The following is a 55,885-nucleotide window of genomic DNA, read 5'->3' on the forward strand; positions in this document are numbered from 1 at the left end:
TGCCTTGATGACGATTTCCAAGCCGGTTTTCGACCGTTTGGGGTTTGGCCTGTGGATCGGAGCGTTCCTGGTCGTTCTTGCCATGGTCCTGTGGTCGCCGTACACGCGGACGGTATGGAAGGCCTATATAGATGGCAGCGAGGCGCTTCTGGCCGGTCTGCCACTCTACGACACCCAATCCGAGATGGGGTATCTCTACGCGCCGGCCTTCGCCGCGCTCTACACTCCAATAGTCAAGCTCGGTCCGCATCTGGGCGGCGTGATGTGGCACTCCCTCGGGTTTGCGGTGCTGACCTATGCCGCGATGCGGCAGGTGCGCAAGCTCGGTGGTGACGAGTTGATGTGGCTGCTTTCTTTCGGCCTCTTCCTCGCTGTGCCGATGGCGCTCGGCGCGATCCGCAACGGCCAGGCGACGATCCTTTTGACCGGCGCTTGCTGGCTTCTCACATTGTCGGCGCTGGAAGGACGACGGGCGGAGACGTTCTTCTGGGCTTCGCTCGCCATCATCGCCAAGCCGACCGCGATCATAATGCTGTTGTTGGTAGGAGCCCTTCGGCTTCGGTTGATACCGGTGCTGGTGCTGGCGGTGCTGTTCGTGCTCGCACTGCCTTACGCTTTTGCTCCCGCCGGCTATCTCAACGATCAGTATCGTGTCTTCGCCCAGATGCTGACCTCCATGGCCGTCGAGAACACCAGCCATTTCGTGTCCACCGATTTCACGGCACCGTTCACCACGATAGGGCTGCCGATACCGGAATTCGGCGCAACGATCGTGCGCATGGTCATGGCCCTGCTTACGCTTTCAGCCGTCATCTGGTTCGACCGCAGGCTCGAACAGGGAAAGGCGGCGCTGGCGATCTTCCTGACGGCCACCTTCTACATGTGCGTCTTCAACCCGCGCGTCGAACCCAACACCTTTGCCATGATCGCGGTACCAGCCGGTCTTGCCATCGCCCTGTTGTGGCGCGAAGAACGGGGCGGCGTCCTCGCCTCGGTGCTGTCGATGACGCTGTTCGTGACCGGGCTGAGCGGCGTCGAGCGCCATGTGCACGATTTCCTCTTCCCCTGGTTCCGGCCGGTCGCTGTCACTTTCATCGCCGGTTCGCTGATCTGGTGGTTCTGGGCCAAGGCACGGGAAAAGGTGGTGAATGCGGGAGTCGCGAATGGCTGAGTTGCGACAGAGCCTCGATATCGTTGCGCCATTCTTCAACGAGGCGGCATCGGCATCGGCCTTCGCGCGCCTGCTAGGCGAGCTCGAAGCGGCCGTGGCACAGCGCTTCGGCATGACCGTGCACAAGATCCTGGTCGATGACGGCAGCGGTGACGATGGCGCTGGACGATTTTCGCAAGCGCTGACGGGATCGTGGGAGATCGTCCGCCTCAGCCGCAATTTCGGCAAGGAAGTCGCTGTACTCGCCGGCCTCGACCAGTCGCGCGGCGACATGGTGCTGATCATGGACGCCGACCTCCAGCATTCCCTGGACATCAGCCTGAAGCTGATCGCCGAGCTGGTGGACCATCCGGACATCGACGTCGTCTTTGCCCAGAACGACCGCCGCGAGGCGAGCTGGCGGCGCAGCCAGCTTGCACGGCTTTTCTACAGCCTGATCAACAGCAGCCAGCGTTTCGATATTCCCGAAAATGCCGGCGACTTTCGCGTCATGCGCGGCGCTGTCGCGCGCGCTCTGACCAGCCTGCGTGACAAGCGTCGCTTCAACAAGGGCCTGTTTGCCTGGGCCGGCTTTCGCCAGAAGGCGTTGCCCTATTCGCCGGAAGGCCGCGCCAGCGGCACATCGAAATGGAGCCGGCTCAACCTCATCGCCTTCTCGCTGGAGGGGTTCACCTCGTTCTCCGTCATTCCGCTACGCCTGATCAGTCTTAGCGGGCTGCTCGCGGCGATGGCCGGCGCGCTCTATGGCGCCAAGGTGTTCTTCGAGGTGATCTTCTACGGCATTGCCGTTCCGGGCTACCCCAGCCTGCTGGTTGCCGTCGTTCTGCTCGGCGGCCTCAACCTGACCCTGCTTGGCCTGATCGGCGAATATGTCTGGGTGACGCTCAGCGAGAGCAAGGATCGGCCGGTCTATCTCGTGCGCGATGTCGTGCGCAGCGAGGCCCCCGCCGACCGGCCGGAGCCGGGCACTTCGAACAGATGACGCGGCGCATTCGCCTGATCGCTGACGATTACGGCCTGGCGCCTGGCGTTTCCGCCGGGATTCTCGATCTTCTCGATCGGGGGCGCCTGACCGGCACCAGCTGCATGACCGGCTTTCCCGAGTGGGCAAAGGAGGCAGAGCGCATAAAACCGCTGTGCGGCCGGGCCGCGGTTGGGCTGCACCTCACCTTGACCGACCAGTTGGCCGCCACCGGCCGGTCGGCCTTGGCGCCGGAAGGCCGGCTGCCACCGCTCCGCGCACTGGCCTTGCCTGTTCTGCGCGGCCGCATCGGCGACCGCCATGTCCATGCCGAGCTTGACGCCCAGTACGGCCGCTTCGTCGAGGCGCTTGGCCGCCGCCCCGATTTCGTCGACGGGCACCAGCATGTGCATTTCCTTCCCGTTGTGCGCACATGGCTGCGCACACGGTTTCCAGAAGGCGCCGACAGGCCGGCCCTGCGCGGCGCCCCGGCGCTGGCCGCAGGGTCGAAAGTCGCCGCCATTGCCGCGCTGGCTGCCGGGTTCAACCGCTCGATGCAGCGCGCGGGCTTCATCGTTTTCCAGCCGCTCGCCGGCATCTATGACTGGCGACAGCCCGAAAAGTTCGCTGCGGTTCTGCAGGCGGCCGTCGAAGGGTTGCCGGAGCGAGGGCTGTTCATGTGCCATCCCGGCCATGTCGACGAGACGCTGCGCGCGCGCGACACCATGCAAGATGTGCGCGAGGTGGAATTCGCGGCCCTCGCATCGGACGAATTCGGCGCTGGTCTGGCCCGCGCCGGCGTCGAGATCTTGGACGGCAAGAGATGAGCGAAGCCGATCGGCCCCAGCGTTCGGCCGGCAGCAAGATCGTCCGCTTCGCCATTGTCGGACTGGCGAACACGGCCATCGACCTTGCCAGCTTCTTCCTGCTGCTCAAGCTCGGGGTTCCGCCGGTGCCGGCCAACATCGCTGCCTGGTTCGTCGCCGTCACCTTTTCCTTCGCGGCGAACGGCTTGTGGTCGTTCGAGCGCAATCGAGCCATCCGGCTGCATGATGCGTTCCTTCGTTTCGCCACGCTTGGAGCGCTGATTTCGCTCGGTGTCTCCAGCCTCTCGATCGCGCTATTCGCCGGCATAATCGGGGTGTGGCCGGCGAAAATCGGGGGCGTCGTGGTGGCGGCGGTGCTGAATTTCCTCGCCGCGCGCTGGTCGATCGAAGGTCGGTTGCTGAGATAGCCGGAATTATTTTTCTTACGAAATTCCGGACGAAAAACCGCTACACACTTTCCTGGAATTTCTATTCTGCCGGCTCCACATTGGTGTAGGCGGCTTCCTCCAACTCGCGCTTCAGCCGGGCTTCCTCGTGGGTCTTCGGCGTGACGAAGCGGCCAAGCAGGAGATAGGCGACCGGCGTCAGGAACAGCGTCGAGACGGTGGCCAGCCCCAGGCCGCCGACGATGACCCAGCCGAGCGCGACGCGCGCCTCGGCACCGGCGCCGCTCGCCAGCACCAGCGGCAGGCCGCCGAGCACGGTGCAGATCATCGTCATCATCACCGGCCGCACGCGGATGATCGAGGCCTGTTCGATCGCCTCGCGCACGCCAAGCCCGCGGTCGCGCAACTGGTTGGCGAATTCGACGATCAGGATGCCGTTCTTGGCCATGACGCCGACCAAAAGCACCAGGCCGATCTGGCTGTAGGCGTTGAGACTGGTGCCCGAGAGGAGAAGCGCGAAAATCGCACAGGCCAGCCCGAGCGGCACCGTCGCCATGATGATGACGGCGCTGACAAAACTTTCGAACTGGGCGGCCAGCACCAAAAGGATGATGACCAGCGCGAAGCCGAAAATGGTGACCATGGCGCTGTTGGTCTCGCCTAGCGTCGCCGCCTCGGCCAGGGGCAGGATGCGGCTGCCTGGCGGCAGCAGCGGTGTGGCGATTTGCTCGGCGCGGGTGAGCGCGTCGCCAAGCGCGAAGTCGCCGCTGAGGTTGGAGGTGATCGCCACAGAGGGCTGCTGCTGTTCGCGCGACAGCGACGGTGGCACGGCGCGTTCGGTCAGCGTGGCGATGGTCGACATCGGCACGAAACGTCCGTCGGCTGTTTTCAGGAAGATGTTTTCCAGATCCGTCGGATCGTTGATCGGATTGGTGGTCGAGACCAGCTTCACGCCGTAGCTGCGGTCGGCGATGTAGACGTCGACGACGTCGTTGCCGTCGAGCATGGCCTGCAAGGTGTTGGCCAGTCCTGATATGTCGATGCCGAGGTCGGAGGCGCGCTCGCGGTCGATGGCCACGGCTAGCTGCGGCTGCGTCGGGTCGATCGACAGGCGCGGTGTCTGGAAGCGCGGGTCCTTCTGCATCTCGGCGATGATCTTCACGGCGGCATCGCCGAGTGCCTTGCGGTCGTTGCCGACCAGCGCGAACTGCAGGCCGTTGCCGGCGCCACGGATACCGAGGCTGTTGGGCTGCACCGGGAAGATGCGCACGCTCGGCACCTGCCTGGTCAGCTGGCTGATCTCGGCCATGATCTCCTGCTGGCTGCGGCTGCGCTCGTTCCACGGCGCCAGCGTCATCACCATGAAGCCGGAGTTGTAGGAGCCGTTCTGGCCGGCATTTTCGAAAGTGCTGCGGATCTCGCCGGAATCGCGCATCGGCTGGATCAGTCTCTCGATCTTCTGCATCTGCTGCGTTGTGTAGTCGAGGCTGACGCCTTGCGGGGCGCTGATGCGCAGAAGCACGGCGGCGCGGTCCTCGGTCGGCGTCAGCTCCTGGCGGATGGTGCCGAACAGCGTGAAGGCGGTGCCGGCGAACAGCACCGCGACCAGAAGCACGATCCATGGCGCGTCGAGGCAGGCGTGCAGGCTGCGCTTGTAGGCCGTATTGAGCGCGCCGCCGATGCGGGCGCCGATGCCATGGCCACCTTCGTGGTGGAGCGATGCGCTGGTCAGCATGCGCGAGGCGAGCATTGGGCACAGCGTCAGCGCCACCACGCAGGACAAGAGCACCGACATGGCAAGCACGAAGCCGAATTCGCGGAACAAGCCGCCGGTCTGGCCGGGCAGGAACGAGATCGGCACGAAGACGGCGACCAGCGTCAAGGTGGTGGCGATGACGGCGAAGAACACCTCCTGCGCGCCGAGCACGGCGGCGGCGCGCGGCCCCATGCCTTCGTTGCGTCGTCGCACGATGTTTTCGAGCACGACGATGGCGTCGTCGACGACCAGACCGGTCGCCAGCACCAGCGCGAGCAGGGTCAGGATGTTGACCGAGAAGCCGGCCAGATAGATGGCGGCGATGGTGCCGATCATGGCGACCGGCATCGACAGGCCGGGGATCAGCGTCGCACGCCAGTCGAGGAGAAACATGTAGATGACGATCAGCACCATGGTGACGGACAGGCCGAGCGCGATCTCGACCTCGTGCACCGCCCCCTTGACGAAGACAGCGTCGTCGCTGGTGATCTTGATCGACATGCCCTCGGGCAGGTTTTCCTGCAGCTTGGCGACGGCGGCCTGGACGCCGGTCGAGATGTCCAGCGTGTTCGATTCCGCCTGGCGGATGATGCCGATGCCGATGCCGGTCTTGCCGTCCGAGCGCAACGTGGTCTGGCCGACGTCGGGGCCGAGCGTGACGGTGGCGACATCGCGGATGCGCGTCGTGCCGCCGACAATTATGTTTTCGAACTCTTCAGGCGTGGTCACGTCGGCAGTCGTGCGGACGATCAGGTCCTGGTTGGTCGTGGTGATCGAACCGGCGGGGGAATCGAAGGCGACCGAGGCAAGGGCGGCCCTGAGGTCGGCGACCGTGAAGCCGAGGCTGGCCAGCTTGTTCTGGTCGACATCGATGCGGAAGATCTTGTCGCGGTCGCCATAGACCTGAACGTCGGCAACGCCGGGCACGGCGGCCAGCTCGTCCTCGATCTGGTCCTGGACCACCACGGTCATGTCCTGGATCGACATGTTGTCCGAGGTCACCGCCAGTCGCATCACCGCGTCGGAATTGGCGTCGGCCTTGACGATGCGCGGCGGATCGGCGGTGTCCGGCATCTGGTTGGCGACGCGGCCGACGGCATCACGCACGTCCGAGGCGGCGACATTCAGATCGACGCCATCGTTGAACTCGATGGTGACGCGGCTCGAGCCGAATGAGGAAGACGACGAGATCGACTTGACGCCGGAGACGCGGGCGACGGCGCCCTCGATGGTGTCGGTCAGTTCGCGATCGACGGTCTCGGCCGCCGCGCCCTCGAAGGTGGTGGAAACGGTGACCACCGCGCGATCGACGTCCGGCAGTTCGCGGATCTCGACGCCGTAGAAGGCGGCCAGGCCGGCGACCGCAATCAGTGTGTTCAGCACGAAGGCCATCACCGGCCTGCGGATGAACAGGGCGGTGAAGCCGGTCTCGCTGGCAGTGTTGGCGGGGCTGGTCATGTGCCTGCGGCGGCGTCCGCGGCGCGCTGCTCTTCGCCGGCGAGGCGGACCGCGCCGCCCTCGCTGACGCTCTGGGTGCCTTCTGTGACCACCATGTCGCCATTGTCGATCTCGGCGTCGATCAGCACGGTCTCGGTGTTGCGCTGTACGATGCGCACCGGGACCCGCCTGGCCTTGCCGTCCTCGATCTGCCAGACATAGGCGCCGTCCGCCCCCCACAGGATCGCCAGCGGGCTGACGGCCGGATAGGTTTGCCCCGGAAATTTCATGGTGATGCCGAACGACATGCCGGCGCGCAGTGAATCCGCCGGGTTGGCGATCTTGGCCTTGACCAGCAGGGTGCGGCTCTTTTCATCGATGTGGTTGTCAATGGCCGAAACGGTGCCGCTATAAGCATTGCTGGGATTGGCGATCGGCGTCGCCGTCAATTGTGCACCGATCTTGACGGCGGCAGCGAAGCGCTCGGGCACCAGGAAGTCGACCAGGATCGAGGACCGGTCGTCGAGCGTGGCGATGGCCGACTGGTTGGTGACATAATTGCCGGCCGAGATCGGCAGGATGCCGACGGTGCCGGCGATCGGCGCCAGAATCGACCGGCGCTGCAGTGCGAGTTCCGCATCCTGAAGCGCCAGCTTGGCGCCCGCCAGCACCACCTCGGCGTCAGCCACTGCGACTGGTGTCGCGGCATTGGAGGCACGAAGCGACCTGACACGGTCGAGTTTGGCCTGCGCATCCTGCAAGGCGAGCTTGGCGCGGTCCTGAGAGATCACTTCGGTCTCGGAATCCAGGGTGGCGAGAATCTGTCCCTTATCGACATGGCTGCCGGATTCGACCAGCAGTTCGGCGAGGCGGCCGGAGCTGTAGGGATTGACGGCCACCGAGGCGTTGGCACGGCCGGTGCCGATTGCCTGCAGGCGGTCGTTGATAACAGCCGAAGTGGCCGCAAGGGCGACCACGTTCACCCGCTGGTTGCCGCTATTGCGGCCGTTTGACTGCTTCGCGTTGGCGGCGCCGGTCTCAGCCGGGGGCGTTGCCGCGGAGGCCCAGTCGATGCCCCAGCGTGCCAGCACGTCCGGCGCGCCGGGATAAAAGCGCAGCCAGGCGGCTGCCGCCACCACCAGCACCACAAGTGCAAAAAGTATCTGTTTCCAGGCGGCCATCGGCACTCCGGTTGGTAAAACAATCCTTCCGTCTACCGGTTTCCCGAAATGAAGCAGACGCAGCGAGGCTATTGTAAGGCAAAGAAGCCGCCTCGATATCGCGTCTTTATGACAATTCTCCGGGGGCTGCGCACATTAAATATATGTAACGTTGAGAAAATATGCATAACGCTTTGGATCATCACACAGGCACTAACGCAGACTTTCCATCTCGCGAATGCGTTTGGCGCCTTCTGCTTCCAGTTGCCTGGTGACGGCGCCGATCAGCGTTTCGGCGACGACGAAAAGGGCAGCCGAAGAGTCCCATGCCGACGGCACCGCGGTTCGTCCGGCGATAACATGACGAGCAAAGCGGGCGATCGGCGACAGCCACTGGTCGGTGAACAGCACGATCTGGACGCCACGCTGATGCGCCTTTTCGGCGAAGCGGACGAGGCTGTCCTGGTAGCGCCTGATGTCGAAGATCACCAGCACGTCGCGCTTGCCCATGTCGATCAATCGGTCGCGCCACATGCTCTCCTGCCCGGCGAGGTGAAAGACATCCGGCTGGATGACAGCGAGGTGGGCGGCCATGTAGCGCGCCAGCGGATCGGTGAAGCGGCCGCCGATCAGGAAGGTCTTGCCGCGCCGGTCCGCTAGCCGGGCGGCGATGTCGGCAAGCTGCCTGTCGGACAGGTGTCTGAACGTCTCGCGCATGTTGTCGAGCGTCGCTTCCAGCATCGGCGACACCGTCCCACCACCAGGCGAGGGCGGATTGAGCGTCCTTGTCGCCGGCGATTGCAGTTGCGCCGCCAGTTCGTCCTGCAGGCTCGACTGGAATTCCGGATAGTTCTGAAAACCCAGCCGGGCGACGAAACGCAGGATCGTCGGCGAGGAGACGCCCGCCGCGGCCGAGAATTCAGCGACCGTTTTCAGGCCGATCATCGGATAGTTGGCGATCAGTGTCTGGGCCGCGCGCCGTTCGCCGGCCGGCATCGTGCCGAGGCGATCGGCGATCAGTTCGGCAATGCTGGAAATCATGTTTTCCCCACCCCTGGCCCGGCCGAAGGCCTTTTCCGAGATCGCATTTGACAAAGCCGGACAAACTGTATGAAATCATCCACAGGGACGCAATGAGGCAAAATACGTAACATACGATACAGCGCTCCCCGGGGACGGCACAGTATGGAGAAAGCACGGCCCGCCAGCCTTGCATCGTCTGATACCGTAAGGGTGACGAACCCCGGCGGATCGAGCCCTTTCGTGCTGACTTGCGATCACGCCTCGAACTTCCTGCCGGCCGAATTCGGTACGCTCGGCCTTGCCGCCGAGGACCTGTCCCGTCACATCGCCTGGGATCCCGGCGCGCTGCCGGTTGCCCGCCGCATGGCGCAGGCGCTCGACGCGACGCTGGTGGAAACTCGTATTTCTCGCCTTGTCATCGACTGCAACCGGCCACTCGACGCGCCCGACCTGGTACCGCCGGTCAGTGAGACAACGGCCATACCGGGCAATGCCGGCCTGTCGGAGAGCGAGCGGGCGGCGCGTGTTGCCCTGTCATGGCAGCCGTTCCACAACACGATTGCCGGTATCATCGACAACAGGCTGTCACAGGGTCAGCAAACCCGGCTGGTTTCGGTCCACTCCTTCACGCCGGTCTACAAGTCCATGAGCCGGCCCTGGCATATCGGCATCATCCACGACGAGGATCGCCGGCTGGCGGCGCCGCTGATATCGGCGCTGAAGCGGCTTGCCGGCGTCACCGTCGGCGTCAACGAGCCTTATTCGCCTGATGACCGCGTCTATTTCACGCTGGAACGGCATGCGCGCTCGCGCGGCCTGCCCTGCGCGATGATCGAAATCCGCAACGACGAAATCGCCGGCGAGACCGGGCAGCGGAAATGGGCGGATCTGCTCACGGGCATTTTTTCGGATCTGGAGCCAGAGGAGGCCGGATATTCCAGATCGCATTCAGTCGGAAAGTCAGTTCAATCGGCCAATTAGAACCACAGGGGAATGAAAATGGCAGGACCGGATTATACGGACGTTGACAAGAAGGAGGACCTGAAGGTTCTCCATGGCATGGGCTATGCCCAGGAACTGTCGCGAAGCATGAGCCGCTTCTCGAATTTCGCGATATCGTTCTCGATCATCTGCATCCTTTCGGGCGGCATCAACTCCTTCGCGCAAGCCACATCGTCGATCGGCGGCGCAGGTGCGGGCATCGGCTGGATCGTCGGCTGCTGCGTGTCGGGCTTCTTCGCCCTTGCCATGGCGCAGATCGCCTCGGCATTTCCGACCGCCGGCGGCCTCTATCACTGGTCGTCGATCCTCGGCAACCGCTTCACCGGCTGGCTGACGGCCTGGCTAAACCTGTTCGGCCTGATCACCGTGCTCGGCGCCATCAACATCGGCACCGCTTTCTTCTTCGTTGGAACGTTCGGAAGCTGGTTTGGCATCACCGGCACGCCGGGCGAAATCGTCGGGTTCGTCGCCTTCATCACCGTGCTGCAGGCGCTGTTCAACCATTTCGGCATCAAACTGACGGCAATGCTCACCGATGCTTCGGGCTTTCTTATCCTGGGCGCAACAGCAGTGCTGATCGTGGCCTGCCTGGTGTTCGCACCGGCAATCGACATCAGCCGGCTGTGGACGTTCACCAACTATTCAGGCGATGCGGGCGGCGGTGTTTTTCCGCAAACCGACTCCATGAGCTACCTGTTCCTGCTCTGCCTGCTTCTGCCCGTCTATACCATCACCGGCTATGACGCCTCGGCCCACACCTCCGAGGAGACCGTCAAGGCAGCACACTCCGTCCCGCGGGCGATCGTTTCGTCGGTGCTGTGGTCGTCGCTGATCGGCTGGGTGATGCTGTGCGCAATCGTTCTCGCGATCCCGGACCTGGCTGCCGGCGCCAAGCAGGGATGGAGCGTATTCTTCTCGACAATGGATGCAATCCTGCCGGTGTGGCTGAAGGAACTGCTTTATTTTGCAATCCTGATCTCGCAATTCCTCTGCGGCCTCGCCACCGTGACCTCGGCTTCGCGCATGCTGTTCGCCTTCTCTCGCGACGGCGGCATGCCTGTTGGCTCCGCGGCTCTCGCCAAGGTCAACCCGACCTGGCGCACGCCGGTCAATGCGATCTGGACGGCCGCGATCCTCGAGATCCTTTATGTGTTCCTTGCCCAGTTTATTTCGATCGGCGGCACCAACATCTACACCATCGTCGTCAATTCGACGCTGGTGTTCCTGTTCCTGTCGTTCACCATCCCGATCGCACTCGGCATGGTCGCATTCGGCACGGCCAAGTGGCCCAATCCTGGCCCGTGGAACCTGGGCGCCGGACTGTTCAAGCTCTTCTGTGCGCTGTCGATTGTCGGCATGGTGATCATCTTCTACATCGCCATCCAGCCGCCGAACGACAAGGTGCTTTACATCACCATAGGCTTCATCTTGCTGACCGCCGTGCTTTGGTTCGGTTTCGAGAATCGCCGCTTCCAGGGTCCGCCGATCGGTGACCAGATTGCCAAACGCCAGGCCGCGATCAGGGCAGCCGAGGTGGCTATCGGCGAAGCTGGCGCCTGATATCGCCCTATATGGCCATGGCCGGCCTCGCGCCGGCCATGGCTACGTTTATCCCTTTCAATCGACAAGTGCTGGAGTGCCAAAGGAATGGCCGGAAATTTCTCGTTCGATCAGTTGAAGAAAGCGGTCTCCAGCGGTGAGATCGACACCGTGCTGGCCTGCATCGTCGACATGCAGGGACGGTTGGCGGGAAAACGCTTCCTGGCGCAGTACTTCATCGATTCCGCGCATGACGAAACGCATGGCTGCAACTATCTGCTGGCGGCCGACATCGATATGGAACCGGTGCCGGGCTACAAGGCCGCGAGCTGGTCGAAGGGCTATGGCGATTTCGTCATGAAGCCGGATCTCGCCACGCTGCGGCGCATTCCCTGGCTGGAAAAGACCGCACTCGTGATCTGCGACGTGCTCGACCACCACACCCATGATGACCTGCCGCACTCGCCGCGCGCCATCCTCAAGAAGCAGGTCAAGCGGCTGAGCGAGCGCGGCTATATCGGCTATTTCGCTTCCGAGCTCGAATTCTATCTGTTCAACGAGACATACGATTCTGCCCGAAAGAAGCACTGGCAGGGTCTCGACACCGCATCGCCCTATATCGGCGACTACCAGATCGGCATCACCACCAAGGAAGAAGGCGTCATGCGCCGGCTTCGCAATGAGATGGAAGCGGCCGGCATCCCGATCGAAAATTCCAAGGGCGAGTGGGGTCCGGGCCAGGAAGAGATCAATGTGCGCTATGCCGAGGCGCTCGACATGGCCGACCGCCACGTCATCCTGAAGAACGGCGCCAAGGAAATCGCCGAGTCCGAGGGCAAGGCGATTTCGTTCATGTCCAAGTATAATTACGGGCTCGCCGGCAATTCCAGCCACATCCACAATTCGCTGTGGAGCGCCGACGGCAAGACACCGCTGTTCTTCGACAAGACGGCCGACTGGACGCTGTCGACGCTTGGCCAGCAATGGGCCGCCGGCCAGCTCAAATACGCCAAGGAATTCACCTGGTTCCTGGCGCCCTATATCAACTCCTACAAGCGCTTCCAGGCCGGCACCTTCGCGCCGACTAAGATCATGTGGAGCGAGGACAACCGTACCGCCGGCTTCCGCCTGTGCGGCGAGGGCACCAAGGGCATCCGCATGGAATGCCGCATCGGCGGCGCCGATCTGAATCCGTATCTTGCGTTCGCAGCGCTGATCGCCGCCGGCCTTGCCGGCATCCACGAAAAGCTGGAATTGCAGAAGCCGTTCGTCGGCGATGCCTATCAGGCATCTCGCCTGCCGGAGATCCCGAAGACGCTGCGCGATGCCACCGACACGCTGGCGAAGTCGAAGATGCTCAAGCAGGCGCTCGGCGAGGATGTGCTCGAACACTATGTCCACACCGCAAAGTGGGAGCAGTTCGAATACGACCGCCGCATTACAGATTGGGAACTGCACAGAGGGTTCGAGCGGTACTAGTTATCGACTGTTCGTCGGCGCCGTCGGCGCCGTCCCTTACCCTTCCTCTCCGTGTGAAGAAAACGGAGAGGAGGCGAAGACGCTGGAGCTCCATCCTTCTCCCCGTAACTATGCGGGGAGGGGTGCCGGCAGGCGGATTAGGGGCAGCGTCAGCCCACAAGACTTTGTTGTAGAATGCGAGGACTTCCAAAATGACCGAAACGGTCAAACTCATATCCCCCATCGATGGCTCGATCTATGCCGAGCGGCCGATCGCGACCGACCAAGCGATCAACGCCGCGGTCGAGCGTGCCAAGGCGGCGCAGGAGAAGTGGGCTGAGACGCCGATCGTCGAGCGCGGCAAGTTTATGCTGGCCATGCTGGAAGCGCTGGTCGCGATGACCGACGAGATCGTGCCGGAGATCGCCTGGCAGATGGGGCGCCCGGTGCGTTATGGCGGCGAGTTCGGTGGTGTCAAGGAGCGCACCACCTACATGGTCGAGATCGCCGAGGCGGCGCTCAAGGCGGTGCCGGCCTCCAACCCGAAGGACGGCTTCCGTCGCTATGTGAAGAAGGATCCGCTTGGCGTGGTCATGGTGATCGCGCCGTGGAATTATCCTTACCTCACCGCGGTCAACACCATCGTGCCGGCGCTGATGGCCGGCAACACCGTCATCCTCAAGCATGCGGCGCAGACGCTGCTGGTTGGCGAGCGCTTTCAGCAGGCCTTCGACAAGGCCGGTCTGCCGAAGGGTGTGTTCCAGAATATCGTGCTCAACCACGCCCAGACCGAGAAGCTGCTCGGCTCGGGCAAGATCGACCATGTCAATTTCACCGGTTCGGTCGCCGGCGGCCGCGCCATCGAAAGAGCGGCGGCGGGCACTTTCGTGACGCTCGGCCTGGAGCTGGGCGGCAAGGATCCGGCCTATGTCCTGCCGGACGCCAAGATGGACCATGCGGTCGCCAATCTGGTCGACGGCGCCTTCTACAATTCCGGCCAGTGCTGCTGCGGCATCGAACGTGTCTACGTGCACGAGAAGGTCTATGACGAATTCGTCGAAGGCTTCATCGCCGAGACCAAGAACTATGTCGTCGGCAACCCGCTCGACCAGGCGACGACGATGGGACCGATGGCGCAGGCGCGCTTCGCCGACCTGATCCGCGAACAGAAGGCCGAAGCGCTGCGCAAGGGTGCCAAGGCGCACATCAATATGAAGGTGGCTAACGACAAGGCGGGTTCGCCCTATCTGGCGCCGGAAGTGCTGACAGAAGTCGACCATCAGATGAGCGTCATGCGTGAGGAAAGCTTTGGCCCGATCGTCGGCATCATGAAGGTGCGCAACGACGAAGAGGCGATCGCGCTGATGAACGACAGCCCCTACGGGCTGACCGCTTCGATCTGGACGCGCGATACCGAGCATGCGGTGGCGATCGGCAACCGCGTCGAAACCGGCACGGTGTTCATGAACCGCTGCGACTATCTTGACCCGGCCTTGGTCTGGACCGGCGTCAAGGACACCGGCAAGGGTGCGGGCTTGTCGGCCATCGGCTACGATAATCTGACCCGGCCGAAATCTTTCCATCTGCGCGAAGCCATCTGATTTATTGAAAGACAAAAATGTCCAAGCTGATCTCCAAATGGAACTATCCCACCACCGTCCGCTTCGGCGCCGGTCGCATCAAGGAATTGCCCGAGGTATTGACGGCCACCGGCATCAAGCGGCCGTTGTTCGTCACCGATCCGGGCCTGGCGAAACTGCCGGTCGTCGCCTCGACCTTGAAGATCCTCGACGATGCGAAGGTCCCTTACGGCGTTTTCTCCGAGGTCAGGCCGAACCCGGTCGAATCCAACCTGACCGCCGGCATCGCCGTGTTCAAGAACGGCAAGCATGACGGCGTCATCGCCTTCGGCGGCGGCTCGGCGCTCGATCTTGGCAAGCTGATCGCCTTCCAGGCCGGGCAGACGCGGCCGGTGTGGGATTTCGAGGATGTCGACGACTGGTGGACGCGCGCCAACTCGGATGCCATCGCGCCGATCATCGCCGTGCCGACCACCGCCGGGACCGGATCGGAGGTTGGCCGCGCCGGCGTCATCACCAATGAGGCCACGCACACCAAGAAGGTCATCTTCCATCCCAAATTGTTGCCGGCTATCGTCATTGCCGATCCGGAGCTTTCGGTCGGCATGCCGGGCTTCATCACCGCCGGTACCGGCATGGATGCGCTGGCCCATTGCCTCGAAGCCTATTGCGCGCCCGGCTACCATCCGATGGCCGACGGCATTGCTGTCGAAGGTGTCCGGCTGGTCTTCGAGAACCTGCCCAAGGCCTATGCCAACGGCAGGGATCTCGTTGCGCGCGCCCATATGATGAGCGCCGCTGCCATGGGCGCCACCGCCTTCCAGAAAGGGCTCGGTGCCATCCATTCGCTTTCGCACCCTGTCGGCGCGCTCTACGACACCCATCACGGTATGACCAACGCGGTGTTCATGCCCTATGTTCTGGCCTTCAACCGGGACTCCATCGAGGAGCGTATTGGCCGGCTCGCCGCCTATTGCGGCATCAAGGGCGGCTTCGACGGCTTCGCCAAAGCCATCATCAAGCTTCGCAAGGAACTGAAGGTGCCGCATGCACTGCCCGGCCTTATCAAGGGGCTCGACATGGACAAGAAGCGTAAGACGCTGATCGCCGACATGGCGGTGGTCGATCCGACTGCCGGCGGCAACCCGGTCAAGCTGACCAAAAAGGCGGCGCTGACGTTGCTCGAAAACGCCATCGCCGGCACGGTCTGAGGCGTTTTCCGCACGCAAAGTGATCTGAAAAGGGGCTATGGAAACAAAGGGGGAGGATGACGGGCAAGGCAGAAATTAGTTAGCCGGAAAAAGAATCCCGAAGCGATTGCTACATCAGGTTAAAAAGAGTTTACTTTTTCGCACTGCGAGCAGCCGCTTTCACAAAGCTTTCATCTGGCTGTCACATGAAAACGATACCGCATCGCAGGCGTCCAACGGCGTCAGTTCAACGGAGAGAACACATGTTCAAATTCACGGGGAAAGTGCTTTCCCTTTCGGCCGCGGCGCTTTTCGCGTCGACGGTGATTTCGTCCGCGGATTCGCTGGACGATCTCGTCAAGGCCGCCAAGGCGGAAGGCCAGCTCACCACCATCGCGCTGCCGCATGACTGGTGCGGTTACGGCGACGTCATCGCCGGCTTCAAGGCGAAGTATCCGGAAATCACCGTCAACGAACTCAATCCCGATGCCGGTTCCGGCGACGAGATCGAGGCGATCAAGGCCAACAAAGACAACAAGGGCCCGCAGGCGCCTGACGTCATCGACGTCGGCCTGTCCTTCGGTCCGACCGCCAAGGCCGATGGCCTGATCCAGCCCTACAAGGTGTCGACCTGGGACTCGATCCCCGACAGCGCCAAGGATGCCGAAGGCTTCTGGACCGGCGACTATTACGGCGTGCTTTCCTTCCAGGTGAACAAGGACCTCGTCAAGGAAGCTCCGGCCGACTGGGCCGACCTGCTGAAGCCGGAATTCGCCAACTCGGTAGCCCTTGCCGGTGATCCGCGTGCCTCGAACCAGGCGATCCAGGCGGTTTATGCCGCCGGCCTGTCGTCAGGCGCCGCCGCCGGTGAGGCTGCCGGCACCGCGGGCCTCGACTTCTTCAAGAAGCTCAATGCCGCCGGCAATTTCGTGCCGGTCATCGGCAAGGCCGCGACGCTAGCCCAGGGCCAGACCCCGATCCTCGTCACCTGGGACTACAACGCGCTCGCCGGCCGCGACACGCTGAAGGGCAATCCGCCCGTCGACGTCGTCGTGCCGAAGACCGGTGTTGTCGCCGGTGTCTATGTGCAGGCGATCAGCGCCTACGCGCCGCATCCGAATGCAGCCAAGCTCTGGCTCGAATACCTCTACTCGGACGAAGGCCAGATCGGCTGGCTGAAAGGCTATTGCCACCCGATCCGCTTCAACGATCTCGCCAAGAACGGCAAGATCCCGGCTGACATCCTCGCCAAGCTGCCGCCGGCCGAAGCCTATGCTTCCGCCGTGTTCCCGACGCTTGACGAGCAGGGCAAGTCCAAGGAAGCCATCACCAAGAACTGGGATGCCGTCGTCGGCGCCAACGTCAAGTAACTCACACCATGCCGGGCGGCCTCGCGGCCGCCCGGTCCTTCTCTCGAAGACGGTAGCCGGCGCATGACCGATATCTCATTGTCCGACCACGCTGTTACCGGGAAGACCGCGCCTCCCGCCGAGGCACGCAGCATGCGGCTGCCGACCCAGTGGCTTGGCGTTGCACCGTTCTTCATCTTCGCCATCATGTTCCTCATCCTGCCCACGCTCTATCTGATGCTGGGTGCATTCCAGAACGATGCCGGCGAATTCACTCTCGAAAACATCGCAGCGCTGGCGCAACCGTCCATCGTTGCCGCCTATTGGATTTCTATCAAGATCAGTCTTGCTTCATCGCTGATTGGCGCATTCGCGGGCCTGGCGATTGCCATTGCCATCGTGCGCGGTGGCCTGCCGGACTGGATACGTTCGGCGACACTGACGTTTTCCGGCGTGGCCTCCAATTTTGCCGGCGTGCCGCTGGCCTTTGCCTTCCTCGCCACGCTCGGCCGCCTCGGCCTTGCGACGGTGATCCTGAACACCGTGTTCGGCCTTAACATCTACGCGCATGGCTTCAACATCCTGTCATTCTGGGGCCTGACACTGACCTATGTCTATTTCCAGATACCGCTGATGGTGGTGATCATCGTGCCAGCCATCGACGGGCTGAAGAAGGAATGGGGCGAGGCAGCCGCGACGCTGGGCGCCACCATGTCCCAGTACTGGCGCATGGTGGTCATTCCGGTGATCTGGCCGAGTTTCCTCGGCACCGTGATCCTGTTGTTCGCCAACGCCTTCGGCGCCATCGCCACCGCCTATGCGCTGACCGGCTCGTCGCTCAACATCGTGCCGATCCTGCTTTATGCACAGATCCGTGGAGATGTGCTGCACAATGCCCATCTCGGCTATGCCATCGCCTTCGGCATGATCGTCATCACCGGTCTTGCCAATGTGTTCTACATCTGGTTCCGGACCCGTTCCGAGAGGTGGCTGAAATGAAGTCGGGAAAGTTCTGGGCCTGGCTCGTCTTCGCTCTTGGCGCGGCCTACTTTTTCATCCCGCTGATCGCGACCGTGGAGTTCTCGATGCGCATGCGGCGCGGGGAGTACTCCTTCGACGCCTACAAGGTCGTGTTGGGCGACGCCCGTTTCCAGGCCACCTTCGGCTATTCGGTACTGGCCGCCGTTTTCACCATCATTCTCGGTGTGCTGATCGTGGTGCCCGCCGCTTATTGGATCCGGCTTCGGCTGCCGCAATTGCGGCCGATCGTCGAGTTCATTACCCTGCTGCCGCTGGTTATCCCAGCCATCGTCATCGTCTTCGGCTACATCAGAATGTACGGGTCGAATTCGCCGCTGCCGTTTCTGGCGACCGATACAGGCACCAATGCCTTGTTGGTCATCGGCTATGCGACACTGGCGCTGCCCTATATGTATCGCGCCGTCGACACCGGGCTTCGCACAATCGACGTGCGCACTTTGACGGAAGCGGCCCAGATCCTTGGGGCTGGCTGGGGCACCATCATCACCCGTGTCATCCTGCCCAACGTGCTGATCGCGGTGCTCTCGGGCGCCTTCCTCACCTTCGCCATCGTCATCGGCGAATTCACCATGGCCAGCCTGCTCAACCGGCCTGCCTTCGGCCCTTATCTGCAGAATATTGGTGCCAACCGCGCCTATGAGCCGGCGGCACTTGCCATCATCGCCTTCGCCATCACCTGGGGCTGCATGTCGCTGATCCAGATACTGTCCCGCTTCGCGCCGAGATCCGCGAACCGTCCCAACTGATCGAAAAGTACTGATCGAAAGAAGAACGCCATGGCCGACCCCTTCCTCTCCATCCAGCACGTTCGAAAATCCTTCGGCGCCACCACGGTCGTGGAGGATTTCAATCTTGACGTCGAGCGTGGTGAATTCGTCTCCTTCCTCGGTCCGTCCGGTTGCGGCAAGACCACCGTGTTGCGCATGGTCGCCGGTTTCGAGGAGCCGAGCGCGGGCACGATCGTCGTCGGCGGCAAGGACATTACGCGGCTGAAGCCCAACCAGCGCAATGTCGGCATGGTGTTCCAGGCCTATGCGCTGTTCCCGAACCTGACCGTGGCGCAGAACATCGGCTTCGGCCTGAAGGTCGCCGGCATGCCAAGGGCGGACATCGATGCTCGTGTCGCCGAGATGCTCGGCATCATCAAGCTGCCGCAGATGGCGGATCGCTATCCCTACCAGCTCTCGGGCGGCCAGCAGCAGCGCATCGCATTGGCCCGCGCCATCGCCCCGAAGCCGAAGCTGTTGCTGCTCGACGAGCCGCTGTCGGCGCTCGACGCCAAGGTGCGCGTGTCGCTGCGCGAGGAAATCCGCTCGATCCAGAAGAAGCTCGGCATCACCACCATCTTCGTCACGCACGACCAGGAAGAGGCGCTGTCGATCTCGGACCGCATCGCCGTGATGTATGGCGGCAAGGCCGAGCAGGTCGGCACGCCGTTCGAGATCTACAACCGCCCGGCGACCAAGTTTGTCGCCAATTTCGTCGGCACGCTGAACGTGCTCGAAGGCACCGTCACCGATGCGGCTGCAGGCACGGTGCGGGTCAATTCCGAACAGGTCTCGCTTAAGGGCAAGCTCAACGGTTCCAAGTCAGGCGACACGCTGTCGCTGGCGTTGCGACCTGAGGCAATCTCGCTCGGACGACAGCCCGGCCGCGATTCCAGCCTTTCGGGAGAGATATCCGAGGTGCATTTCCTCGGCTCGGTCATCCGGGTTCGTGTCGGCATCGGCGGCAACACGGTCTCGCTCGACACCTTCAACAGCCCGGCGACACCGCCCCCCGCAGTCGGTGAAAAGGCCGAGATCTCGTTCTCGTCGAGCGATATGCTGGTGCTTCACTAGGCTGATGCGCTTGTTCAAAATGAATGGCTGCATCCCGGTCTGCGAAGACGGGAGGATGCTTCCGTCCGCGTGGCATGGGCTGCAATGCAGGGTTTAAGCGAGCCCTCTATCGGTGATTTCGATGTCGGTGCGGTCGGCGCATTTGTCGAATTGGCAGGGCATCGGCGGAAGGCGAGGCATATTCCCCTCGGCTCAAGCTTGCTGGCCAATCAACAGTTTCCAGCCGCTTTGCCACTGCCAGCGTCTCGGCTTCCCGGCTATAACAGGCCATGGCGCTTTTCGAACTGACACTCGTTCTGCTGTTGATCGCCGTTGCGCTGACGGCGCTGTCGCGGCGCGTGCAGGTTCCCTATCCCTCTTTGCTGGCGCTGGCAGGGGTGGCCATCGCCTTCGTGCCTGGCGTGCCGACCATAGAAATCGATCCGGAACTGGCGCTAGCCCTGTTCATCGCGCCGGTGCTGCTCGATGCCGCCTATGATACCTCGCTGCGCGATCTCAACCGTTACAGGGTGCCGCTTGTGCTGCTGGCGCTTGGCGCCGTCCTTTTCACGACAGCGACGGTTGCGCTTGCCGGCTGGGCGATGGCAGGCCTGCCGATCGCCGCAGCCATAGCGCTTGGCGCCATCGTGGCGCCGCCCGATGCGGTTGCGGCATCGGCCGTGCTTGGCCAGTTCAAGGTGCCGCACCGCATCACTGCCATTCTGCAGGGCGAGAGCCTGCTCAACGACGCCACCGCCTTGCTGATTTACCGGATGGCGATTTCGGCGGCAGCAGGTTCCATTCTGCTGAGCAGCGCCGTTCCGATGATCCTGCTGTCCACGCTCGGCAGTCTTGCGGCCGGCTACCTGCTTGGCCGGGTGTCTCTGATAACGCTGGGCCGGATCGAGGACCCGGCGAGCGGCACCGTGGTGCAATTTGCCGGCACATTCGGGGTCTGGATCCTGGCCGACAGGCTCGGCCTTTCGGCCATCATCACCATCGTCGTCTATGCCATGACGATCGCCCGCACCGCGCCGCGCCGCATGCCGGCCAGAAACCGCATCAGCTCTTATTCGGTCTGGGAAACGGCGGTCTTCGTGCTCAATGTGCTGGCCTTCGTGCTGATGGGCCTGCAGGCGCGTACGATCGTCGGCCGGCTTGCCGGGCAGGGGCAAACCGATGTGTTCGTCCTGGCCGGAACAGTGCTTGCCATCGTCATCGTCTCACGCCTCATCTGGGTGCTGGGGTGCGGCGCGATCATCAGGTGGTTTGGCCGCTTCGGCGTAGCTGATCGTCAGCGTGACGCTCCGTCGTTTCGTGGCGGCGTGCTGATCGGCTGGTGCGGGATGCGCGGTTTGGTGACGCTTGCGGCGGCATTCGCCCTGCCGGCTGAATTCCCGGCCCGCGACCCGATCGTGCTCGCTGCCTTCACGGTCGTGCTCGGCACGCTGGTGCTGCAAGGCATGAGCCTGAAGCCGCTGCTGCGCCTGCTAAATCTCGACCCTGACGAAACGGTCGACCGCGAGGTTGCGCAGGCACGCGTCGTGGTCATGCAGGCCGCGCTCGACATATTGAGCGGCAAGACATCGGACGCGGCGGCCGCGGTGCGCGAGCAATATGCCGCTCAACGCAAGATCGCCAAAAATCCCGACGATGCCCAGGCAGCGACCGAATATGACCGCTTGCGTCTTTATGCGATCAAGAGCCAGCGCGACGCGCTGGAGGAATTGCGCCGCAATGGGACGATCGGCGACGAAGCCTATCATCGCCTTGAGGAAGAGATCGACTGGACCGAACTGGCGGCGTCGCCACCCGGCCGGTTCCAGCCGCTGAATACTTAAGGCATCGCACGCCGTTTTCCGGCGCACGGAAGATACCGAAGTGCTTCGGAATCGGTGCATGATCCCGGTGAAGGGCAAGGCTGGTCCAAGCCACATCCATTCTCCTGCACATTGCAACCGTGGCATCGAACCGCTACTGCCAACACGAAATTGAGCCGGATACGCAATGAAGCTGGTCAGCTACAACATCCAGTACGGGTTCGGCGGCGATGGCCGCTACGATCTTTCGCGCGCCGCGCGCATCGTTGCCGGCGCCGACATCATTGCGCTGCAAGAGGTCGAGCGGCACTGGCAGCGCAGCAATTTCGACGACCAGCCGGAGCTGCTTTCCCGTCTGCTACCGGATTATCATTGGGTCTACGGCCCGGCCTTCGACATGGATGCCAGCGAAAGGCGCGACGGCCGTCTGATCAACCGGCGCCGCCAGTTCGGCACCATGGTGCTGTCGAAACTGCCGATCGTCTGGTCGCGGCTGCATGCGCTGCCGATGCGCCGTACGCAGCGGCCGCTCAACACCCGCAATGCAGCACTTGAATGCATGATCCGCACCCCGGCAGGGCCGGTGCGGGTGCTGTCGCTGCATCTCGCCCATATCGCGGCCGAGGAGCGGCTGGAGCAGATCGACTATCTCCTGGCCGAGCATCGCCGGGCACCGTCCGATGGCGGGCCGTGGAGCGGCGTCGACGACGAGCCCACGCGCAACTGGACCAGCGGCGAAGCGGAGCCGGAAAACCCGCTGGCGGCGATCTGGATGGGTGACTTCAACATGGAGCCGGGCAGCGCCGAATATCGCCGCATCGTCGGCAGCACGCCCTACCATCGGGGTGCCGCCTATCTTGACGGTTTCGTCGATGCCGCCGCCGTTGCCGGGGAGCCGGTTCCGGACTTCCACACCCATGTGAAGACCATCGACGGCAGGCTGGCAAAACGCCGGCTCGACCATTGTTTCGTCGGCGGCATGTTCGCCGGGCGGGTGCGTTCGATCAGTGCCGACATCGGCGAGGTTGCGTCGGATCATTTTCCGCTGCGGGTCGACATCGACCTGGAAACGCCCGGCATTGCCACATGACGCTTTTCGTCTTCTTCGCAGTGCTTGCCGCCGCCGCCATGCACGCGATCTGGAACGCGCTGGTCAAGGTGCATCTCGACCGCTTCCTGTCGATCACGCTGATGACGCTCGGCATGGGCGCGGCGGCACTCGTGGTGCTGCCTTTCGTCGAAGTGCCGAAGGCGGAAGTGTGGCCTTACATCATCGCCTCCGTCATTTTCCACATGGGCTACCGGACGTTCCTGATCGGCGCCTACAAGGCCGGCGATTTCGCCCAGACCTATCCGCTGGCGCGGGGCACCGCACCTCTGCTCTCGGCCTTTGGCGGCATGTTCGTCGTTGCCGAAATCCCCGGCCCGTTCGCCATGCTCGGCATCTTCCTGTTGTCGGCCGGCACGCTGGTGATGTCGTTTCGTGGCGGCGCGCATCTGGAAAAGCTCAATCTGCGCGCGGTCGGCTTCGCGCTGGGCACTTCCATCTTCATTGCCAGTTACACGCTGTCCGACGGCAGCGGCGCGCGGCTGGCGGCAACCGCGCAGAGCTATGCAGCCTGGCTGTTCATCTGCGATGCTTTTGGCGCCTTGGTGCTGTGCCTCATCTTCCGCGGGCCGAAGGCGCTGCCGGTGCTGGCGCGCGACTGGAAGGCAGGGCTGTTCACGGGCGTGCTCAGTGGGGCCGCCTACTGGATCGTCATGTGGGCGATGACCAAGGCGCCGATCGCCTCCGTGGCCTCGCTGCGTGAAACCTCGATCCTGTTTGCCATGATGATCTCGGTCTTCGCTCTCGGCGAAAAAATGACCGGCTGGCGCGGTGCTGCCGCGCTCAGCATCGTGGCCGGCGTCGTCGCACTGAGGCTTGGTTAGGCGCCGCTCAGGTCAGGACCGTCATCACCTGGCCACGTCGTTCCGGGCTGAAGCGGATGACGACGATGATGCAGACGGCGACCACGCCTGCGAACAGCGCCAGGGCATAGCCATAGCTGCCTCCGGCGCTTTCCGCGATTCCTGCCTGATAGGGTCCGCCATAGGATGCGGCGAGATTACCCGCCTGATAGATGAAACCGGGCAAGGTCGCCCGCACCGCGCCAGGCGAAAGCTCGTTGAGGTGCACCGGGATGACGCCCCAGGCGCCTTGGACCGCGACCTGCATGACGAAGGCGCCGATGGCGAGCATGAACGGCGTGGTGCTGTAGGCCCACAGCGGAATAGACGGCAGGGCGATCAGGCACGCCAGGGTGATGGCGTTGACGCGGCCGATCTTCTCGGACAACGCGCCGAACGCCAGGCCACCGACGATGGCGCCGATATTGGCAACGATGGTGATCCAGCTCACCGTATGCGGATCGAAGCCGTGCTGCTTCTTCAGGAAGGTAGGGTAGAGGTCCTGCGTGCCATGACTGAAGAAATTGAAGAACATCATCAGCACGACGGCATAGAGCGCGACGCCCCAGTGTTTCTGCAGGGTTTCCCACATGCCCGGTCTCGCGGTCTTCTGCGCTTCGACGAAGGCCGGCGATTCCGGCACATGCGAGCGGATGAAGAGCACGATCAGCGCCGGCACGAAGCTGAGCAGGAACATGGCACGCCAGCCGATCGTGTAGCCGCCGATCGTCTGCTGATAGAGCAGACCATAGACCACCGCCGCCAGCAGATAGCCGGCCGGATAGCCGCATTGCAGGATGCCGGAGACCATGCCGCGTGCGCTCGGCGGAATGGACTCCATGGCCAGCGAACTGCCAAGCCCCCATTCGCCGCCCATGGCGATGCCGAACAAAGCACGCAGGGCGAGGAATATGCCGAGATTGGGCGAGAAGGCGGCCAGCGCGCCAATCACCGAATAGCTGACGATGTTGAGCATGAGGATCGGCTTGCGCCCGTATTTGTCGGCAAGCATGCCGAAGAAGAACGCGCCGATGAAGCGTGTCGCCAAGGTCAGGAACAGCGCCTTGGAGACCGCGGGCACGTCGGCGTGGAATTCGGTCGCGATATCGGTGAGCAGGAATGTCAGAAGGAAGAAATCGAAAGCATCGAGCGTCCAGCCCAGGAATGAGGCAAGGACGGTCTTCTTCTGCTGCGAATTAAGGGGCAAATCTTCCTCCATCATCATCGATGGGGGGAATTATCGGCCAGTTCAGGGAAGACCGGTGGTCACGTTTTCGCGTGGCTCATTTGATCGAACGCCCGCAGGAATGGCGGAAGGTGCGATGAGACCGACCGGTGCCATCTGTCGATGAACTCGATCGTGGCTTGAGGGTAGGTTTAGATTTCGAGATCAAACACCAGCAGTCCGTCCGTGCCGCCTTCCAGGGCAGCGAACAGGCGCGCGCCGGCGCGCTGGTGCGCTTCATGCACAAGATAGGCATCGCGCGCGGCAGCATCGCGGAAATCGATGGTGAAGCCGTGGGTGAAGCCGCGTGCGAACGGCTCCGGGCTGACATTGGCGCTGAATTTTACTGCGTCCATGCCGTCGATCACCTGTCGCAGCGCCTCGAGATCGGCATGGATCGCCGTGCGCTCGGTGGCGTCGACATCGTTGCGCAGCTTGACGAAAACACAGTGCCTGATCATGTCTTACTCCTCAGTGGCTAAGCAGCCCGGTTTCCGGAAAACACCGCCGGCGGCAGCGGCTCGCGGCCAAGGACCAGGTCGGCGCCCTTTTCACCGACCATGATGGTCGGCGCATTGGTGTTGGATGAAGGCACGCGCGGCATCACCGAGGCGTCGCAGACGCGCAGGCCCTCGATGCCGCGCAGCCGCAGATCCGGCGTCACGACAGCCATATCATCATGGCCCATGCGGCAGGTGCCGACCGGATGGTGGTCGGTCTTGGAACTGCGGCAGGCATAGTCGAACAGCTCGTCGTCGCTGGCGAGTGACGGGCCGGGCAGCACCTCGCGCAGCACGTAAGGGGCAAGCGCCTTCTGCCGCATGATCTCGCGGGCCAGCCGCAGCCCCTTGATCGACATGGCGCGGTCATAGGGATCGGACCAATAGTTCGGATCGATCAGCGGGTGGTCGGCCGGGTCGGCACTCTTCAGCCGCACCGTGCCGCGCGAACGCGGACGCAGGAAAGCCGAGTTCAGGGTGACGCCAGGGTTTTTCAGCTTCTCGACGCCGGCTTCGATGCCGGAACCCAAGCCGAGATGAAACTGGATGTCGGGCGAGGCGGCGGTCGGGTCGGCGTACCAGAAGCCGCCGGTCTCGAACAGGCTGGAGGCCACCGGCCCTTTCTTCAGCAGCAGATACTGCAGGCCGGCCCAGGCCGTGCGGTGCAGCTTGGCGTAGTTGTCATAGGTGTGATCGCCCGTACATTCGGCGATGACGAACAGATCAAGATGGTCCTGCATGTTGGAGCCGACGCCGGGCAGGTCGTGCACCGGCGTGACGCCGACCGACTTCAGATGGTCGGCGGGGCCGATGCCCGACTGCATCAAGAGTTTCGGCGAGCCGATGGCGCCGGACGAGACGATCACCTCGCGCTCGGCGCGCAGGATTTTCTTCTCGCCGCCCGGTCTGTCGACAATTTCGACGCCGATGGCGCGGCCCTTCTGGACGACGATGCGCGTCACCAGCACATCGGTTCGGACGGTCAGGTTCTTGCGGGCGCGGATCGGCCTCAAATAGGCGACTGAAGCGGACGAGCGCCGGGCATCCTTCTGGGTCAGCTGGTAATAGCCGACGCCTTCTTGGGCAGCGCCGTTGAAGTCCGGGTTGAAGGGGATGCCCATCTGCTGCCCGGCACGGAAATAGGCCTCGCAGATCGGCAGCGGCGCAATCGGGTTCGAGACGCCGAGCGGGCCCTGGTCACCGTGAAAATCGTTGGCGTAGCGCTGGTTGTTCTCAGCGCGCTTGAAATAGGGCAATACATTGCGATAGCCCCAGCCGGCGAGGCCTTCTTCCTTCTCCCAGTCGTCGTAGTCGCGGGCGTTGCCGCGCGTGTAGATCTGGGCATTGATGGACGAGCCGCCGCCGACCACCTTAGCCTGCGTGTACCAGAAGACGCGGTCCTTCATATGACTCTGCGGCACGGTCGACCAGCCCCAGGAAGCAATACCCTTGGTCATCTTGGCAAAGCCGGCAGGCATGTGGATATAGGGATGCCAGTCCTTGCCGCCGGCTTCCAGCAGCAGGACCGAATTTGCCGGATCCTCGCTCAATCGGTTGGCCAGAACGCAGCCGGCCGGACCGGCGCCCACGATGATGTAGTCGGTCATGACACTGTCCACTTATAGTCGCGGCACGGAGAGGGCGCCATCGACATTGATGATCGAGCCGGTCGAAAAGCCGAGCCTGCCGCCGGCGAGCGTCGCCACCACCGCACCGATGTCCGATGCTTCGCCCCAGCGTTTGGCCGGCACCAGTCCACTGTCGATGAGGGCATCGTATTTGGCGGTCACGCCTGAAGTCATGTCGGTGCGGATGATGCCGGGCCGCACCTCGAACACGCCGATGTTTTCGGGCGCCAACCGCAGCGCCAGGTTCTTCACCCACATCGAAAGCCCGGCTTTCGAGATGCAGTAATCCGGTCGCTCCGACGATGCCATTTCGGCGCTGACCGAGGTGATGGTGATGATCGACCTCTGGTGATCGCCTGGCGCAGCCAGCATCGCCTTGGCGACGGCCTGGCTGAGGAAGACGGTGCCGCGCAGATTGATGCCCAGCGTGCGGTCGAAATTCTCCGGCTTGAGGTCCAAGAGGTCACCGCGCACCACGGCGCCGATGCCGGCATTGTTGACCAGGCAGTCGATACGGCCGAAGGCGCGCATCGCGGCATCGACAAGTGCGGTGTGGCTGGCGAGATCGGCGATGTCGCAACGGACATAGGCGAACTTCGCGCCACGCTTGGTGATGTCGGTGGCAAGTCCATCAGCGGCTGTTTCGGCAAGATCTGCGATCAGAATATCGAAGCCGACATCCGCCAACGCCTGGGCGCAGGCAAGGCCGATGCCGCGCGCGCCGCCGGTGACGATGGCGGAGGGGCGGGTCATGCGGCGAGGTCCGTCTTGCGGATGTGGTCCGCGACGCGGAGCGCCTGCGCGGCGATCGACAATGCCGGATTGACCGCCGCCGAGTTCGGAAGGAAACTACCATCGACAACGAACAGGTTCCGGTGATCGAAGGAGCGGCAGAACGGATCGAGCGCCGCCGTCGCCGGATCGTCCCCCATCTTTATCGTGCCGCATTGGTGCGACGGCGTGCGCTTGTCGAAGGGGCGTGAGAGAACGATGGGATAACCGCAGGCGCGGAAATTCTCGCGCATCACCTTGGTCAGCCCGTCGAGCGACTGCATGTTGGAGCGCCGCCATTGCATGACGATGTCCTTGCCATCAACCATGATGCGGCTTTCCGGATCGGGCAAATCCTCGCACATCAGGTACCAGTCGACGGCATGGCCGGCCATGAAATCGAGCGCGAATTTCGGTGTATACTTGACGTTGGCCTGCAGCATGTTGCCGTCGATCTTGCCGAGAAGCTGGACGTTGCCGAGCGGCTTGCCGCCCTTGCCGTCGGACAGGTAATAGTCGTTCAGCATCAAAGTCTTCTGGTAGACGGCATCGTTGCGGCGGCGCGGGTCGATCGCCAGCATGGCGCTTGAATTGTGGTTCATGAAATTGCGGCCGACCTGGTCGGAGCGGTTGGCTAGGCCTTTGCCACCTCCCTTGCTGTTGTTGGGCGAGGGCGAGCGCAGCAGGATGACGGCGGAATTGACCGCGCCGGCGGAGAGGATGACCAGCTTCGGCGACACCTTCTTCAGTTCGCCGTTCTGGCGATAGTGAATCGCGGCGATGGTTTTGCCATTCGCCGAGGCTTCGAGATATTCAACATAGGCGCCAGTCTCGAGCCGAATGTTCTGGTCGGTCAGCGCCGCCGTCAGCGGTCCGGTCTGCGCATCGACCTTGCCCTGACCGGTGTTGGGAAACGCGTCCCAGCCGGTCTTGCCCTCCTTCAGCCAGGTTTCGATGTCGACACCGAGCGGCAGCGAGGCGGGATGCAGGCCGAGCCCCTTAAGTTCGGCGCGGGCGCGGGCAATCGGTGCCTCGTCGGGCACCGGCTTATAGGCGTAGGGGACCGAATGGAACGGCTCGGTCGGATCTTCGCCCAGCGTGCCGCGCACGCGAAACAGCTGTTCGGCTTTCGAATACCAGGGCTCGAACTCGTCATAGGAAAACGGCCAGGCCGGCGAGACGCCGCCGAAATGCTCCATGGCGGCAAAATCCTCTTTGCGGTAGCGGATCAGCACCGCGCCGTAGAATTTCGAATTGCCGCCGACATAGTAGTAATTTCCCGGATTGAAGGCGGCACCGCCGGCTTCGCGCCACATCTCCTTCGGCCGATAATGGCCATCGACGAAGATCGAGCGCGTGTCACGTGTGTGCGGCGTCGCCGGCAAAGGCTCGCCGCGCTCCAGCATCAGGATCGAGGCGCCGCTGCCGGCAAGGCCGGAGGCGATCGTGGCGCCGCCAATGCCGGAGCCGATGATGACGATGTCCGGATTTGTCATGGCCTAAATCGCGTCCCGACGCGCTTTAGTTTCTTGTTTTGATGCATGTCGTTGCCCCAAAACCGGATCCACTTTTGGGCGACATACATTAGCGAATACGGGTCTCGGTCGCCGGATCGAAGAACACCGCCTTGGTCAGGTTGAAGGCGAGCGGCGTGTTGGTGCCCGGCTGGATGTTGGCATCGGCGCGCAGCCGCGCCACCACGCCCTTGCCGCCGAGATTGGTGACGGCGAAGGTATCCGAGCCGGCCGGTTCGACGACCTCGATGTGACAGTCGGCGGTTGCGATGTGCGAGGCGTTGCGCTCGGCACCTTCCGGATCGGTCAGGGCTTCGGGGCGGACACCGAAGATAATCGGCTTGCCCTGGAATGCCGACAGGCCCGCCGGCGCATTCGCCATCGGCAGCGAGATCGGCTCGCGCGCCTCGCGCTGCAGCACGACCGACAGCGCATTGCCTGACGTGCCGATGGTCGCCGGGATCAGGTTCATCGCCGGCGAGCCCATGAAATCGGCGACGAAGAGATTGCTCGGGTTGTTGTAGATCTCGGCCGGGGTGCCGAACTGCTGCACCTCGCCATCCCGCATGACCGCGATCTTGGTGGCCAGCGTCATCGCCTCGATCTGGTCGTGCGTGACGTAGACGATGGTGGTGCCGGTGGTGGCGTGCAGGCGCTTGATTTCGATGCGCATGTCGACGCGCAGCTTGGCGTCGAGGTTGGACAATGGCTCGTCGAAAAGGAACAGTTTTGGGTCGCGCACCAGCGCCCGGCCCATGGCGACGCGCTGGCGCTGGCCGCCCGAAAGCTGGCTCGGCTTGCGCTGCAAGAGGTGGCCGATCTGCAGCACCTTGGCCACCTTGTCGATGGCCTTCTGGCGCTCCGCCGCCGGCACGCCGCGCATCTCCATGCCGAACGAGATGTTTCCGGCCACCGTCATGTTCGGGTAGAGCGCATAGCTCTGGAACACCATGGCGATGTCGCGCTTGGAGGGGTGCAGATCGTTGATGGTGCGGCCGTCGACACGGATTTCGCCAGACGTGATCGTCTCCAGGCCGGCGATGGTGTTGAGCAAGGTCGACTTGCCGCAGCCGGAAGGGCCGACCAGCACCAGGAAGCCGCCTTTCTCGAGTTCGACATCGATCCCTTTGAGGATCTCGACCTGGCCGAAGCGCTTTCTCAGACCATCAATTTCCAGAAAAGCCATCAGATCATCCTTTGACGGCGCCAGCCATGAGACCACGCACGAAGTAGCGGCCGGCGAGCACATAGACGAGAAGGGTGGGCAGTGCCGCGATCATCGCGGCGGCCATGTTGACGTTGTATTCGACGACGCCGGTCGAGGTGTTGACGACGTTGTTGAGCGCCACCGTCATCGGCATCGCGTCGCCGGTGCCGGCGTAAGCCGAGGCGAACAGGAAGTCGTTCCAGATGTTGGTGAACTGGTAGATCACCGTGACGACGAAGATCGGCATTGAATTCGGCAGCATGATGCGCCGGAAGATCTGGAAGAAGGAGGCGCCGTCGACCTGTGCCGCCTTGACCAGTTCGGTCGGGAACGCCTCATAGTAGTTGCGGAAGAACAGCGTGGTGAAGCCGATGCCGTAGACGACGTGGACGAAGACGAGGTTGACCGTCGGGTTGCCGAGGCCAAAGCTGGTTCCCGTTGCATTCTGCAGCGTGACGCCGAAGCGGCCGAGGCTGCCGAGGATGGTCGCCATCGGCAGCAGCACCGACTGGAACGGGATGAAGCAGGCGAACAGCATCAGCCCGAACACCAGCGTTGCCCCGCGAAAACGCCATTTGGTCAGCACGTAGCCGTTGAGCGCGCCGAGCATCGTCGAGATCAGGACGGCCGGGACGACCATCTTGATGGAGTTCCAGAAATAGCCCTTGATGCCGGCGCAGGTGAGGCCGACGCAGGTCTCGCCCCAGGCCTTCAGCCACGGATCGAAGGTCGGCGCCCTGGGCAGCGCCAGCATGTTGCCGTTCTGGATCTCGTCCATGGTCTTGAACGAGGTCACCAGCATGACGAACAGCGGCATCAGATAAAATAGCGCAAACAGCGCCAGCAGCCCGTAGATGACGATGCGGTTGATAACCTTGACGTTGACGCCGCCGGAGGCCTGGCGGGCGGGAGTGGTGACGGCGCTCATCGCGGCTTCTCCCGCAGTTCCGAATAGAGATACGGCACGATGATGGCGACGATGGTCATCAGCATGATCACGGCGCTGGCCGAGCCGACGGCCATTTCGTTGCGCTTGAACGTGTACTCATACATGAAGTTGGATGGCAGCCAGGCCGAGCCGCCGGGGCCGCCGCTGGTCAGCGCCACGACCAGATCGTAGGACTTGATGGCGAGGTGCGCGAGCACGATGAAGGCCGACAGGAAGATCGGCCGCAGCAGCGGGATGACGATGCGGCGGTAGAGCTGGAAGGTGGTGGCGCCGTCGATCTGCGCCGCCTTCATGATCTCGCCGTCGATGCCGCGCAGGCCGGCCAGGAACATCGCCATGATGAAGCCGGAGGCCTGCCAGACGCCGGCAATGACCACGGTGTAGATGACGAAATCCTTGTTCTTGATCCAGTCGAAATGGAAGCTCGTCCAGCCCCATTGATGCAAGGTCTGCTCGAGGCCGAGGCCGGGATCGAGGAACCATTTCCAGGCGACGCCGGTGACGATGAAGGACAGCGCCATCGGGTAGAGATAGATCGGCCTCAGCACGCCTTCGCCGCGGATCTTCTGGTCGAGCAGGATGGCCAGGAACAGGCCGAGCGCCAGGCAGATGAAGATGTAGAGAAAGCCGAAGATGCCCATATTGGTGATCGACGTGTACCAGCTCGAGGGCGGGTCGGTGTCGAAGGTCCAGCCCCACAGTCGCTGATAGGCGCGCGAGCCGGTGATGACATAGGATGGGAAGGTCTTGGAATTGGTGAAGGACAAATAGATCGTCCACAGGATGAAGCCGTAGACGAAGACGATGGTGATGGCAAAGCTGGGCGCCAGCACGATCTTCGGCAATGCGTCCTGCAGGCGTGAGCGCACCGAGGCGCGTGGCCACGCATGCTCCGGCGTCAGCTTGATCTGGCTTGTCGCTACCGTGCTCATGGGGCTCCTCCCGTCGACTCGCGGCCAACCAGCTTCGCGGATATAAGTTCGCGGATCTGGGCCTTCCCCGCCGGAGCGGGGAAGGCGTTTTTGGCGCGTGGCGCTTACTTGGCGTCGTCGATCGCCTTGACCAGCTCGGTCACGGCTTCGTCCGAGGTCTTGATCTGACCATGGACGAATTTGGAGACGACATCCTTATAGGCATTGGCGACCGCCGGGGGCGCGCCATAGCCCTGGGCGAGCGAGCCGAACAGCGTGCCGCCTTTGTTAGCTGCCTTCAGGTCGGCGATGCCCTTCTTGCCGCACGCGTCGAAGTCGGTGTCCGGAACGTCGGTACGGGCCGGAACCGAACCCTTGACGACGTTGAAGGCCGACTGGAAGCTCTTCGACAGGGTGGCGGTGGCCAGCGCGACCTGGGCGGCCTTGCGGTCGTCCGGAACATTGAACATGCCGAACATGTCGGAGTTGTAGATCACCGAGCCGTCGGTGCCCGGGAAGCGATAGCACAGGAAGTCGGTGCCCGGCGTTTTCTTGGCGGCGTTGAACTCGCCCTTGGCCCAGTCGCCCATGACCTGCACAAGAGCATCGCCCTTGATGACCATGGCGGTGGCAAGGTTCCAGTCGCGGCCCGAGAAGTTCGGGTCGACATACGTGACGAGCTTGGCGAGGTTATCGAACGACTTCTTCATCGTGTCGGACTTCAGGGACTCGTCATCGAGGTCATTGAAGGCCTTCTTGTAGAACTCGGGTCCGCCGGTCGACAGCACGACGGAGTCAAACATGGTGGCTTCCTGCCAGTTCTGGCCGCCGAGAGCGAGCGGGATCACCCCTGCCGCCTTGGCCTTGTCGAGCAGGGCAACGAAGTCGTCGAAGGTCTTCGGCTCGGTGCCGCCGATCTTGTCCAGGACGGCCTTGTTGATCCACAGCCAGTTGACCGAGTGAACGTTGACCGGAGCCGCGACCCACTTGCCGTCATAGACCGAAAACTTCTGCAGGGCTGCCGGAACGGACTTGTCCCAGCCTTCCTTCTTCGCCGTTTCGGTCAGGTCGCCCATGACGCCGGCAGCGGCGTAGTCGAGCACGGTGTAGCCGAGCATCTGCGAGGCGGTCGGATAATTGCCGGCCGCGACCATCGCCTTAAGCGCGGTCATGGCGGCATCGCCGCCACCGCCGGCCACCGGCACGTCCTTCCAGGCATAGCCTTCCTTGGCCAGGTCGCCCTTGAGGACGTTGAGAGCAGCCGCTTCGCCGCCCGAGGTCCACCAATGCAGCATCTGGACTTCCTTGACGTCCTCGGCGTGGGCTGTGAAAGCCAGGCCCGACGCGAGAGCCGTTCCGATAAGCAGTTTGCGCAACATGTACTTCCTCCCTTGTTGCATTACACGACCGGCGGATGCCGCCGGGTTCTTCTCAACTCAGCCGACCCACCACCCGGTGCGCTGGCCGCGATGAAACTGGATTGTCTTTTCCTCGGTATAATCCTCGACGGCGCGTTTGCCGAGTTCGCGTCCGAGACCGGACTGCTTGTAGCCTCCGAAAGGCAGCTCGGGATAACCTTCCATGAACGTGTTCACCCAAACGGTTCCCGAACGCACCCCACGCGCCACCGACATGCAGGTGTCGATGCTGGCGCTCCACACGCCCGCCGCCAAACCATAAGGCGTGTCGTTGGCGATGTGCAACGCCTTTTCAATCGATTCAAATGTCAGCACCGAGAGCACCGGGCCGAACACTTCCTCGCGGGCGATGGCCATCTCCTCGGTGACGTCGCGAATGATGGTGGGATCGAGATATTGGCCGACATTGGAGGCCAATTGCTTGCCTCCGCTGTAAACCTGGCTGCCGTCGCCTTCAGCGGCAGAAACATAGCCGGCCACCTTCTTCAGATGGTCGGACGAGATCATCGCGCCGACTTTGGTTTGGTCATCGAGCGGATCGCCGACCGTAACCCTGGCGGTAAGCGCCTTGACAGCGCTGAGAAAATCGTCGGCGATCGCCTCGTGCACGATCAGCCGGCTGCCGGCATTGCAGCACTCGCCGGCATTGAAGAAGCCGCCGAACACCGCCGCATCGGCGGCCGCTTCGAGGTCGGCGTCCGGGAAGACGACCTGACCGTTCTTGCCGCCGAGCTCCATCGAGACTTTCTTCAGCGATTGCGCGGCCGAGGCCATCGTCATCTTGCCGACGCGGGTCGAGCCGGTGAACGAGACCATCTCGACCAGGGGATGGCTGACCATCGGCGCGCCGACGTCGGCACCAAAGCCGGCCAGGATGTTGACGACGCCGGGGGGTAGGCCGGCCTGCATTAGGATATCGCCGAGCACAAAGGTCGACGCCGAGGTCATTTCGCTCGGCTTGACCACCGCCGTGCAGCCGGCGGCGAGCGCGAAGGGCAGTTTCTGGCTGACGATCAGGAACGGGAAATTCCACGGCGTGATGATCGAGACGACGCCGATCGGCTCGCGCAGCACGACGCCCAGCATGGCATCGCCGAGATTGGCATAGCTTTCGCCGTGCAGCGTGCGGGCGAGCGAGGCGGCGTAGCGCCAGATGTCGACGGCGCCGCCAATCTCACCGCGCGCCTGGGCGATCGGCTTGCCGGATTCCAGTGTATCGAGCCGGGCGATCTCTTCCAGCCGGCCCTCGATCAGGTCAGCCGCCTTGAGCAGGATCGCGGCACGCTCAGCTGCCTTCATGCGCGGCCATCGACCGGTCTCGAACGCCTTGTGGGCGGCCTGCACAGCGGCTTCCACTTCGGCCGCGCCGGCCTGCGCGTAGTGCGAGACGGTGAAGCCGTGGCCGGGGCTATTTCGAGCAATCGTGCGGCCGTCGCGGGCATCGACATGCTTGCCGTCGATCAGCAGTCTGTACGCTTTCGGTGCCGCAGCCGCCTCGGCCGGCATGGCGATCTTGAGGGGGGCGTTCATCTGTTTTCCTCTAGGATCTCGAAAAGGCTGGCTTCTGCTTGGCCTTGAAGGCATCGACGCCGGCCTTGAGATCTCCGGTCAGGGCGATGAAGCCGCTGGCCAGCGCTTCGGTGGCGGCGGCACTTTCCTCGCCTTCGGCGACCGCGATCATCAGCTTGGCGGCTTCGGTCGCCAGCGGGCCGCGCTCGGCGATCTTTTCCGCCCACGCCCTTGCTTCGTCGTATGCCTTGCCAGTCGCGACCACCCGGTCGACGATGCCCAGAGCGAGTGCCTCGGGGGCGAGAAAGATCTCGCCGCCGAGCGCCATGCGGCGCACCGTCTGCGCGCCGAAGCGGCGCACGGCGCGCTGCGTGCCTGACCAGCCGGGCACGACACCGATCGAAGTTTCAGGGAAGCCCAGTTTCACTTGTGTTTCCGCCACGCGGAAGTCGCAAGCCACAGCCAACTCCAGGCCGCCGCCCAGCGCATGGCCGGACAGGACGGCGATGGTCGGCTGCCGCAGCCGCGCCAAGCGGTCGAAGACGCGGTGGCCATAGCGCACCCATTGCACCTGGAAATCGGCGGCACTCATCCGCGCCCACGCCTCGACATCGCCGCCGGCGCAGAAGCCCTTGCCTTCGCCACGGATGAGCACGACGCGCACGCCGTCGGCCGCTTCCGCTTCGTCGAGCGCTGTTTCGAGCGCGCGAAGCATGGGGATATCCAGTGCGTTGAATTTCTCCGGCCGGCGCAGCGTGACGATGCCGAGGGCGCCATCCTGTTTGAAGGTGACGAGAGGCTCAGCCATGCGCGCCTCCGAGCGAGGCGCCGCCATTCAGTGACAGGCCTATCGGTTGCTCCTGATAGAGGGCTGCCGGTGTCGTCTTGAGGTCCTTGGCAACGCCCAACGGGATTTCCGACTGCGCCAGCACATCGCGCTGTAGATCGATGCCGGGTGCGAGTTCTGTGACGACCAGGCCCTCCGGCGTGAGCCTCATCACGCAGCGCTCGGTGACATAGGTGATGTCCTGCCCCTGCGCGACCGCGCGCTTCCCCGAAAACGAGATGTGCTCGACCTCGTTGACCACCTTCTTGACCTTGCCCTCCTGCTCGATGCGGATACCGCCATCGGCCAGAGACAGCTTGGCGCCGGCGTTGAAGAAGCCGGAGAAGACGATCTTCCTCGCCCGTGCGGTGATGTCGACAAAGCCGCCGGCGCCGGCGGTGACATGCGGGCGCGCCGAAAGCTTCGAGACATTGACCGAGCCATGGCGATCGATCTGCAGGAAGGACAGCAGCGAAGCGTCGAAGCCGCCGGCCTGGAAATAGATGAACTGGTGCGGCGAGGGCATGAAGGCGTCGGCGTTCGACGAACAGCCGAATTTGAAGTCGAGCAGCGGCACGCCGCCGACCGCGCCCTGTTCGATCACCCAGGTAATCTTGCCGTGCTGTCCTTCCTCGAGAAGGATGCGAGGGACATTGGCAGAAATACCGAAGCCGATGTTGACGGCCATGCCGTCGCGCAACTCCATGGCGACGCGGCGCGCGATCACTTTCTGGACGTTCATCTCCGGCGTGCGGAAGCTCGACAGCGGCCGGAAAATTTCTCCGGAGATGGCCGGGTCATAGGGTGTCAGCGTCGTCTGCAACTGGTCGGGCGCGACGACGATGTGGTCGACCAGGACGCCCGGCACGCGCACGTCATGCGGTTTCAGCGTGCCGTTTTCGACGACGCGCTTGACCTGCGCGATAACGATGCCGCCATTGTTGCGGGCGGCGAGTGCCTGTTCGAGGCCGCCGAGATAGGCACCCTCATGCTCATAGGTGAGGTTGCCGCGCTCGTCGGCTGACGTGGCGCGGATGATCGAGACCTGCGGCACGATGGAGCGGAAATAGAGCCATTCCTCGCCGTCGAACTGCTGCACCGAAACGATCGGCTCGCTGGCGGCGGCGTTCATGGCGCAGCCCTGGTGGCGCGGGTCGGCGAAGGTGTCGAGACCGACCTTGGTCAGCACGCCCGGCCGCTTGGCGGCCGCTTCGCGGTGCATGTCGAACAGGATGCCGGACGGCACGTTGTAGGCGGCGACCGAATTGTCGCCGATCATCTTCCAGATCTGCGGCGGTTCGGAAGAGGAGGGGCCGGACGGGTAGGAGCCGCACAAAGTACGCTTCAGCAGGCCGGGCTTGGCCAGATGGTCGATGCCTTTGATGCCGTACATGTCGCCGGCGGCGATCGGGTGAAGTGTGGTGATATTTTTTGGGTGGCCTTCCCCATCGAAGCGTTCGCCGATCGCGGCAAGCACCGCGTCCGGACAGCCGAGACCGCTCGACGACGACACGGATACGACCATGCCGTCCTTGATCAGGCCCGCTGCCTGCGCTGCCGAAACGACCTTGCTCAATTCATGCTCCCCGAACCGGCCGTCCTGTTTCGGGTGCGGCGATCCGGGCCACAGCTTTCCCTGACGACCAGATTGACCGCGCCGATATGGTCCTCGGCCCGCGTGGTGCGCGACTGGATCATTTTCAGCATGACATGGGCGGCGCGTTCGCCGAGGCCGGCCGAGTCCACCGCGACGCTGGTCAGCGCCGGCATGTAATGCTCGGCCTCGGCCACGTCGTCGAAACCGACGATGGCGAAATCAGTTCCCGGCTCAAGCCTACGCTTGCGCAGCGCCAGCATGGCGCCAAAGGCGACAGCGTCGTTGAAGCAGAGCGCCGCGGTCGGCGGCTCAGCCATAGCGAGAGCGGTTTCCAGGCACGCTATACCACCTCTGCGGCTGGTCTCGCCCTCGACGACAAGTGCGTCGCGGGCGGCGATGCCCTGCGTCTCGCAGGCTTCGCGAAATCCGCCAAGCCGCTCGTGATAGACCACCAGGTCGGACGAGCCGCCGAAGAAGACCAGCCGGCGATGTCCCTTGCCGATCAGATGCGCGGTGGCGAGATAGGCGCCGCGATGATTGTCGGGCGCGATCACCGGGATGCGGCTCTCGGGAAGCCGGCGCATGGCGAAGACAACCGGCAGACCCGCCGTCTCGATCCGCCTGAAGGCGCCCGGCGTCGTGCCGCGAGCCGGCGAGACGATGAGACCGGCGACGCCTTGCTCCATCAGCGACTTCAGCACTTCTTCCTGGCGCACCGGATTTTCCGCCGTGTTGGCGATGAACGGCACGATGCCGGCCGACTGAAAGACGCGTTCCATGCCGACCGCCAGTTCGGCGAAGAAAGGATTGGTCAGATCGTTGATGACCATGCCGATGACGTTGGAGTGCGCCTTGCGCAGATTGGCGGCGCCGCGGTTGTAGACGTAACCGACATCCTCGATCGCCTTGCGCACCTTGCTCGCTGTTTCGGGCCGGATCAGTCCGCTGCCCTGGAGCACGAGCGATACCGTCGATTTGGACACGCCTGCTTCGCGGGCGATGTCGAATATCGTCGCCTTGGCCCGGTTGGCCATCCAGATGCATCCTCCTCGATTGCAGGCCCAAACTATTGGAACGTTCTAATCTCCGCTCCGCTCGTAAGTCAATCGGGATTTTCCCGCGCCTCGAACGCCGATTGTGCGTAGTCAAATGGCTTGCTCCACGAGGATTCGTGTTGCAATGCAGCATTCTTCCTGCCGTGGAGCCCGAATCTTAAAGGTTCTTGATTTATTGGAACGTTCCATTTAGTAGCGTTGCGAAGGGAGAGATCGATGGACATTTCCTTGCCTGGTGAGGGTGGCGGCAGCACCCGGTACACGCTGGTCGGCGAACCGGTGCAGTCTGACATCGGCGCGCGATTTTCGCGTATTGCCTATGCCGCTGCGCACGTCGTTGCCGATCCGCTCGCCATGACCGATCCGTGGTCCAGGCCGGTGGTCGACTGGGACAGGACGATGGCGTTCCGTCACCATCTGTGGCGGCTGGGATTCCGCATCGCCGAAGCGATGGACACGTCGCAGCGCGGCATGGGCTTCGACTGGGCAAGCGCGCAGGAATTGATCCGCCGTTCGATCGCCGAGGCGCGTACCGTCGATGGCGCCGATCTCGCCTCGGGTGCCGGCACCGACCATCTGGCGCCCGCCGCCGCCAGGACGCTGGACGATGTGATCGCCGCCTATGAGCAGCAATTCGCTTTCATCGAAGGCTTGGGCGGCAAGGCGATCATGATGGCCAGCCGGGCACTGGCGGCAGTGGCCAAGGGGCCGGACGACTATGTCGGCGTCTACGACCGCATCCTGTCCCAAGCATCCGGCAAGGTCATCCTGCACTGGCTGGGCGACATGTTCGATCCGGCGCTCAGGGGCTATTGGGGCAGCGAGAATTTCGAGACTGCTCTCGATACAGTTGTTGCCATCATCGAACGCCACGTTGGCAAGGTGGAGGGGATAAAAATCTCACTGCTCGATGCCGGCAAGGAGGTCGCGCTGAGGAACCGTCTGCCGGACGGCGTCGTCATGTTCACTGGCGACGATTTCAATTATCCCGAACTGATCGCCGGCGACGAGAAAAGACACTCGCACGCACTGCTCGGTATTTTCGATGCGATTGCGCCGGTCGCCAATGCAGCGCTGGCGAAACTGGCGGAGGGTGACCGCGCCGGCTATGACACATTGATGGCGCCGACCGTGCCGCTATCGCGAAAAATCTTCGAGGCGCCGACCGAGTACTACAAGGCCGGCATCGTCTTCATGGCCTGGCTGAATGGCCATCAGGACCATTTTGCGATGGTCGGCGGCATGCAGTCGGCGCGCGGCATCCGTCACTATGCCGACGTGTTCCGCCTTGCCGACCAGGCAGGATTGCTCGCTGATCCCGATCTGGCGGTAGCCAGAATGAAGAGCCTTTGCACCGTCGCGGGCATCTGAAGCGCGGAAAGGCTGACCGGTCGAAGAGGACGCGTCGCCACGCGATTGCTGCGCCTGCCCAGGTGTTTCCGCTGTCGAACGACCGCGAGGGTGGTTTTCGCGTCACCAATTTTCTTGTGAACCAATTTCTCTCGAGGCGCGACCAAGCGATGTGTCCAAACATGGTCCATCAAGGAGAACGTCTGATGTTTACTGTTTCAAGAAACGTCCTTTTGGCCGCTATCGCCGTTTCGGTGCTGGCCGGCTGCAAGACAACCGCTCCCAGGGAATGCGACAAGCTGAAGCCTGGCGTCACCTACAACGGCAAATGCTGCGGTCTCGGAGAGCCTTGTCGCGAAGGCAAGGGCGGCGGCGACAGGCCGGGAAATACGCCTGATCCAGCGCCGCAATGATCTGATCGAGTGCGGCCCGTTCCGGTCAAACGCCGGGACGGGCGCGTTGCGCTCGAAAAACTCGCCAGTGTCCAGCTTCCCTTGGGCGAACGAAAATTGTCCAGCTCGGGCGAGCGGGCCAGGATGCCGATTCAAGTCTGATCGTCTGGTTGGATGGTGGGCGTGACAGGGATTGAACCTGTGACCCCTGCAATGTCAATGCAGTGCTTTGTCTGTTTTCATTGGCGAATATACGCCAACAGAGCGGGAACAGAGCAAAAACATTCGAAGGTTTCTGTGCCGTTTCTGTGCCGTCACCGCAATCGAGCTTCCCTCAATGGCAGGAGATGAAGCCTAGCCAGTGCTTCACTTCGATGTTCCGGCTTCTCGCCGCTCCAATTCGTGTTCAATTGCATCCCGGATGAACGCGGCCATTCGGTTCTTTCCTACGATTGCCTCAATGCGTTGCCGTTGTTCATCGGTCAGTCGCACCTTGGTCTCTTTCACATTGAGCGGCGGTCTTCCCATTCGCGAAGGGGTAGCGGCGACCTCAGCGCTTGTCAAAGTCATTAGAAAGCGTCCCCTGTTATTGACACGGTAACCGTCCCCGAATATTTAATAGGGGACGGTTACGGACACAACTAAATGATCAGGATCAAGCACCGCGACAAGGCCATAGAAGTGCCAGCGTCGACGCCGCGCCGGCCGATGTCGCCGAAGCGCCGGCAAGCCATCTTCACCGAGCATGCCACCGCCCACAATGTTGCGCCCTGCTGCAACTGCGGCGAGCCGGTGCACCGTCACAGCGACCGGTGGATTATCGAACACAGGCGCGCCCTTGCCCTGCTAGGGCCGGACGTCAACACCAACTGCGGCCCGGCTCATTTCAAATGCGCGGAGATCAAGACCCACACCCAGGACTTGCCAAGGATCAGGAAAGCTAAGCGCCAGCAGGCCAGGCATGAAGGCACAAAAAAACCGGCGCGAGGGTTTCAGACCCCGGCCGGCGTGTCGTTTGATTGGAAGGCGAGGCGCTATATGCGCTCAGAAGCGTGAGATACGTTTTCGCTTCGATATTTCGGCCAGGATGAAGGTGAGCCCGGCCTTGTCTGCGATCCCTCGCTCGGCCGGGTCAGCTTCATGATCGTGCTGCTCTTCAACAGGCTCGGCCTCCAAGTCTGGATCGCAATCCATTTCGTCCAGCAAACTTATCATGTGCTCAATGGTAACCTCGATCCGACGCCGAAAGAACGCGCTCATTCGTCGGCCCATTCGATAACGAGCCTTCCGCCGAGAGCACGCACGGCTTGGTGGATGCGAGCTGGTGCTACGCTTTTTCTCTTTGAAGCATTTCGGAAGACCCTCCTATTGCCGAGGGATCGGTCCAGGTCGATCGTCGAGATTCTCAAATCAAAGGCTCGCCGTTTAATGGCGTCAACGAGATGGTCTCCTGTTGGAACCGGCGGCATCTTGGCGATATTGATCTTCTTATAAAGGAGACGGTTGGCAACCTGCGCGACGGTGAGCCCCAACTCCTGGGCTATTGTTTTCCGATCCCGTCCTTCAGCAGCAAACCGACGCAGTTTGGAATCCTGAGCCATGGTCCAGATATGTTGTATTTTGTCGGCGATCAGACCGCATCGCTTTGCCATGTGTCTTATGGCGAGCTCGCTCCGGTGAGGTAGATGTTTGCGCAGAAGCTGAATATCTGGCCAGTGTTTCCTGAGCAATTCGCCTTCGACCATCAGCCAAGCTTCATCGCGCCGTACAATACGAGCGCGACGGAAAGTAGGGGAGTTACCGTCCATCGTTATCTCCGGTTCCATTCACCCGCCGCTTCGATAGTCTGCCGCATGATCCCTGCCAGTGCATTGCGTTTTTGCAGAACCTTCCGACTTCCACAGGGCGGGAAAAGTCGACGGGAATTGAGTGACAGAAACAAAAGGTGATTTGGGTTTCAGATGAGCCGCATATCCATCGCCGAAGTGCTTGAGAGCGCCGCCGACCGCATCGCGGACATGTCGCGACCGGAGCTGCAGATCATCCTTCGGCGTGCCGCCCTGATGCTCCGGAACGCCGCTGGTGTGCCGCTGGAGCCCGCGACGGAAGATGCGCTGAATTCCATCGCCGCCGAGATGAAGATCGGCCGGTCGGATCTCATTCAGATTGTATTGCGTGAGTGGCTGGAAACGAATGCCTATCTGCCAGTACGGATGATCGACGAGGAAAGCGAGACGGACGGCAGCGCTTAAGCCTTCGTAGATGCAGCGGAAGCCCGCGCCACTTGCGGGAGGCGCGGGCCGATCGGGAGGCCGGTGAAGGTCCCGATCTTCGGCAGTGATGGGGTGAGCATCGCTTGCCGCGAGCATAAATAGTTAGAAGTGGCTAATGTTCCTTCAAGCCGGCTTGTCCCGATCGAATGTCGGTTTCCAGTCGCGATTTCGCTCCCGCTGCTGGCCTGCATAGTCAGGAATGCATGTGAAGAACACCGGTCGTCGGTCGCGCCCTGCTGCCTTGCAATCCGAGCATGCGAAGAGTCCGACAAGATCCCAATGCATCGAGCCGTGGCCAGGACCAAGCCTGTCTATCAACGCCCGGATGTCGAGCCTTGTTGATTTGCAGCACATGGCGTGACCGCAATTCACATAGACGGTTTCGCGGGCCGCCAAGGTATCGGCGAGTGTCTTTGTCACCCCCGGAAGCGTTCGGTGTGCCAGTGGATCTTGCCATCTATCTTCATCGGCTTGTGGATCACCAGGCGCTTCGGCAGGTGCTCCGGATGCACCTCCAGCAGCGTGATCTTGATCTGCGGTTTGCACCGGCTGCAATCGAACTTAAGCGATAGCGGGTCGACACCGCCGCCCGTAGACCATCATCAAATCGGCGGACCTGATGTAGCGGACATTGCCGCAACTGCATTCCGCCTTCACAAGCATGTTGTGCCGGGTCGCTTTGCCCAGCGTGTCGATCGGTTCGTGTGCCATGAGAACAGAAAAGGAACATTTTCCTTGCCCGTCAAGTCTGACTGTGGAATCTTTCTGCCATGAGCGACGAACCAGCGAGACTAGCCGAAGGCATGACGCCAGCACAGCGCGGCCGCGTGAAGGTGCTTGGCCACACATGTGAGCGTGACGGCTGTGGCAAGGTCGCCGGCTGGGGATTTGCCCGGCCGCGCCGGGAATCACATTGGTTCTGCTATGAGCACCGCGGCGACGGCGATCAGTATGTCTAGACGTCGAACAAATCGGTCGGCCCCAAACCGATCTCGTCGATGATGTCGGGCGTGTTGTTGCTCGGTTTCCCGACCTTGCTGTCGATCGGCCACATCTTCATGAGGTCGGATGGATAGGGCTTCATGAGGTCGCGAGGATCTGTTTCCGGCCCGAGCCAGCGCATGTAATCGGCCGGCGCCAGAATAACCGGCATGCGATCATGGATCGTCGCCATCAAGGTATTTGGCTCGCAGGTGACGACAGCGAAGGTCCGGATCAACTCGCCGGTCGCCTTGTCGGCATATTCTTCCCAGATTCCAGCCATGGCAAAAGGATCGTCATCCTTCATGGCGATAGCGTAAGGCTGTTTTTTCTTGCCCGAAGGGTCGAGCTTTTGCCATTCGAAATAGCCGTCGACAGGCACCAGGCAGCGGCGCGCGGCATATGCCTTTCGGAACAGTCCATTGCTGGCAATGGTTTCGCAGCGCGCATTGACAGGCGGCGGACGGCCACCGCCATCGCGCGCCCAGCCGGGAACAAGTCCCCACTTCGCAGAAACGAAACCGGCCATGCTCGTGGAAAGTTCTTCCCGGATAATGATTGGATAGGTCAGGCTGGGCGCCCCGTTCCAGATCGGGAACCCGTTGCCCAAGCGCTCGATGTCGCCAGGGTGCGCGAACTCGAAGCGCCGCACCATGTCCGGGATTGTCGATTTTACGAAAACGCGTCCACACATTTTAGGGTCGTCTCATTGACAAGGATCGAGGCCCGCCCAAAATGGGAACGGAGTGAGAACGAGTCAAGGCTGTCGTAGTTATGCCGAAGAAGTCAAAGGACGTGATGCTGCCAGCGGTATCGGGTGTCACAATCGACATTGATGACCGCGACAATCCCAAGGTCTGCCTGGTCGGGCTGTTGACCGCCGAGGGGAAGCGATCCTTCACTCTGAGCGAAAGCGGCGCGCGGATGATGGTGAAGGCGATCCACTCATTTCTCGATCTTCTCGACGGATCTACATCCGAGACGAAGCCCAAAGGCCCCGCCAACTGAGAACGCAGCGCATGATCAATCCGCCCAAGAGACAGGACGAATATCAGGACCGGGCCATAGACTGCCAGGAGGCAATGGAGCCCGGATTTCAGGCAATCGTCGATTGCATGCTGGAAGCGGGATGGACGCGAGGCGAAATCATGAGGTCGTTGAAACGGCTCATCGCCGCCGACAACATGACGCAGAAAGAGAACGCCAGGACGGAAACGCAGCTCGCGATTGCGCGGGCCATGATGCGCGCCGGCAAGCCGCTCTAATGCTCGGTGACGCCGGCCTCATCAACTTCCGCTTCCATCTGATCACTGACAGGCTTGACCTTGCCTGCGTCGGCCAAAGGAAGGTCATCAAAACCCTGCAGCCAAGCGTCGGCCTGTTCTTCCCAATACTCCGGCACTGAGCGCTCCTTACCGTCCTTGCGCGCTTGGGCGCCATACATCCAGGCATAGGTGATGCGCTCCTGGTCTTTCTTGGCGACCGCCATTATTCCTCCTCCCGGTAATCGAGCAGCTTCGCGTGGCGTAGTTGCTCCTCACCTTTCAGGAACTTCACGCGGCCGACAAGACCCGGCTTCAGCCATTCCGCCTTGTCTCTCTTCAGGCCTTTCGGCACAGGGCCGCCCACCTTGCCCTGCACGCGGTCCCAGAGGTGCTTGCGTTTGTCGAATTTGAAATTGACGTTGGCGGTGCCGAGATAGCGGCCGTTGTCAGCCATCAGCACCCTTGCGGCTTGCCCCGGGTCACGCTGGACGCCGATGATGTCCATCTCCTTTTCATCATAGCACTTGATCTTTCGCCAGTTCATCGTCGGGCCGCTGCGATAGAGACTGTCCCGGCGCTTCGAGACGATGCCTTCCTGCCCAGTCTGGTCCGCGACGTAGTAAACGGCGTCACCCGTGCCGGGCATCGCCTCGCTGAATTGGATGCGGCCGCCGGCCTCGATCATTCCCTCCAGGATCTCGCGCCGATCCTCGAGCGGCATGCTGCGCAGGTCGTGTCTGTTTAGGTGCAGCAAATCGAAGGCGACGAGATAATAGTCCTGATAGGTCTCGCGGCTGCTGACCGCCGACTGCAATGCATGAAAATCGGAACGTCCAGCCGCGTCGACCACAATGGCCTCGCCTTCGATGATGAAGTCGTCGGCCTCGATCGCGGCGGCCTGGTCGGCAAGGATCTGGTAGCGTTCGGTCCAGTCGTACCCTCTCCTGGTCAGCACGCGGATGCCGTCTTCGTCCTTGATGAGCTGCGTGCGGTAGCCGTCGAACTTTATTTCGTGAATCCAGTCGTCACCCTCCGGCGGGTTATCGACAAGCTCCGGCTCCATCGGCTTGATGAACTTCAGACGCATGAACTGACCCACACCCGCGATCAATCAGCTTTAGCTAAAATAGTTCCAGAAGGGATGAACAATGCGGACCGGTGCGCGTTGCGGATCAACAACCCCAGGAGGAACAACCATGCCAGACGACAAGAGCAAGCGTGATTTCCGCGACCGGGACCGGGTATCAGGCGACGAAGAATATGAGGTCGGTTATCTCGCCAGCAAGTTTCAGCTTACGATCCCCGAGGTGCGGGAACTCATCGAAAAGTACGGCAACGACCGGGAGACGCTGGAACGAGAAGCAAAAGCTCTGGGCAGTAAATGACCAAGCTGTCAGACCTTGGAGCCCCCATCCCCGGCAAGCAGCACGGCGGCGAGCCAGCCGAGGAGCGGGAGAATTTCTACACCTGCCCCACGTGCGGGCAGAAGGTGGACATGCGCGACCTACGGCAAGTCATCTGGCATGAGGAGCCGGGCCACCAACCCCTTGGGCCTAGGCTGGTTACCGACGATTGATGTTCCAGCACGTGGCGAGGCTGCTAGATATACACGAGCCCATCAGCGCCCAAGAAGAACCCGCTGCCTGGGCGGGAGGCTTTGGCAGCGGGCTTCAGAGCGGGGTTGGTGGTGTCTGGGCGGGGAGGCTTTCGACCCTCGCGAACGATGCGCCTGGCCGGTGATCGAGACCTTAACCGGAAGCCGACAATTTTAGCGAACGGCCGCCCGCCTGTGGATAAGCTCCCGGCCGCAATGATTTCTAAACCATAGCGACAAGAGTGGTTTGCGCGGCGTGGCTGCCGGGAGAATGTTGCGACAGGGGGAAATCAGATGATCGAAAACACACCTTGCCGGACGTTCCTCGTCGTGCCCCCGATCGGCGCCAGGTTCGACAATCCGCTATTCCAAATGCAGATTGAGGAAGAGCTAAACGTCGCGTTCTCCGGCTTTCTATTTGTGATCTCGACCGAAGGCTCGGTCCGTTTCAAGGATTTTATGTTGGTCCCGATGCTGAATGAGGCCGGCGACAACGTGACCGAAGCCCTGACAGCCTATCCTGACATGAAGACGATAGAAGAAATAGCTGCTTTCCTGGCCCGCTACGACTTGGGCGCTCCCAGCCGATTGAATTGACGCGCCGCCTCCAGCTTCTTGGCGCCGCGCAATCAAGCAACATCGGGCAGTAGTCGACACGACCAAGCAGCCGAAGCATCGAGTTGAGTGACCGTGCCGACCAGAGCTGGACACGAGGGTGGGCCTAATGACCAGGCCCCATATGATACTGCACAATGGAATTGCTACCAATTACGCCTGATGGCCTATGTCTTCCAAAACGAAAATCTTATGGAACAGGCCTCCAGGTGGCACATTAACCCTATGAGCGGTCGATTCCCCAAGGATGTAGCCGCTTAAACAAGTCCGCCGCCGGCGCCCCAATAGGCGGCGGACTCTAATGACGTTCCTTCAAAAACCGAGCTTCGCGCAACAGCGAATTCCAGTCCGTGCCGATAAGCTTGATCAGACCGCGTGCATCAGGTTCTGAAATGCCAACTTCTTCAGACAAACGTCGGGCAAGCAGTTGCTGATTGCCCTCGTCCACACGTCCATCGCCATCCTTTTTCATTGGCTCCTCCTTTGAACCAACTCCCGGAATGACCTTTCGTTCACAAGGAAAAAGCCCGCCGCCCCATTCACGGCGGCGGCGAGCCGCCCCAAGGGATGACGGGACTTGCCGGGGCGTTTGTGACCCCTGCCAACTCGGCGCGTTGCAAACACCGTGCCAAAGCAATTGTCCCATTGCGGGACGGGACGGGCGGATGTCCCGCCAAGCTCTAATACGTGAGAGGTGGGCCCGCACGCTTGGGGACAATGCGGGCCCGGCCGAGGGGTGCTCGACCAGCGCGCAGAAGGGATTGTTGCCTGTGGCGCGTAAGCGATTAGGCCTTCGCCTTTCTGTTGTCAGAGCGAGTTACTTCGACCTCAACGGCTCGAATCGGGCGGTTCTTTGATGCTCGGCTAGATGGCTCGCTAGCTTGCTTGCCATCGATCGGGAACAACATTTCTGTCTGCCCTTCTACCCTTTTGCGCGACTTCTTTGGCGCTGAAGACACTGGTTGCCGCCCAGCCTCAGGCATATCGATCATGCCTGGCAGATCTACAGGATTGGCTCGAAAGAGCATATCGACGGTAAGAATTTGCAATTTGGGAACGCGTTTAGAGGCCGGACCGACGTCTCGTTCCGAAGCGGCTTCTTTGACCATCGCCGGAGTTGGAGGGTCAAGACATACCAGAACACCGATCTCTGCGCCTTCGCGCTGCACAACAGATTTAAGTTTGTGGATGGCATCGACGCCCACATGCAGCCCGCCCTTCACGGAAACAACGGCTCGATTTGGCTGCTCAATACCGACTCGGTGATACCGTATGATCCCGTCAATCCCACCGTCTGCGCCCGGGCGATCCTTAGGAATGCCGCCGAGAGAGAAAACGGCCCACTTTTGAAACTCCAACCAATCTCGACCTGCTAGTGCTCTCGCATCATTTGCGTCCCTTGGCCGCCCAAAGATTTTGTACCTATCCTTGATCTTCGCACCAAACGACTTGACGAGCCGCCCTTCAATTACGTGAATTGCGAGATAGGTCACGTCAATGCCGATCCATCTTCTCCCCAATTTCTCTGAGGCCTCAACCGCGGTTCCGCACCCGCAAAATGGATCTAAAACAACGTCACCTTTGTTGGACGATGCCAAGATTATGCGCTCCAAAAGCGCTAGCGGCTTTTGTGTCGAGTAGCCTAGACGTTCATTGCCGGCAGGGTTGATCTTATCGATGTCATCCCAGATGTCACTGACTACCAACCCCTTCAATTCGTCGCGATATCTCTTGATCTGCGGCCAGCCGCCACCCGGCGGCCAATAGAGCTTGCTCGCGGCGTCAAGAGCCTCAAGATTGTCGGTGGTAAACTTCCAATGCGCACCCTTGGCTGCCGGGTCATACCCACGCCAAGCTTGGCCAGACGAGCCTTGGCGAGTGCCGGCGGCAGTCAGACTATTGCGCCAATATAGGCGGCCGTCCCCATCCTGATACTTATAATATTTGTCAAGGTAGTCCTCGGCATAATCGGTGCGCGGGTTCGTCCACGTAAATGCGTTGCTCTTGCTGTAGAAAAACAGCACGTCGTGAACCGGTCCGTAGCGTTTCGCGCTGTTGTGTGCACTGTGTCTCTTCCAGATAATTTCGTTCTGGAATCGGTCCGGTCCAAAAATCGCATCAAGGATCAATTTCAGGTAGTGGCTCGCTGTTGGGTCACAATGCAAATAGAGCGAACCCGACGAATTCAGCACGCGACGCATCTCGATCAATCGCACGGTCATCATGGCCAAATACGCCATCATGTTGCTGTTGCCAAAAACCCTTTGGAACGCGTCTAGGAGAGCCCCGGCTTCAAGATGTCTCTCTGCCGTTTCGTCAATTGCCCGCTGCGCATCGCGTCCCCATTTCCATGTGTCTTCAAACGCATGGGACTGAGCTTGGGAGGGCCCGCCCCGTTTCGTTCCATAAAGAACATTATAATTTGCATTGGAATTGAAAGGCGGATCTAGGTAGATCAGATCTACTGACTCTGCTGCCATGGCGCGCAGAACATCAAGATTATCGCCGAAGTGAAGCTCATTCATAACTTTTGTCCCCGACAACAGAATTGCAGGGTGTGGTTAAATATTTGAGAATCAGAATTTGACGAGGACGGCCGTAAAAATGGCCCGACACGCTGGGTCGGCTATCAATGCTGTCACCCACCCCGCAACACGCGCCAAATGTCAGACCAATACGCTGTGACCAGGGATGCCAAGGCGGCCGCCGCCATGCCGGTGACACCCAGAGCACCAAGCCCCATGAGCTTCCACCTGGTTACCTCGGCAGTCACGGCCTTCACGCCCGTCATGTCGTCGTTAAGCTTGCTCACGGCGGTTTCGGTTGCCGCCACCCTGTCAACCAGCTCGTCGGTCTTGGCGTACATCTTCGATCGACTGGCAGCCGCGCGCTGTTCGGATTGCTCGTAGCTCAGGGCGGCGCGGGAATCGCTGTCCTTGATGTCGCGCCGGATCTCCGTGATGTCGCGCTGCATGTTCTGCGTGGCTTCCAAGAGCCCGCCGATCATCATTTCCAGGCTCTTGTCCGTAGTTGCCATATCAGGCTTTCCAACCGCAGAGCTTTGCGCCCTTTTCATTGTGCGCCAGTATTGCGGTTATCGAGGCATCCGAGAGCGTCTCAACTTCCGCCTTCGTCAATCGGATGGGGTGCTCAATTGCGCAAAATGAACCCGCGACCGTGGTGCAGCCGGCGAGCGCAACGAAGAATATCCAAGCTATTGCCTTGACCATTTGGCCAGCCTCCCTCGATTGTCGGCCGGTGCACGGCCGGCAACGGCATCATCGATCTTCTGTCCTTCGGTGCGCGCCGCAGCGTCTGCAGCGTCGTGCTTCGCCTGGTTCTTTGCCTTGCCTTTGCCATAGGCAGTCCAGAGACCGGCGATCGCGGCCGCGCCAGCGAGGAGATACGGCCAAACCTGCCCGAGCAGAGCGAGAGCTATCGCGCCCATCAGCCGGCCACCTCAGCCTTGATCTGACGCACTGCCGCGACAATCTGCGAGCGAAGCAGGAGCAAGACCAACAGGAACACCAGCAGCACGACGCCACCTGCCAGCACTGCCTGCCAGTCCATGCCGGCCAGCCAGCCGAGGCCGATGGCGCCGGAGCCGAAGAGGCCGGTCAACCAGGACAGGAAACCGGATTTCTCCTTGACCTTCTGTTCGACCTTCTCAGGGACAACAGGTTTGTCGACCGGCACCTTCACCTCAACGGTCACCGGCGGCGGTGTATCGGGCAATGCTGACAGCTTCAGCGCTTCGGCGCGCACCGACTTGACCCGGTCGGACCAGCCCCGGCCGAAGGTTTTCCATGTCGCGAGACGCTTCAGGAAGCCTAGGCGATTGTCGCACAGCGCGTCGATAACTACGCCGGCCGGCTTGGCCTTCACGGCTGCAATAGTGGCCGGGCCGATGCGACCGTCCTGCCTGACCCCTACAACCGCCTGAAGGTACTTGGCCGCCCGACCCGGGCCGCTGTTTACGGCGAAATCAAAAACGGCGTAGTCGACGCCGCCAGGAAGCAGAGCACCGGCAGTCGCATCCCAATAGAACCGGCGATAAACCGTCGCCACCTGGGCATCAGTGATCTTGCGCAGATCTGCCTTGGTAGCATCTGCTTTCACATAGCGGCGGAAGTTGGCGAGCGTGACGCCCTTCATCGTCGCGCCGCCTGGGTCTGCCGGATTGTCCGACCATAGCCCTTCCGATTTCAAAACGAGCGCAAGTGCTCGCGCAAAGTTGCGATCCATGGCTAGTACCTTTCCGCCCTGCTGGGCAGCTGTTGAGTTTTGCATTGAAGGCGGGAGGGCTGAAAGATCAGCCGGTTGAGCAGATCAGCGGTCTAGCCGCTCGCACTCATCAAGTAGGCCACCAAGCTCCAGGCAGAGATCGACGCGGCCGAGGCTGTTAGCGTTGTCGTCAATCCCCATGCGGCGGTTGTAGGCCGTGACTGTGTCTTTCAGTTGAGACACCCGACCGGCCTTGTGACCGCTGGAATAGGCGAAGCCAGCGATGCAAACGCTTGCGGCAATTGCAAGCGCGGCTGTTTTGGCGTTCATTGGCATCTTCGCCTTTCGAATCAACTTGGGAAGCGATCAACCATGGAAGACAGTTTGACTGAATTAGCGGCGCGGCTCCAGACACAATGGAAAGCGTGGGCTCCCGCGATCGGCCTTGGAGTTGCCGCCGCCCTCGGCATGATTTGGACCGTCTATCTGCCGATTGTCGGGTTGCGCCATCTACTTGGGTACTAAGGCGCCTGCATCAAATTACGGCTCGAAATCACCTGCCCAGCCGATTGCGCTGGCAACTACCCAGAAGCCGGTGAGATAGGATTTCAGCACCACACGCTCGCCGGGATCCAGGATCAGGTATTTGCCGGCTGCGCCGCCCTTGATCGTTTCCGTGCCGCTCGGATCGAGGTTCATGACATGCGTCGAGTGCACGTTCGCAAAGTCGATTTCGAGGCCCGACACAGCCGGCGGCAAGGTGTGGGTGCGCGCAGCGCCGGCGCTGTTGTTGTGGCACAGGGCCTGGTGATGCAGCCCATTCAGGACGGTATTCGCGCCGAGATCGGTAGGGACCGACGGGGTTCCTTGGACGCCCGGATTTGAACCGGCAATGAAACGGGTGACAATGCCGGTCGTGATGGATGTGCCGCCTGCGCCAGCCCATTCGGTGAGGTCGAGGCCCTCGACCACCATTTCGTCGATGGTGCCACCCGTTGTGACGCGGAAGCCCGTACCCGCCGCCGTCACGTTTTTCAGCGCTACGTCGCGGATGATGGCTTTGCGCAAACGCTGGCCAGCCGACAGGTTGAAGCGGATGCCATGCGATTGCGTGTTGCCGCTGACGCCGCTAACCGAAACAGAGCTTGGCACGATGCACGACGTGACGATGATCGCATCCGTGGAGCAGTTGGCCAGCGTGCCCGGGCCGATTTCAAGGCTCGCCTGGTACGGAGCCGCGATCGTCGCGGTCGTTCCCGAGGTTGCACCAGTGATGGTCTCCCCGGCAGTGAAAATCGAAGCCGTCGACGTCACATAGATGCGGCGCGTCACAGTGCTCGTCGTCGTTGTGGCCAAACTCGCGGCGCCCGCTACTACTTCGCCAACCGCGAACGTGCCGGAGATTGGCAAGATGCGGATCACGTTGGCGAAGAAATCGATAATCGTGCCGGTCGCGCCCGAGGTCGCGCCGGTCAGAACCTCACCGAGCTCGAAATCGGTAGTGGCACCCGCCATGACCAGTTCGACATGCTGAAAGCGCAGCGTACCCGTGCCGGCCGATGTGCCACCGGTGATGATTTCGCCATTGACGAATGTGCCCGTCTGCCCGCTCAAAGCGAACTGATAATCCTGCGACGGCTCCAATTCCAGCGCGGTGGCGTAGCGGTCTATATGCCAACTATCCAGCCGCCCGGCGCGGATCTGAACGCCGAACACATTCCCAGTGCTCGCGGTGCTTATGCGATTTCCGATCGCTTTGACGTTCGACGCCACAATTGAGGAATTCTGGTCCGTCAGGCACATGCCAACACAGCAATTATTTGCCTGCACATTCGTGATAATGCCGCGCGGGTCGCGGGCGCCGGTCATTTCAACCCAGACGCCGCCGGAAGGGCTGTCCAGGTGGCCGTCCGCCATAACCCCATCGACAAGGATATCCGTGGTATTGATGTTGCCGGTATAGGTGAGAACGACACCATCGCGCTTGCACTTGGACGAACGGATATTGCGCACGATCGGCTTGCGGACGCCAGCCACATAGACCGTGTCGCCGAACTCGCCGCCCGTTGGGGTGACGATGTTGTAGCCGTCGATATCCTCGATCGTCGGGCTATCGACGCAGAGGGCCATGACACCTGCGAGACCGAGATTGCGCACCTTGACGCCACGGATTGTCGGGCGCTTCCGGCGCGCGCCCGTCGACAGGCCGGCGCGGATTCCAATGGACGCTTGGTAGCCGACATGCGAGCCACCATCGATCGTCAAGTCACCGTCGACCTGCACGTCATCAGCGGCGATGTCGATCACGGGATAGTGGCCAGTCACCGTCCCGCTCGGCGCGCGCAGAGTCAGCGTCGAGCCGCCGAGACATTCGACGCGCTTTTTCGCCGTCGAGATCACATGATTGCCGTCCGTCTGATATGACCCGTCGATCAGCACATGCGGGTAGCTACCGGTCAGGAGCGCGTCGATTGCCGCGGTTGAATTAACGCCAGCGCGCGCCCCAAGCATGGAAGCAGTAACCGGGCTTGAGGCCAATGTGTAGCCGGCCAGAGTGCCTCCGACCAACGTAATCACGAGGTCGCCGGCAGCGGTTCCATTCTTGCGGTAGACCGCACCGCTGCCAGGCACCTGGTTGCTGTCGTAAAACGCCGTTCGGATGTAGTTGGGCGCGACAGCAGGTGAGAAGGCTTCGGCCGTTGCCTTTGTCGAAAACTGCGGATCGATCACCGTTGTCATGGCGCCGGTGACAAGATCAATAATCGCTTGTGCTGCCTCTCGGAGATCGCCGACTGCATCGTCTGAAAGGTAGAAGCTAATGGTGATATTGTCGGTCCCAATCCGGGGATTGTCGGTCTGGAATGCGAATACCTTGCTCGCATTTGCCGTGCCGTTCTGGACGTGAACCGTGGTACCCTTCTGTATGGTGCGCGTCGACTGCGCATCGGCCGCGCGGTACCAATAGCCCTCGCTTGCTGTGTAGATGCCATTGATCCGTGCGTCGGTCTGGTCTTTGATCAGCACTCGATCGCCGACGGCCGTCAGGACGCCGTCGATCGTTTTCAGGCCGATAAAGCGAGCCACGCCATTGACCTGCACCGTGGCAATGTTCGCCGTGGTTGCAAGGCGCACCGGCTCTCGTTCACCAGTCAAAAGTCGAACAGCGGCGGTTGCGGGCTGGCCCATATGGTGTTCTCCATTAAGGCTCTCGCCGGGGCGAGGCTTGAAAAGATGCAGATTTGCAGGTTTAGTTTCGCGGCTATGAGCGAAAGGGCGAGCCCATTGAGCCAGTACGGCCCGAAACCATCTCGATCGAAACTGCTTTGGTGGTCGATCACGGAATTCAACTGGGGCAACTACGCCCTTGCTGTCTTCCTTGTCGCGATGGTTTGTGTCTTGACCTCAGCGGCCACCGGCATCATGCCGACCAAGTGGGGCGAAGGGTCCGAATGCGCCAAGGGCATGAGCATGCTTGATAGCTGCGAGCAGTGACGCCTACTGCACCAGCTTGTGTAACTGCTGTTTCATTCCGGCGTCCTCGAGCCCAAAGCCTCCCTCAATGACCCAGCGCCAGTAAGGCAGCGTCAAGAACGGGATCATCTTCGTTGCCCTGTCGATGTCGGCAGGCGCAAGATCGGGATTGGTCGAAGGATCTCCATCGGTGAGCGTCGACAGCGTGCGCCCTCCAACGCCCAGCAGTTGTGCCGCATCGGTGCCAAGCTGAAACGAGGGGCCGAGGATCGCGCCGAATGCGTCACGGTTAGCATAGCGGGAAGCCTGTTGCCGCATGTCGGCATTTGGATTGACTTTTTTGCCGAGGACCGAAGCCAGGGTGTAGATGCCGGGCGCGCCGAGCTTTTCCCAAGTGCTGTTCACCTCAAACGCCATCTGGAAAATGCCGGCGCGGTCCAGTCCTTCAGCCAGCCAGGTGCCGGGATTGGTCGACAGGACGCGTTGATCGCCACCGGCTTCAATCTGCTTCATCATGTACGTCAGCATGCCGAAGGTCGTCATCGCGACTGTGCCGGTGATGAACGAACCCGGCCCTTCCTGAAGCCCACGCATCAGGACGCGTTGATTGGAAGCCAAGGCGAAGCTCTTGAATTGGATGAGCGCTCGGCCAGCCGGAGTGTGAGCGAACAGGGGCACGTCGGCCACCGACTTAGTGACGATGGTGGAATCCGTATCCTTGTTCACCGCAGCAGCGAAAGCACGAACCGCCTCTTCATCAGTCCAGCGCTCCAGGCCGGGAATGTGCACATTGCCCTGCACGTCACCGAAGTCGTTGAACTGCTTGGCGATGCGGTCGGCCATGTCAGTGTTGATGCCGAGGAACCCCATATAGCGCCGCTCCGCAGCTGAGAGCGCACCATAGTCCTTGCTCTGCACGTTCAGCAGCACCCGGTTCTGGATAAGCACCGAAGCAATGGACTTGTGCATATCATTCCAGAACGGCAGCAGGGTCATCTTGGAGAAGACGTTTGCCGCATTGTCGACGAAGCGTTCGAACGGCGAGTTATGCGCGTATGGATCGGCAAGCTCTGCCATGGTTGCCAGGCGAGATTGCAGCGAACGTTCTGTCACTGAGCCCAAGAGCTTCGAATCTTTGAG

Annotated in this window: 56 protein-coding genes (1 of these 56 running past the window's edge); 26 read left to right on the forward strand and 30 right to left on the reverse strand. The window is 61.9% G+C overall.

From position 1 onward, the window contains the following. Positions 1-7 precede the first annotated feature (7 nt). From NKH97_RS09955 to NKH97_RS09970, 4 genes are read left to right on the forward strand one after another with little or no spacing between them, the layout of a single operon-like run. Positions 8-1,171, forward strand: coding sequence for a glycosyltransferase 87 family protein (locus NKH97_RS09955; RefSeq protein WP_023810111.1), 1,164 nt, complete (start codon positions 8-10; stop codon positions 1,169-1,171). Beyond that, on the forward strand, positions 1,164-2,153 hold the full coding sequence (locus tag NKH97_RS09960; RefSeq protein ID WP_023810110.1) for a glycosyltransferase: 990 nt from the start codon (positions 1,164-1,166) through the stop codon (positions 2,151-2,153). The genes NKH97_RS09955 and NKH97_RS09960 overlap by 8 nt, the downstream gene beginning before the upstream one ends. Next, positions 2,150-2,959 (forward strand): ChbG/HpnK family deacetylase, encoded by an 810-nt coding sequence (locus NKH97_RS09965; protein ID WP_023810109.1) that lies wholly within the window; start codon positions 2,150-2,152, stop codon positions 2,957-2,959. Before NKH97_RS09960 ends, NKH97_RS09965 begins: the two co-directional genes overlap by 4 nt. Beyond that, positions 2,956-3,366 carry a GtrA family protein gene (locus NKH97_RS09970; RefSeq protein ID WP_023810108.1) on the forward strand — a complete coding sequence of 137 codons (411 nt, stop codon included), beginning with the start codon at positions 2,956-2,958 and terminating at the stop codon, positions 3,364-3,366. The genes NKH97_RS09965 and NKH97_RS09970 overlap by 4 nt, the downstream gene beginning before the upstream one ends. Before the next feature lie 61 nt (positions 3,367-3,427). Here NKH97_RS09970 and NKH97_RS09975 read toward each other — a convergent pair whose 3' ends face one another. The 3 genes from NKH97_RS09975 to NKH97_RS09985 form a co-directional block, all read right to left on the reverse strand. After that, positions 3,428-6,559: an efflux RND transporter permease subunit gene (locus tag NKH97_RS09975; protein ID WP_023810107.1), complete on the reverse strand. Its 3,132-nt coding sequence runs from the start codon at positions 6,557-6,559 to the stop codon at positions 3,428-3,430. Next, on the reverse strand, positions 6,556-7,719 hold the full coding sequence (locus tag NKH97_RS09980) for an efflux RND transporter periplasmic adaptor subunit (RefSeq protein WP_023810106.1): 1,164 nt from the start codon (positions 7,717-7,719) through the stop codon (positions 6,556-6,558). The genes NKH97_RS09975 and NKH97_RS09980 overlap by 4 nt, the downstream gene beginning before the upstream one ends. 192 nt (positions 7,720-7,911) lie before the next feature. Then, a complete protein-coding gene (locus tag NKH97_RS09985) occupies positions 7,912-8,739 on the reverse strand; it encodes a MurR/RpiR family transcriptional regulator (RefSeq protein ID WP_023810105.1) in 828 nt (275 codons plus the stop codon). A gap of 144 nt (positions 8,740-8,883) precedes the next feature. On the opposite strand from NKH97_RS09985, the gene NKH97_RS09990 reads away from it, so the two are divergent. The 12 genes from NKH97_RS09990 (at position 8,884) to NKH97_RS10045 (ending at position 23,452) form a co-directional block, all read left to right on the forward strand. Continuing rightward, entirely contained in the window at positions 8,884-9,702 is an 819-nt protein-coding gene (locus NKH97_RS09990) for an N-formylglutamate amidohydrolase (protein WP_023810104.1), read from the forward strand. Positions 9,703-9,720: 18 nt separating this feature from the next. Continuing rightward, positions 9,721-11,283 (forward strand): amino acid permease, encoded by a 1,563-nt coding sequence (locus tag NKH97_RS09995; RefSeq protein WP_023810103.1) that lies wholly within the window; start codon positions 9,721-9,723, stop codon positions 11,281-11,283. Positions 11,284-11,370: 87 nt separating this feature from the next. Beyond that, positions 11,371-12,741 carry a glutamine synthetase family protein gene (locus NKH97_RS10000; protein ID WP_023810102.1) on the forward strand — a complete coding sequence of 457 codons (1,371 nt, stop codon included), beginning with the start codon at positions 11,371-11,373 and terminating at the stop codon, positions 12,739-12,741. A 191-nt stretch (positions 12,742-12,932) separates the two neighbouring features. Next, on the forward strand, positions 12,933-14,321 hold the full coding sequence (locus NKH97_RS10005) for an aldehyde dehydrogenase family protein (protein WP_352796407.1): 1,389 nt from the start codon (positions 12,933-12,935) through the stop codon (positions 14,319-14,321). A 17-nt stretch (positions 14,322-14,338) separates the two neighbouring features. Next, positions 14,339-15,511, forward strand: a complete 1,173-nt coding sequence (locus NKH97_RS10010; protein ID WP_352796411.1) for an iron-containing alcohol dehydrogenase — start codon at positions 14,339-14,341, stop codon at positions 15,509-15,511. Positions 15,512-15,753: 242 nt separating this feature from the next. Further along, positions 15,754-16,860: an ABC transporter substrate-binding protein gene (locus NKH97_RS10015; protein ID WP_127290572.1), complete on the forward strand. Its 1,107-nt coding sequence runs from the start codon at positions 15,754-15,756 to the stop codon at positions 16,858-16,860. Between the two features lie 63 nt (positions 16,861-16,923). After that, the gene (locus tag NKH97_RS10020) at positions 16,924-17,838 is read left to right on the forward strand and encodes an ABC transporter permease (protein WP_023810098.1); all 915 of its coding nucleotides are present in this window, start codon (positions 16,924-16,926) and stop codon (positions 17,836-17,838) included. After that, positions 17,835-18,626, forward strand: coding sequence for an ABC transporter permease (locus NKH97_RS10025; RefSeq protein ID WP_023759707.1), 792 nt, complete (start codon positions 17,835-17,837; stop codon positions 18,624-18,626). The genes NKH97_RS10020 and NKH97_RS10025 overlap by 4 nt, the downstream gene beginning before the upstream one ends. 30 nt (positions 18,627-18,656) lie before the next feature. After that, positions 18,657-19,721, forward strand: a complete 1,065-nt coding sequence (locus NKH97_RS10030) for an ABC transporter ATP-binding protein (RefSeq protein WP_023810097.1) — start codon at positions 18,657-18,659, stop codon at positions 19,719-19,721. Between the two features lie 269 nt (positions 19,722-19,990). Then, positions 19,991-21,541, forward strand: coding sequence for a cation:proton antiporter (locus NKH97_RS10035; RefSeq protein WP_352440921.1), 1,551 nt, complete (start codon positions 19,991-19,993; stop codon positions 21,539-21,541). Positions 21,542-21,707: 166 nt separating this feature from the next. Continuing rightward, positions 21,708-22,610, forward strand: coding sequence for an endonuclease/exonuclease/phosphatase family protein (locus NKH97_RS10040; RefSeq protein ID WP_352796418.1), 903 nt, complete (start codon positions 21,708-21,710; stop codon positions 22,608-22,610). Then, positions 22,607-23,452, forward strand: coding sequence for an EamA family transporter (locus tag NKH97_RS10045; RefSeq protein ID WP_013529691.1), 846 nt, complete (start codon positions 22,607-22,609; stop codon positions 23,450-23,452). Before NKH97_RS10040 ends, NKH97_RS10045 begins: the two co-directional genes overlap by 4 nt. Positions 23,453-23,459: 7 nt before the next feature. Here NKH97_RS10045 and NKH97_RS10050 read toward each other — a convergent pair whose 3' ends face one another. The 13 genes from NKH97_RS10050 to NKH97_RS10110 all read right to left on the reverse strand — a co-directional run bounded on the left by NKH97_RS10050 (position 23,460) and on the right by NKH97_RS10110 (position 38,559). After that, a complete protein-coding gene (locus NKH97_RS10050) occupies positions 23,460-24,695 on the reverse strand; it encodes an MFS transporter (protein WP_081738768.1) in 1,236 nt (411 codons plus the stop codon). Between the two features lie 152 nt (positions 24,696-24,847). Beyond that, the gene (locus NKH97_RS10055; protein WP_352774445.1) at positions 24,848-25,156 is read right to left on the reverse strand and encodes a Dabb family protein; all 309 of its coding nucleotides are present in this window, start codon (positions 25,154-25,156) and stop codon (positions 24,848-24,850) included. A 17-nt stretch (positions 25,157-25,173) separates the two neighbouring features. Continuing rightward, positions 25,174-26,802 (reverse strand): GMC family oxidoreductase, encoded by a 1,629-nt coding sequence (locus NKH97_RS10060; RefSeq protein ID WP_352796422.1) that lies wholly within the window; start codon positions 26,800-26,802, stop codon positions 25,174-25,176. A 12-nt stretch (positions 26,803-26,814) separates the two neighbouring features. Continuing rightward, positions 26,815-27,576, reverse strand: coding sequence for a 3-ketoacyl-ACP reductase (locus NKH97_RS10065; protein WP_128303139.1), 762 nt, complete (start codon positions 27,574-27,576; stop codon positions 26,815-26,817). Next, positions 27,573-29,090 (reverse strand): GMC oxidoreductase, encoded by a 1,518-nt coding sequence (locus NKH97_RS10070; protein ID WP_352796425.1) that lies wholly within the window; start codon positions 29,088-29,090, stop codon positions 27,573-27,575. Before NKH97_RS10070 ends, NKH97_RS10065 begins: the two co-directional genes overlap by 4 nt. 88 nt (positions 29,091-29,178) lie before the next feature. Then, positions 29,179-30,294: an ABC transporter ATP-binding protein gene (locus tag NKH97_RS10075; protein WP_023810089.1), complete on the reverse strand. Its 1,116-nt coding sequence runs from the start codon at positions 30,292-30,294 to the stop codon at positions 29,179-29,181. A 4-nt stretch (positions 30,295-30,298) separates the two neighbouring features. Further along, a complete protein-coding gene (locus NKH97_RS10080; protein ID WP_023810088.1) occupies positions 30,299-31,243 on the reverse strand; it encodes a carbohydrate ABC transporter permease in 945 nt (314 codons plus the stop codon). Further along, positions 31,240-32,196 (reverse strand): carbohydrate ABC transporter permease, encoded by a 957-nt coding sequence (locus NKH97_RS10085; protein ID WP_352440927.1) that lies wholly within the window; start codon positions 32,194-32,196, stop codon positions 31,240-31,242. Before NKH97_RS10085 ends, NKH97_RS10080 begins: the two co-directional genes overlap by 4 nt. Positions 32,197-32,300: 104 nt before the next feature. Then, complete coding sequence (locus tag NKH97_RS10090) at positions 32,301-33,554, reverse strand: ABC transporter substrate-binding protein (RefSeq protein ID WP_352440928.1); 1,254 nt, start codon at positions 33,552-33,554, stop codon at positions 32,301-32,303. Positions 33,555-33,611: 57 nt separating this feature from the next. Further along, positions 33,612-35,123, reverse strand: coding sequence for an aldehyde dehydrogenase family protein (locus tag NKH97_RS10095; protein ID WP_352440929.1), 1,512 nt, complete (start codon positions 35,121-35,123; stop codon positions 33,612-33,614). Between the two features lie 10 nt (positions 35,124-35,133). Further along, positions 35,134-35,910: an enoyl-CoA hydratase/isomerase family protein gene (locus NKH97_RS10100; RefSeq protein WP_128303133.1), complete on the reverse strand. Its 777-nt coding sequence runs from the start codon at positions 35,908-35,910 to the stop codon at positions 35,134-35,136. Further along, positions 35,903-37,504 (reverse strand): acyl CoA:acetate/3-ketoacid CoA transferase, encoded by a 1,602-nt coding sequence (locus NKH97_RS10105; protein WP_128303132.1) that lies wholly within the window; start codon positions 37,502-37,504, stop codon positions 35,903-35,905. Before NKH97_RS10105 ends, NKH97_RS10100 begins: the two co-directional genes overlap by 8 nt. Beyond that, the gene (locus tag NKH97_RS10110; protein WP_023810081.1) at positions 37,501-38,559 is read right to left on the reverse strand and encodes a LacI family DNA-binding transcriptional regulator; all 1,059 of its coding nucleotides are present in this window, start codon (positions 38,557-38,559) and stop codon (positions 37,501-37,503) included. The genes NKH97_RS10105 and NKH97_RS10110 overlap by 4 nt, the downstream gene beginning before the upstream one ends. A gap of 237 nt (positions 38,560-38,796) precedes the next feature. Here NKH97_RS10110 and NKH97_RS10115 point away from each other — a divergent pair, with 237 nt between their 5' ends. From NKH97_RS10115 to NKH97_RS10125, 3 genes are all read left to right on the forward strand, one after another. Continuing rightward, on the forward strand, positions 38,797-39,951 hold the full coding sequence (locus tag NKH97_RS10115; RefSeq protein WP_023810080.1) for a dihydrodipicolinate synthase family protein: 1,155 nt from the start codon (positions 38,797-38,799) through the stop codon (positions 39,949-39,951). A 185-nt stretch (positions 39,952-40,136) separates the two neighbouring features. Next, positions 40,137-40,343: a hypothetical protein gene (locus NKH97_RS10120; RefSeq protein WP_023810079.1), complete on the forward strand. Its 207-nt coding sequence runs from the start codon at positions 40,137-40,139 to the stop codon at positions 40,341-40,343. 624 nt (positions 40,344-40,967) lie between these two features. Beyond that, on the forward strand, positions 40,968-41,378 hold the full coding sequence (locus NKH97_RS10125; protein WP_352796434.1) for a hypothetical protein: 411 nt from the start codon (positions 40,968-40,970) through the stop codon (positions 41,376-41,378). On the opposite strand, the gene NKH97_RS10130 is transcribed toward NKH97_RS10125, so the two are convergent. Both NKH97_RS10130 and NKH97_RS10135 read right to left on the reverse strand, forming a co-directional pair. Then, entirely contained in the window at positions 41,367-41,582 is a 216-nt protein-coding gene (locus NKH97_RS10130) for a hypothetical protein (RefSeq protein ID WP_352796437.1), read from the reverse strand. The genes NKH97_RS10125 and NKH97_RS10130 overlap by 12 nt on opposite strands. Continuing rightward, complete coding sequence (locus NKH97_RS10135; RefSeq protein ID WP_352796440.1) at positions 41,579-42,130, reverse strand: hypothetical protein; 552 nt, start codon at positions 42,128-42,130, stop codon at positions 41,579-41,581. The genes NKH97_RS10130 and NKH97_RS10135 overlap by 4 nt, the downstream gene beginning before the upstream one ends. Positions 42,131-42,283: 153 nt before the next feature. Here NKH97_RS10135 and NKH97_RS10140 point away from each other — a divergent pair, with 153 nt between their 5' ends. Continuing rightward, on the forward strand, positions 42,284-42,574 hold the full coding sequence (locus tag NKH97_RS10140) for a hypothetical protein (protein ID WP_352796443.1): 291 nt from the start codon (positions 42,284-42,286) through the stop codon (positions 42,572-42,574). A 791-nt stretch (positions 42,575-43,365) separates the two neighbouring features. After that, positions 43,366-43,554 (forward strand): hypothetical protein, encoded by a 189-nt coding sequence (locus NKH97_RS10145; protein ID WP_352796446.1) that lies wholly within the window; start codon positions 43,366-43,368, stop codon positions 43,552-43,554. On the opposite strand, the gene NKH97_RS10150 is transcribed toward NKH97_RS10145, so the two are convergent. Beyond that, positions 43,551-44,270: an SOS response-associated peptidase gene (locus NKH97_RS10150; RefSeq protein ID WP_352796449.1), complete on the reverse strand. Its 720-nt coding sequence runs from the start codon at positions 44,268-44,270 to the stop codon at positions 43,551-43,553. The genes NKH97_RS10145 and NKH97_RS10150 overlap by 4 nt on opposite strands. An 80-nt stretch (positions 44,271-44,350) precedes the next feature. Here NKH97_RS10150 and NKH97_RS10155 point away from each other — a divergent pair, with 80 nt between their 5' ends. Then, entirely contained in the window at positions 44,351-44,584 is a 234-nt protein-coding gene (locus tag NKH97_RS10155; protein WP_352796452.1) for a hypothetical protein, read from the forward strand. Positions 44,585-44,595: 11 nt separating this feature from the next. Then, positions 44,596-44,841: a hypothetical protein gene (locus NKH97_RS10160; protein WP_352796455.1), complete on the forward strand. Its 246-nt coding sequence runs from the start codon at positions 44,596-44,598 to the stop codon at positions 44,839-44,841. Here NKH97_RS10160 and NKH97_RS10165 read toward each other — a convergent pair. Both NKH97_RS10165 and NKH97_RS10170 read right to left on the reverse strand, forming a co-directional pair. Continuing rightward, positions 44,838-45,065 (reverse strand): hypothetical protein, encoded by a 228-nt coding sequence (locus NKH97_RS10165; protein WP_352796458.1) that lies wholly within the window; start codon positions 45,063-45,065, stop codon positions 44,838-44,840. The genes NKH97_RS10160 and NKH97_RS10165 overlap by 4 nt on opposite strands. Next, a complete protein-coding gene (locus NKH97_RS10170) occupies positions 45,065-45,928 on the reverse strand; it encodes an ATP-dependent DNA ligase (RefSeq protein ID WP_352796461.1) in 864 nt (287 codons plus the stop codon). The genes NKH97_RS10165 and NKH97_RS10170 overlap by 1 nt, the downstream gene beginning before the upstream one ends. Positions 45,929-46,037: 109 nt before the next feature. Here NKH97_RS10170 and NKH97_RS10175 point away from each other — a divergent pair, with 109 nt between their 5' ends. Together NKH97_RS10175 and NKH97_RS10180 are read left to right on the forward strand one after the other, a co-directional pair. Beyond that, on the forward strand, positions 46,038-46,226 hold the full coding sequence (locus tag NKH97_RS10175; protein WP_352796464.1) for a DUF3606 domain-containing protein: 189 nt from the start codon (positions 46,038-46,040) through the stop codon (positions 46,224-46,226). 503 nt (positions 46,227-46,729) lie between these two features. Continuing rightward, positions 46,730-47,032 carry a hypothetical protein gene (locus tag NKH97_RS10180; protein WP_352796467.1) on the forward strand — a complete coding sequence of 101 codons (303 nt, stop codon included), beginning with the start codon at positions 46,730-46,732 and terminating at the stop codon, positions 47,030-47,032. 316 nt (positions 47,033-47,348) lie between these two features. Here the strand turns inward: NKH97_RS10180 and NKH97_RS10185 are convergent, their stop codons facing one another. From NKH97_RS10185 to NKH97_RS10220, 8 genes are all read right to left on the reverse strand, one after another. Then, positions 47,349-47,522 carry a hypothetical protein gene (locus tag NKH97_RS10185; protein WP_352796470.1) on the reverse strand — a complete coding sequence of 58 codons (174 nt, stop codon included), beginning with the start codon at positions 47,520-47,522 and terminating at the stop codon, positions 47,349-47,351. 313 nt (positions 47,523-47,835) lie between these two features. Then, positions 47,836-49,575, reverse strand: a complete 1,740-nt coding sequence (locus tag NKH97_RS10190; RefSeq protein WP_352796473.1) for a DNA methyltransferase — start codon at positions 49,573-49,575, stop codon at positions 47,836-47,838. Between the two features lie 113 nt (positions 49,576-49,688). Beyond that, positions 49,689-50,087 (reverse strand): DUF1515 family protein, encoded by a 399-nt coding sequence (locus tag NKH97_RS10195; RefSeq protein ID WP_352796476.1) that lies wholly within the window; start codon positions 50,085-50,087, stop codon positions 49,689-49,691. Position 50,088: 1 nt separating this feature from the next. Further along, the gene (locus NKH97_RS10200) at positions 50,089-50,280 is read right to left on the reverse strand and encodes a hypothetical protein (protein WP_352796479.1); all 192 of its coding nucleotides are present in this window, start codon (positions 50,278-50,280) and stop codon (positions 50,089-50,091) included. Then, a complete protein-coding gene (locus NKH97_RS10205) occupies positions 50,265-50,498 on the reverse strand; it encodes a hypothetical protein (RefSeq protein WP_352796482.1) in 234 nt (77 codons plus the stop codon). The genes NKH97_RS10200 and NKH97_RS10205 overlap by 16 nt, the downstream gene beginning before the upstream one ends. Then, entirely contained in the window at positions 50,498-51,295 is a 798-nt protein-coding gene (locus tag NKH97_RS10210) for a glycoside hydrolase family 108 protein (RefSeq protein WP_352796485.1), read from the reverse strand. Before NKH97_RS10210 ends, NKH97_RS10205 begins: the two co-directional genes overlap by 1 nt. An 84-nt stretch (positions 51,296-51,379) precedes the next feature. Continuing rightward, the gene (locus NKH97_RS10215) at positions 51,380-51,604 is read right to left on the reverse strand and encodes a hypothetical protein (RefSeq protein ID WP_352796488.1); all 225 of its coding nucleotides are present in this window, start codon (positions 51,602-51,604) and stop codon (positions 51,380-51,382) included. 210 nt (positions 51,605-51,814) lie between these two features. Continuing rightward, positions 51,815-54,460, reverse strand: a complete 2,646-nt coding sequence (locus tag NKH97_RS10220; RefSeq protein WP_352796491.1) for a right-handed parallel beta-helix repeat-containing protein — start codon at positions 54,458-54,460, stop codon at positions 51,815-51,817. A 96-nt stretch (positions 54,461-54,556) separates the two neighbouring features. Here NKH97_RS10220 and NKH97_RS10225 point away from each other — a divergent pair, with 96 nt between their 5' ends. Further along, positions 54,557-54,766, forward strand: a complete 210-nt coding sequence (locus NKH97_RS10225; RefSeq protein WP_352796493.1) for a hypothetical protein — start codon at positions 54,557-54,559, stop codon at positions 54,764-54,766. A 3-nt stretch (positions 54,767-54,769) separates the two neighbouring features. Here NKH97_RS10225 and NKH97_RS10230 read toward each other — a convergent pair whose 3' ends face one another. Next, positions 54,770-55,885: the 3' end of a hypothetical protein gene (locus NKH97_RS10230; RefSeq protein WP_352796496.1), read on the reverse strand. 3,144 nt of this gene lie beyond the right edge of the window; the window shows 1,116 of its 4,260 coding nt (coding positions 3,145-4,260); the start codon falls outside the window, past its right edge; its stop codon occupies positions 54,770-54,772.

The organism is Mesorhizobium sp. M0870 (assembly GCF_040319775.1).
In the GTDB taxonomy this organism is placed as follows: domain Bacteria; phylum Pseudomonadota; class Alphaproteobacteria; order Rhizobiales; family Rhizobiaceae; genus Mesorhizobium.

Excerpts from the sequence above, each read along its gene's own strand:
- NKH97_RS09965 (WP_023810109.1), top strand. The coding sequence starts at position 2,150 with ATGACGCGGCGCATTCGCCTGATCGCTGACGATTACGGCCTGGCGCCT.
- NKH97_RS10195 (WP_352796476.1), bottom strand. The coding sequence starts at position 50,087 with ATGGCAACTACGGACAAGAGCCTGGAAATGATGATCGGCGGGCTCTTG.
- NKH97_RS09995 (WP_023810103.1), top strand. The coding sequence starts at position 9,721 with ATGGCAGGACCGGATTATACGGACGTTGACAAGAAGGAGGACCTGAAG.
- NKH97_RS10155 (WP_352796452.1), top strand. The coding sequence starts at position 44,351 with ATGCCGAAGAAGTCAAAGGACGTGATGCTGCCAGCGGTATCGGGTGTC.
- NKH97_RS10120 (WP_023810079.1), top strand. The coding sequence starts at position 40,137 with ATGTTTACTGTTTCAAGAAACGTCCTTTTGGCCGCTATCGCCGTTTCG.
- NKH97_RS10170 (WP_352796461.1), bottom strand. The coding sequence starts at position 45,928 with ATGCGTCTGAAGTTCATCAAGCCGATGGAGCCGGAGCTTGTCGATAAC.
- NKH97_RS10060 (WP_352796422.1), bottom strand. The coding sequence starts at position 26,802 with ATGACCGACTACATCATCGTGGGCGCCGGTCCGGCCGGCTGCGTTCTG.
- NKH97_RS10010 (WP_352796411.1), top strand. The coding sequence starts at position 14,339 with ATGTCCAAGCTGATCTCCAAATGGAACTATCCCACCACCGTCCGCTTC.
- NKH97_RS09980 (WP_023810106.1), bottom strand. The coding sequence starts at position 7,719 with ATGGCCGCCTGGAAACAGATACTTTTTGCACTTGTGGTGCTGGTGGTG.
- NKH97_RS10075 (WP_023810089.1), bottom strand. The coding sequence starts at position 30,294 with ATGGCTTTTCTGGAAATTGATGGTCTGAGAAAGCGCTTCGGCCAGGTC.
- NKH97_RS10140 (WP_352796443.1), top strand. The coding sequence starts at position 42,284 with ATGAGCCGCATATCCATCGCCGAAGTGCTTGAGAGCGCCGCCGACCGC.
- NKH97_RS10005 (WP_352796407.1), top strand. The coding sequence starts at position 12,933 with ATGACCGAAACGGTCAAACTCATATCCCCCATCGATGGCTCGATCTAT.
- NKH97_RS10185 (WP_352796470.1), bottom strand. The coding sequence starts at position 47,522 with ATGAAAAAGGATGGCGATGGACGTGTGGACGAGGGCAATCAGCAACTG.
- NKH97_RS10100 (WP_128303133.1), bottom strand. The coding sequence starts at position 35,910 with ATGGCTGAGCCTCTCGTCACCTTCAAACAGGATGGCGCCCTCGGCATC.
- NKH97_RS10165 (WP_352796458.1), bottom strand. The coding sequence starts at position 45,065 with ATGGCGGTCGCCAAGAAAGACCAGGAGCGCATCACCTATGCCTGGATG.
- NKH97_RS10115 (WP_023810080.1), top strand. The coding sequence starts at position 38,797 with ATGGACATTTCCTTGCCTGGTGAGGGTGGCGGCAGCACCCGGTACACG.
- NKH97_RS10090 (WP_352440928.1), bottom strand. The coding sequence starts at position 33,554 with ATGTTGCGCAAACTGCTTATCGGAACGGCTCTCGCGTCGGGCCTGGCT.
- NKH97_RS09970 (WP_023810108.1), top strand. The coding sequence starts at position 2,956 with ATGAGCGAAGCCGATCGGCCCCAGCGTTCGGCCGGCAGCAAGATCGTC.
- NKH97_RS10215 (WP_352796488.1), bottom strand. The coding sequence starts at position 51,604 with ATGAACGCCAAAACAGCCGCGCTTGCAATTGCCGCAAGCGTTTGCATC.
- NKH97_RS10180 (WP_352796467.1), top strand. The coding sequence starts at position 46,730 with ATGATCGAAAACACACCTTGCCGGACGTTCCTCGTCGTGCCCCCGATC.
- NKH97_RS10130 (WP_352796437.1), bottom strand. The coding sequence starts at position 41,582 with ATGAGCGCGTTCTTTCGGCGTCGGATCGAGGTTACCATTGAGCACATG.
- NKH97_RS10145 (WP_352796446.1), top strand. The coding sequence starts at position 43,366 with ATGAGCGACGAACCAGCGAGACTAGCCGAAGGCATGACGCCAGCACAG.
- NKH97_RS10200 (WP_352796479.1), bottom strand. The coding sequence starts at position 50,280 with ATGGTCAAGGCAATAGCTTGGATATTCTTCGTTGCGCTCGCCGGCTGC.
- NKH97_RS10030 (WP_023810097.1), top strand. The coding sequence starts at position 18,657 with ATGGCCGACCCCTTCCTCTCCATCCAGCACGTTCGAAAATCCTTCGGC.
- NKH97_RS09990 (WP_023810104.1), top strand. The coding sequence starts at position 8,884 with ATGGAGAAAGCACGGCCCGCCAGCCTTGCATCGTCTGATACCGTAAGG.
- NKH97_RS10160 (WP_352796455.1), top strand. The coding sequence starts at position 44,596 with ATGATCAATCCGCCCAAGAGACAGGACGAATATCAGGACCGGGCCATA.
- NKH97_RS10025 (WP_023759707.1), top strand. The coding sequence starts at position 17,835 with ATGAAGTCGGGAAAGTTCTGGGCCTGGCTCGTCTTCGCTCTTGGCGCG.
- NKH97_RS09985 (WP_023810105.1), bottom strand. The coding sequence starts at position 8,739 with ATGATTTCCAGCATTGCCGAACTGATCGCCGATCGCCTCGGCACGATG.
- NKH97_RS10085 (WP_352440927.1), bottom strand. The coding sequence starts at position 32,196 with ATGAGCACGGTAGCGACAAGCCAGATCAAGCTGACGCCGGAGCATGCG.
- NKH97_RS09960 (WP_023810110.1), top strand. The coding sequence starts at position 1,164 with ATGGCTGAGTTGCGACAGAGCCTCGATATCGTTGCGCCATTCTTCAAC.
- NKH97_RS10055 (WP_352774445.1), bottom strand. The coding sequence starts at position 25,156 with ATGATCAGGCACTGTGTTTTCGTCAAGCTGCGCAACGATGTCGACGCC.
- NKH97_RS10125 (WP_352796434.1), top strand. The coding sequence starts at position 40,968 with ATGATCAGGATCAAGCACCGCGACAAGGCCATAGAAGTGCCAGCGTCG.
- NKH97_RS10205 (WP_352796482.1), bottom strand. The coding sequence starts at position 50,498 with ATGGGCGCGATAGCTCTCGCTCTGCTCGGGCAGGTTTGGCCGTATCTC.
- NKH97_RS10135 (WP_352796440.1), bottom strand. The coding sequence starts at position 42,130 with ATGGACGGTAACTCCCCTACTTTCCGTCGCGCTCGTATTGTACGGCGC.
- NKH97_RS10210 (WP_352796485.1), bottom strand. The coding sequence starts at position 51,295 with ATGGATCGCAACTTTGCGCGAGCACTTGCGCTCGTTTTGAAATCGGAA.
- NKH97_RS10095 (WP_352440929.1), bottom strand. The coding sequence starts at position 35,123 with ATGAACGCCCCCCTCAAGATCGCCATGCCGGCCGAGGCGGCTGCGGCA.
- NKH97_RS10035 (WP_352440921.1), top strand. The coding sequence starts at position 19,991 with ATGGCGCTTTTCGAACTGACACTCGTTCTGCTGTTGATCGCCGTTGCG.
- NKH97_RS09975 (WP_023810107.1), bottom strand. The coding sequence starts at position 6,559 with ATGACCAGCCCCGCCAACACTGCCAGCGAGACCGGCTTCACCGCCCTG.
- NKH97_RS10015 (WP_127290572.1), top strand. The coding sequence starts at position 15,754 with ATGTTCAAATTCACGGGGAAAGTGCTTTCCCTTTCGGCCGCGGCGCTT.
- NKH97_RS10070 (WP_352796425.1), bottom strand. The coding sequence starts at position 29,090 with ATGACAAATCCGGACATCGTCATCATCGGCTCCGGCATTGGCGGCGCC.
- NKH97_RS10000 (WP_023810102.1), top strand. The coding sequence starts at position 11,371 with ATGGCCGGAAATTTCTCGTTCGATCAGTTGAAGAAAGCGGTCTCCAGC.
- NKH97_RS10220 (WP_352796491.1), bottom strand. The coding sequence starts at position 54,460 with ATGGGCCAGCCCGCAACCGCCGCTGTTCGACTTTTGACTGGTGAACGA.
- NKH97_RS09955 (WP_023810111.1), top strand. The coding sequence starts at position 8 with ATGACGATTTCCAAGCCGGTTTTCGACCGTTTGGGGTTTGGCCTGTGG.
- NKH97_RS10020 (WP_023810098.1), top strand. The coding sequence starts at position 16,924 with ATGACCGATATCTCATTGTCCGACCACGCTGTTACCGGGAAGACCGCG.
- NKH97_RS10050 (WP_081738768.1), bottom strand. The coding sequence starts at position 24,695 with ATGATGATGGAGGAAGATTTGCCCCTTAATTCGCAGCAGAAGAAGACC.
- NKH97_RS10110 (WP_023810081.1), bottom strand. The coding sequence starts at position 38,559 with ATGGCCAACCGGGCCAAGGCGACGATATTCGACATCGCCCGCGAAGCA.
- NKH97_RS10080 (WP_023810088.1), bottom strand. The coding sequence starts at position 31,243 with ATGAGCGCCGTCACCACTCCCGCCCGCCAGGCCTCCGGCGGCGTCAAC.
- NKH97_RS10190 (WP_352796473.1), bottom strand. The coding sequence starts at position 49,575 with ATGAATGAGCTTCACTTCGGCGATAATCTTGATGTTCTGCGCGCCATG.
- NKH97_RS10175 (WP_352796464.1), top strand. The coding sequence starts at position 46,038 with ATGCCAGACGACAAGAGCAAGCGTGATTTCCGCGACCGGGACCGGGTA.
- NKH97_RS10045 (WP_013529691.1), top strand. The coding sequence starts at position 22,607 with ATGACGCTTTTCGTCTTCTTCGCAGTGCTTGCCGCCGCCGCCATGCAC.
- NKH97_RS10040 (WP_352796418.1), top strand. The coding sequence starts at position 21,708 with ATGAAGCTGGTCAGCTACAACATCCAGTACGGGTTCGGCGGCGATGGC.
- NKH97_RS10065 (WP_128303139.1), bottom strand. The coding sequence starts at position 27,576 with ATGACCCGCCCCTCCGCCATCGTCACCGGCGGCGCGCGCGGCATCGGC.
- NKH97_RS10150 (WP_352796449.1), bottom strand. The coding sequence starts at position 44,270 with ATGTGTGGACGCGTTTTCGTAAAATCGACAATCCCGGACATGGTGCGG.